Source organism: Gemmatimonadota bacterium, from assembly GCA_016712265.1.
GTDB lineage: Bacteria > Gemmatimonadota > Gemmatimonadetes > Gemmatimonadales > Gemmatimonadaceae > RBC101.
Map to the genome: position 1 here is coordinate 1 of JADJRJ010000013.1, position 45,064 is coordinate 45,064.

A 45,064-nucleotide genomic window follows, 5' to 3' on the forward strand; every position below is an offset into this window, starting at 1 on the left:
CGAGCGGGTAACGCGCTCCGGAAACCGACCGACCGCCGACGACCGGCGCGCTGAGCGGAGGGCGCGCCGGGCCGAGCGGGAGATTGGCAACCTCGGCAAGAAGGCAAAGACCGCAGCCGAGACCGCAGCCGACCTCCGCAACCAGGCCGCGGCCACAACTGACCGCGGGGCGAAGCGTCGGCTGGACGCCGCGGCGAAGCGCGCCGAGCGGGACGTCAAGAGGTACACAGGCAAGGTTGAGGACATCCAGGAAGACCTGGCAGAATCCTGGAAGCGCCGGTAACTGCGAGCCCGGGAAGGGGGCAGAGCAATGTGCATTACATGTCGTGACCGTTCTGCCCCCAACTCGAAGTTGTGCGGCAAGGCGCGGGTGGCGCGCGACGAGCAGGCGCTGCGGATTGTGAAGTACGTCGGCGAGGGCAAGCAGTACCGCTGGATTGCGGAGACGGAGAGCATCGCGCTCGCCACCGTGACTAAGCTGTACCGCGAGGGCCGAAAGCTTATGGCCCCGCCGAGCGCCAAGCTGCAGCTGTCCATTCTCATGCTTCAGCTGGAGCAGAATTACTCCGACATCCGGGACGCGCTGGAGACGACGACCGACCCGGGCGAGAAGGCCAAGCTGTTCACGGCCGCCAACGATAACATCGCCCGGCGCCAGTCGCTGCTCGGCGCGGACACCGTCAACATCCGCTCCAAGTCCAAGATCAAGGCGGACATGAAGGACCTGGTCATTAAGTTCGACGAGGACCAGGGCGTGCGTGACTCCGCGCGGGCTCGCGCTCGGAAGACGGGCCAGATATGAGCACCGTGGTGTACAACGGGCTGGGTGAGCCCTTGCTCCATGTACCGGACTACTTCAAGGGCCGGGCCACCCAGCTCCTGCAATACGTGAATGCTGCCACAACTACGGACCAGGCGACCAGGATTAGGATCTGCCGCCGGGAGCCGATGATCTTTGCGATGGTGTACCTCCGGCACCACATGTCGTCCGAGGAGACCGGCAACCGGCGCTCGATTAACCCGCTCCACATCTACCTCGCCGAGCACGCCGCGACCTATTGGCCCTTCCCGCTCAAGCCGAAGGAATGCCGGGTCTGCGTTGTCGCGCCGCGCGACTCTGGCAAGACCACCTGGAACTACCTCATCCTGCCGCTCTGGGGCGGGGCGTACCGCTGGCGCGTGTTCCAGTTGTTCCTGTCGTCCTCGGGCGATACCGCCGAGGAGCACCTAGCCGCGCTCAAGGACGAGCTACGCAACAACGCGCGCCTCCGCGCGGACTTCCCAGAGCTGTGCGAGCCGGAGCGGCACAAGGGCCGGCCAACCGGCGACACCAAGGAGGTGTTCCGCTCCGCGAGCGGCGTCACCTTCATGGCCAAGGGCATCGACGCCAAGAACCTCGGGCGCAAGGAGAAGCGCGTCCGGCCGGACCTCGTGGTAATCGACGACATCGAGCCGATTGGCAAGTACTCGAATGAGGCGCGCACCGAGCGGCTGAACCTGATCTGCCGGGCCATCTTGCCCATGAACCTGAACGCCGCGGTCTACATTGTCGGCACGGTCGTGCGGTACGGCTCGATTATGCACGATGTGGTGAAGGCGGCGACCGGCGGCGGCATAGCCGACTGGATCCGCGACGAGAACTTCCAGTACAAGTACTGGCCGGTCTATGGCATCAATTCGCAGACCCGGACCGAGGAGTCATTCTGGCCGGAGCGGTACACGCTGTCCTGGATCAAGTCGCAGCTCCATATCGACTCGTTCCAGCTGTCTCACATGAACCAACCCGTAACCGGTGGTGACGGGCTGTTCTCCAAGAGCGACCTGCACTACGGCGCGCCATTCATGATCCAGTCCCACATTATGGCGATTGACCCGGCTGTTTCGGTTGGGGAGAAGTCCGACTTCACCGGCATCGCCATTGTCGGATTCGATGGCGCGGACATGAACGCATTCATCGAGTACGCCAAGGGCGTCAAGCTCGGGCCGGAGAAGCTCCGCGAGTTGGTGCGGCTATTGCTGGAGCACTACCCGAAGATCACCACCGTGCTTATCGAGACGATTAACGGCGGGCTGTATGTGGTTGACGCGATCAAGCCGGTCATCCCCAGCCACGTAAGCCTGATCGTGCGGAATGAGTACGCGCCGAAGGCATCCCGCATACGGCAGCTGCACGACTACTGCCAGCGCAAGTGGGTGTTCTGGAATACCGGCCTGAACGAGGCAGTCGACCAGGCGCTGTCGTACCCGGTTGTAGAACACGATGACGTTATTGACGCAATTGCCAAGGCAGCCCATTACAAGTTGGAGAAGAGGCCGGTAGCGCGCGCCGGGTAGAATCGAGGGAGCCTAATGCATCAGGAGGAGCCGTGGGATGGAACCCAGCGGACCACCCCCGCTACCCCAACGGGAAGTTCCGACCCAAGTTCAGCCAGTCCGTCCGACTGTCTCCCATCAGCGTCTCGTACAACGCCGGGGTGCGAGTTCCCATTGTGCCTGGACGCGCGAATCTGTACCTTGGCGCACTTGCTCGGGTAGAGCGCTCGGGGCGGAGCGGCGGATTCTTCCAGCAGCACATCGACCGGGCGGTGCACGCGGTCTCGGGCAAGCTCGGCGACCCGCATGGCCGGAGCAACATCGCCCAGCTGCTCAAGGGCCACGAGATCAACACCAAGGGCGGCCTGCGGGTGACCGGGCCGACCAAGCTCGTCAACGCGCCAACCTTCCGCGTCTCGTCCACGCCGGCCAGCCGTGAGAAGGGCTTCGAGCTGCAGAAGGCTGGCGAGCCGCGCTCCGCCCGACGTCGGCCCCGTTCGCGCTCGGCGGCCGTGCCCTCGACCATCTCGCAGGGCGTCCGCACCCAGAAGCCAAAGGCCATCACCAAGGGCCCGAAGCGCGTGCGGAAGTCGAGCACGCGCGGCCGTAAGGTGAGGCGTTGATTGAGCTACGCAAGCGCTGGCGACGTCGTCGCAACCTCAAGCGGCTGCTCCAAGGGTGGCTCGCGGAAGTCGACGAGCAGCCGCTGCCGACCATGGATCACGTCTACCTCCGATACATCGCTGGGAGGTGTGAGAATGGCGCGTGGAAAGGCGAAGGGCGGACCGGGCAAGAAGGACCGCCGTAAGAAGAAGAACCGCTGACAGCTACCATCGTGGTATGACGTTCGAGTGCATGCCCGATGAAATGGCCCGCACTCTTATCCGTGAAGCGCAAGGCGCCGCTCCGGATGAGATGTGCGGGTTCATTGTTGAAGGGTGGAGTTACGTACCCGTTCCGAACTGCCACCCAGAGCCGCAGCGGCACTTCTCCATGGCGGAGGATCGCATCCTGGAGATGCTGACGCACAACTCGCACAAAGTGCTTGGGATCTACCACTCGCACCCGCGCGGGTCTCGGGAGCCGAGCGAGAACGATGTGGCCATGATGCAGAACTACACGCCGCATGGGTTCCGGTTCTGGATCGTGACCTTAAACAACGTGTTCGAGTGGAGGATCCATCGTGACAAGCCCTGCCCGGTCCGGCGCGACGGGACAACCCCGGGACCCGATGGATTGGCTTACGCGATACTTACGCCTACAGCGCCGGTATGACGCGCAGGTTAACGCGCGCCTGCGGGAGGCGATGGCTGACGCCGAGCGGGACATCGCGCGCCTCGGCGAGGGCACTGGGGCGTTGGTCCGGTCGGTCCAGCTCATGCAGGCTATGACCTCGATATCCGGCACGCTGGCTGGGTTCTGGAATGCGATGGGCGACATCATCGCGGCCGGCCAACAGGACGCGGCGACCGAAGCGCTCCGCATGTCGTTCGACTGGGACGCGGTGCTGCTGAAGATCGGGCTGACCGCGGCGCAGCGCGGGGCGATGAAGCGCTCGCTGACGGAGGCCGGGCGGTTCAACGTGGAGGCGATGCTAGCGCGGATCTACAAGACCCGCCTGCCGCTCTCCCAGCAGGTCTACAAGACTGGAGCTCTGGCCCAGGGGTGGGTCGAGTCCCGGCTGGATCGAGGCATCGCGCGGGGCCTGACTGTGGCGGAGCTGGCCAAGGAGGTCCGGGACTTCATCAACCCCCGGACGCCGGGCGGGGCGACCTACGCGGCACGCAGGCTGGCCAGGACCGAGATCAACGCGGCCTACCACGCCGTCACGATCGTGCACGCCGAGGACAAGCCCTGGGTTACCGGTATGCAGTGGCGCTTGAGCGGGAGCCACCCTACCCGGGACATCTGCGACGTCTACGCCAACAACGACCACTCCGACCTGGGTAAAGGGGTGTTCCCGCAGGATGAGGTGCCGCCCAAGCCGCACCCGCAGTGCCTTTGTACCGTATTCCCCACGCTACTGCCGGTTGAGGTCTTCCTGGCTCAGCTGAAGAGTGGCGTGTACGATGATTACATGTCGGCTACCTACGGCCTGTAGCCCCAGATCCGGTATCATAAGTGGGGTAAAGCCGGGGCGACATAGCCCCCCAATCTGGAGGACCACTTAATGAGCATGAGGCTCGCCAAGTCGCGGATGAACCGCGTCCTTGGTATCGCGTCCACCGGCTTCCCGATCTACGCCATCTCGGGGTCCGAGGGCGACAACGACGGGAGCACCGGCGACAACAAAGAGGGCGACAAGGAGGGAACCGGCGACGGCACTGGGGGATCCAGTGGCGACGGCGGGCAGACCACCGAGCAGCCCAAGGTCGTCACGCTGGAGGAGTACGAGACGATCAAGCGCAGGATGGAGGCCGCCGACTCCGAGAAGGGGAAGCTGGCCAAGCAGCTGCGCGACATCGAGGACAAGGACAAGTCCGAGGTCGACAAGCTCAAGCGGGACTTCGAGGAAGCACAGGCGGAGCTGAGGAAGGCGCGCGAGGAGGCCCTCGCAGCCAAGCTCTCGTCCGAGATCCTGAAGTTCCCGGGGTTCGTCTGGCACGACCCGGAAGCGGTACTGCGACTGGTGGACATGGAGATGATCTCCGTGGACGAGTCCGGCGCCGTGAAGGGCGTGAAGGACGCGCTCAACAAGCTCGCCAAGGACAAGCCGTATCTCCTCAAGGGCAAGCAGGACAAGGACGGCAAGGGGTCGAGTGGGGCGGGCACGAATGGTGCCAGCGGCCACAACCCAGCGGGCGGTGGTGACACCACGGACAAGAACAAGCGCCGTGACGAACTCCGCTCCAAGTACAAGGTCAGGTAACAAGCCAACGAGATAGAGAGGCAGGGAACCGCTCGTGGCGGCTTACGACAAGTTCGACTCGAAGCTCAGCGGTCCGCGTGCATTCCTCGCGGCCGACTGGTCGTCCAGCGACCTGAACAAGGTCGTGGGGGTTGGGCTGAACGCATCGGGCCAGCTCGTGAAGGGTGGCGGCAACACCGGCATCCTGGGCGTGCTCGTCCTGTCGCGCGTCATCAAGGCGGGCCGCGAGCCGGTCGACCCGATGAAGCGCGGCGAGATCACCGCGTTCGACAAGGTGGGCAAGCCCTCCACCACGCTGGCCATCGCGGCCCCCGGGACGCGGTACGCGGTCGACAACACCACCGGTGCCGTCGAGGCGCTGGCCGGCTCGACCGCGCCCGCGGCGGGCAAGACCTACATCGGACACACGGTCGAGGCCGGGCGCCTCATCGTCAACGTGGCGGAGAAGTGAGCATGAGCAACAAGACGCTCTCCCGCGACTACGCCAAGTGGTCGCTGGACCAGAACCAGGAGGCGGTCTCCAAGCTGACCGTCTTCCAGGGTCCGACCGCGGGCACCGCGGCGTCCGCCAAGCTGCTCCGGACGCTGGGCTTCCTGCCCGGCATCTCGGGCTCCGAGGTCGGCGGCTACCAGACCCAGGGCGACATCGTCCAGGCGACCGCCGACGGCATCGACCTCAACGCGCTGTGGAGCGAGTTCCAGCAGGTCCTCGACATCTACAACGAGAAGCGCGCGGCGCTCGTGGCGCTGATGACCTTCCCGGTCAACCAGCTGATCGAGACGGTGCCGCAGGGCGGCGAGGCCAGCTTCGAGATGGCGTCCGAGTTCGGTGAGCCCAAGGCTCTCCGCGCGGACATCAACTACTTCCAGCTGGCGTACGACTTCCACGACTACGACCTGGCGACTCGCTACACCTGGAAGTACCTTCGGGACGCGGACGCCCGGCAGGTCGAGGCGCTGCACCAGCAGGCGCTCGGCGCCGACAACCGCCTGATCTTCAAGAAGGTCATGGAGGCGCTGTTCGTCGACGACAACCGCGACGCCGACATCAACACCCAGAACTACACCGTCTTCAGCCTCTACAACGGCAAGGACGGCGCCGTTCCGCCGAAGTACAAGGACATCACGTTCGACAACACCCACAGCCACTACATGACGAGTGGCAACGTGGTCGTCGACTCGGATGACCTGGAGGACCTGTACGAGAACGTGGCCCACCACGGCTACGGCATCGAGCAGGGCACCACCTTCATCCTCCTGTGCAACCGGGACGAGATCAAGGAGATCCGCAAGTGGCGTGCGGGTCAAGAGAACGGCAATGACGGGTCGAACAACCCTACTGCCACTGCAACGTTCGACTTCATCCCGGCCGAGGGCCAGCCGGCCACCATCGTGCCGAACGAGCAGGGTCTGCTCGGCTCGCGTCCGGGGTCGTCCTGGAACGGGCTCCCGGTCATCGGCTCGTACGCGGGCATCCTCATCGTCGAGGAGGCGTACATCCCGAGTGGCTACATGGTTCTGCTCGGCTCGGGCGGCGAGGGCGACCTGCAGAACCCGGTCGGACTCCGCGAGCACGCCAACCCCGCCTACCGCGGCCTGCGCCTGCTGCCGGGCAACCAGCAGCGGTACCCGCTGATCGACTCGTACTACGCGCGCGCCTTCGGCACGGGCATCCGCCAGCGTGGCGGTGCGGCGATCATGATGATCGGCGGCAACGGCACCTCGTCCACCTACGACCCGCCGACGCAGTACGCCAACAACGGGGTGCTGGTGGCATGACCTTCACCTTGACCGGAACGGTTCAGCGCGCCCAGAGGATCTCCAAGCTGGAGAGCGGCAACTCGCAGAGTGACCTGCGAGAGGTCCTGGTAGCCGGAACCATCGACGACAAGCAGTTCGAGGTGGTGCTGCGCGTCTCCCGTGATGCCAGCCCAACCCTGTTCGACCCTCTGGGCAACATCGCTCTCGCCCAGAGCGTCACGGTGGAGGTGACCGTCTGATGGCGCGACAGATCGACACGAACAAGCCGCTGAGCGACGAGGATCGGGCATACCTCCTCGCGCGCGGGCGGCGGCACCTGGTGCTGCAGAATGACCGGCGGTTCGCCAATCAGGATGCTTCGAGCCCCGCTCCCCAGGGCTCGAAGACGTCCGAGCAGGCAGAGTGGGAGGAGCAGGTGAACGAGCTCACCGTCGCAGAGCTGCGCGATGAACTCGCCAACCGCAACCTCGACACCACGGGCAAGCAGGACGCGCTGCGCAAGCGGCTCATCGAGGCTGGTCCCGAGTCCTGATCGGGCGGAGAGGAACGGGGGCTGGCCGGCGCAGGCTGGCCCCCGTTCCCATGTAGACTGGAGTAGGAATGGCACCGGTACTCGCGGGACAGTACGGGCCCGAGGGCCTGGAGTTCCCGGACGGCCGTCCCGCCCGGAACACGCCCGTTCTGGTCCAGCGGCTCGACGGCGTGCCCGCTGCGCTCTACGCCGACAAGGAGCGCACAACTACTGCCGCCAACCCGGTAACGACCGACAGCTATGGCAACGTCTCCTTCCTGGCAGCGCCTGGCGAATACCGCTTGGTTGTGAACGGCGCCATCCTGCCAATCCTCGTCCCCGTGCACCCGCTCGACCCCGGCTTTGGCGTCGGCGGAGAGGGCGAGGGCGGGTATATTCACACCCAGGCCATACCGGCCAGCCTTGTTCAGATTATCCACAACCTGCCGTGGCACCCGGGCGGCATTCAGATCATCGAGAACAGCGGCGACATTGTGGAGCCCGACTCCATCAACTACCCATCCCCAGGGGTAATCGAGATCGGGTTCCAGATCCAGTTCGCCGGTAAGGTCTACCTCTCCTGAAAGGCTCCCCGCCATGGCTCGCAAGGTTGGAACTGATCTCTCGCTCATGGGCTTTGCTCTCATGCTGGCGAAGATGGACCCTGTCTCGTCCGACCCGACCGGGCTCGGCGCGGGCGATGAGGGCCGGTTCTGGTGGAACATGACCACCGACCGGCCGAAGGTCTGGAACGGTACGACGGCGATCGACCTCCTGGACATCGCCAACCAGGTCGGAAACCTGACGGCGTCCCGGATCTCGGACTTCGACACGCAGGTGCGGACGTCGCGCCTGGACCAGATGGCCACTCCCACCGCTGACGTCGCGCTCGGCGGGCGGAAGATCACCGGGCTCGCAGACGGCGTCGCGGGCTCGGACGCCGCGAGCCTCGGCCAGCTGCTCGCCATCGCCAACAACCAGTCCTTCAAGGCGTCGGTCCGCGCGGCCACGACGGCGAACATTGCCAACATGGCGACCGCTGCGCCGAACACGCTGGACGGCGTGACGCTGGCGAACGGCGACCGGATTCTGGTCAAGGACCAGACGACCGGTTCCGCCAACGGCATCTACACCGTCACCACAGTCGGCACCGGCGCCAACGGCGTCTGGGCTCGGGCTACCGACTTCGACTCGTCGGCCGAAGCCGTGCCCGGCACGATCGTCATGGTGAACCAGGGCACCGCCAACGGCGACAAGATGTTCATGCTGGCTACCAACGGGCCGATTACGCTCGGCACGACGGCGCTCGTGTGGTCCGCCTACGGCACGAGCACCGGCGAGATCGGGGTGGCCGGCGCGGGCCTCACCAAGACCGGCACGACGTACGACGTCGTCTCGGGTTCGACCGGCACAATCACCGTCGCCGCGGACGCGGTCGACGTCACGACCACGCGCGTCCCGATCAAGCGCTCCGGCACGGTCCCGACCGCGACCGGCACCGTAGATGGCATCACGGTCACCGTCTCGGGCTCGCAGGTCACATTCACGCACGGGCAGAACAACCCGGCGCCGCTCGTGGTGATCCGCGCGGGCTCCTCGCCGGTCGCGGGCTACACCGCGGGCGAGATCGTGGAGCACACCGACGCCACGACCGACAGCAACAACGTGAAGATCACGCTGCCCGCCGCGCCGTCCGCCAACAACTGGGTCTTCATGGTGGTGGCGTAGCATGTCCCGGAAGTCTTCAACTGCACTGATCCTCGTCCCGCAGACGGCAGCACCGAGCGCTGGCGCAATCAGCATCGACGCCGACCTGGCCTCGGGCGGCGCGGACTCGACCCTGACGGGTGACGCAACCCTGAATGTGCCGACCAACGGCTCCAACGGGCAGATCATCCAGGGCGCAGTTCTGGCTTCCGGGGCACAGCGCATTTTGACGTTCCATGCGAGCTACGGGCGGTTGACCGGAATCGCCAGCACCCTGACGATTCCGTCCGGGAAGGTCGGGCGGTATGCGATCCGCCGCACCGACATAACGGGCTCGGCTAAGTGGCTCGTGGAGTCGGTTGGTGTTGAGCAGTAATGGCATTCGCAAACGTTGCCGCGCGGCAGACCGGATCGACAACCACCAACGCTGGAACGACAACCATCTCGCTCCCTTCCGGTATTTTGGCGGGCGAAGGCTTGTTGGTGTTCGTGTCGGTAGACGGCATACCAAACCTGGATGATTCCGGTGACCGCTGGGTCAAGCTCTACGGGCAGGGCCGGAACGGTACTGCTGCCAATGGCGTAACGGGTGCCGTGTTTGCGAAGATTGCTGAAGGCGGCGACACCCTAACCATCAGGCACAGGATCAACGATGCTGCGAATAGCCAGATGGCATCCTGGGTCTCGATTCGGATCCAGAATCACGGCGGTATCCCGGTTGCTGTGCATGCGAATGGTTCTAGCACAAATAGCAACCCGCCCGCTTGCACCCCGCCTTGGGGTTCGCAGGACTACCTGATGATTACGGCTCGCATGGGCGACGCAAATGTGTCTGCTTCTGCGGCGCCATCGGGGTACTCAAACCTGCAGACGGTAACGCACGCCGATGCTACAAACGGCGCGAGCATAAACACTGCCGAGCGGTCCGCAACGGTCTCCTCGGAGGACCCGGGCACCTTCACCTCTGCAACTGAGCAATGGGTCGCCTTCACAGTGATGGTTCCTCCTGCAACAATTACCACTCCGCAGCTAGTCGCGGTCTATGAGGCTGAGTCTCTAACTCTGGCCACTAGTTCCATCACCTCGCCCACCTTCACCCCGGACGATGGCGAGGTCATTGTTGTAAAGACGCTGACGGCCGACTCAACCTGTGTTCCGGCAACGCCCACCGCGAGCGGAGTTACTTTCGACCCCCAGGCGCAGGCCGGTACGTCTGGCAGCTTCGGCTGGTCCATGACATCGACCGTGAAGGTTGGCACATCACCTGGGGCAATTGCTGTCACCCAGGCTTTTAGTGGATCGGGATTTGTGCGAAGCTGTGTGATTGAGCGCTGGAAGAATGCGAAGCTGGATGCCACCCCTGCGGTTGCGCAGGCTACCGGATCGGGTGGGCCATCAACCACTATTACCACAGAGGCCAACGACTCGGTCGTCTCCTGGCTGAACACGGACTGGCAGGCCGTTACTCCCGCGGCGTACCTGTACCGCGACGCTGACACGGTTGAGACCAACATCTTCGATATCTCAACCTCTGACATCGTTGGGTACTACGGCTATCAGTATGCGCCAACAGCCGGGTCACAGACGCTCGGATTGTCGGCTCCGGTTGGTCAGGCTTGGTCGCTGTCTGGAGTGGAGATCCAGTATGAGGCGCCATCCGGCGTACAAGACCTAACCAAGTTCTTCCTTTCAGCAGCGTAGGAGGCATCATGGCAGACGCAGCAGACATCCAGAGGGTGCTGGATGCAATCGAGGATGACTACGCTGAGCATGGCTGGACTGAGACGATGATCAGCGACCGGCTGGACGCGGGCGCGATCCCGGAGCGGGTCATCGCGGTCTACTGGGGCAAGCGCGCCAACAAGGCGCTCCTGCTCGTCAACACGAGCGAGTCCGGTAGCTCGCGCGGCAATGACTCCATCTATCCGCGCCTCAAGAAGCTGGCCGACGAGTGGGAGGCACGCGCGGTCACCGCCGAGGCGCCTGTGGTCCCGGTCGAGACCCGCGGCCGACTCAGCAGCTTCCCGATCCGGAGGGTGTAATGGTCTACGTTCCGACGACTCCGGCCGAGGCGCCAACGATCCCGGTCTGGACGCTGACGGAGGAGCTACGGGTCAACCGGCTGAACACCTCTGCATTCATAGCTGCAGACCCCCTCAGCTTGACGCTGCAGGTCCGGGGGTCCTCCCGCACCCCCTCGGGGGCCTACTCGCGCGAGCGGCAGTCTGAGAGGCCGCCGCAGACCTTCAAGCTCATCATGCAGAGCCCTGCCGGGGGGTCGATCGAGCAGCGCACCGAGGACGGCACTGAACGGCAGGTTGACTACATCCTGCTTGGCGAGTGGGATGCCGAGATCGAGGTGAGCGACTACTGGGACGATGAGGCCGGCCAACGCTGGGAGGTCGTGGCGTTGGTGCCGCGCAACGGCTATGAGACCCGGGCGGTAGTCGAGGCGCACGGGAAGGATCTGACCGGTGGTTAGGTTCCGCATCGAGTGGGATGACGGGCGCATCCGCAAGAACATTGTGGAGCTCGACGCCAAGACCAAGAAGGCCATCGAGATCGCATTTGCGTTCCAGGCTGCCCGCTCGACCGGCTACATGAAGACCAATGCGCCCTGGACCGACCGCACGACGGCCGCTCGGGCGGGCCTGCACGCCGTGTCCAGCCACTCGGGCTCGCGGTTCGAGTTGCTGCTAGCGCACGCGGTCTCCTATGGCATCTGGCTGGAGGTCTGTAACTCCGGCCGGTACCAGATCATCCTTCCGAGCCTCCGCGCCGCATCGCGCGAGCTACAAGGGCTCCTCGACCAGTTGTGGAGCAAGATGTGAGCGCGCGAGCGGCTGTGTACTCATTGCTAGCAGCAGACGGCCAGTTGCAGGCCCTGGGCCTTCCGTACGGGAACATCTGGCCGGCCCAGGCGCTCGATACCGCGCCGCGCAATGGTCGGTTCCTCATTCTGCGTTGGGAGGAGACGACCGTGGCACGAGGGCGGGCTAGCCAGTCCGAGGTCCTGACAATTTGGGCCCATTGTCCGCGCGAGATGTCCACGGACTTCGCCCCGCTCGACGCGATTCTGAACAGGGTGACGGAGATCCTGACTTCAGCGACGCACGTAACCGGGGCGGATGGCGTGCTTACATGTGTCGACTACAACGGCAAGAGCCCTGATCTGAATGATGAGGGTTACAAGACCATAACCAAGAATGCGGCTTACACCGTGGTCTCCCGGTAGAATCTAAGGCAAGGAGAGGAGGGTCATGGCACACGGAGTGAAGGCTGTCAAGTACATCGGTATCGCAGATATCCGGCGCATCACCGATGATGACTGGGACAAGATCAAGGTTCGGCTACAAGGGACCGTCCAGTGGGACAAGTCCAATGGCTTCACCGTACTCGGGGAGCGACTACGGGATGGAGCGATTGCGTACTTGCGATCGGACCCGGACTTTGTGGTCGTGAACGAGGACGAGTGACGGAACTGCGCTGCGACAACTCCATATTGTTCGGCGTCGTGGCACATGACCAGCTTGGCATGTACCTGGAAGTCAAGTGCAGGTCGAGTCGTTGCGGCGCGAGAGGTGGTGTCGTTGTACTACATCGGTTCAGGCTCCCCAGTTGTGAACTGATCGGCACCAAGCACTACAAGAGTCCCCCGAACCGAAAGGCTCCCCAGCATGAGTACTCCCCTGGCCACGGCTCTGCCGTATGGCCTGCGTGACCTGAAGCTCACGCCCTACTCGGACGCTTCCGGCTCCACCCTCGGCACGGTCGTGGTCGACCTGCCGAACGCCCGCACCCTGTCCTTCTCCGAGACGGAGGAGTTCGAGGAGCTGCGTGGCGACGACCGGGTGGTGACCACCCGCGGCAAGGGCGCCGTGGTGGAGTGGGAGCTGGAGGCGGGCGGCCTGAACCTGGACGCCTGGAAGGCGATGTCGGGCGGCACGATCATCGACTCGGGCACGACCCCCAACAAGAAGCGCGTGTACCGCAAGGCCGGTCGGCAGAACCGCCCGTGGTTCCTCATCGAGGGCCAGGTCATCTCCGACTCGGGCGGCGACGTCCACGCGATCCTCTACCGGTGCCGTGCGACGGACTCGCTGGAAGGCGAGTTCAATGATGGCGAGTTCTTCCTGACCTCGGGCTCGGGTCAGGCGCTGCCGCTCCTGGAGGACGGCGTGGACGACGACATCCTGTACGACATCATCCAGAACGAGACCGCGGTGCCCATGACCACCACGGCCCTCACGCTTCCCGACCCGGAAGCGAACGACACCCCGTAACAACCCGTCAACGAGCGAAGGACAAAGGCATTGGGAGCGCATCGGACGCCATATGCCCCCTTCAGGGAGACCTGGAGGAGGTGGGACTGCGATCTTGCCCCTGGCGCACCGGACAAGGACGGATACGGCCGAGTTCGGGAATCTGGGAAGCAGGTTCGGGCCCACAGGAAGGCGTGGAAGGACGCAAACGGCGACTTGCCGTCCAGCGTCCTTGTCCTCCACCATTGCGATGTTCGAAAGTGCCGCCGCCTCCAGCATCTATGGATTGGCGACGACGCCGACAACATGCGTGATCGGGACGAGAAGGGCCGAGGCGCAACCCCTCCGCAGGGCCTGCGCGAGACCGCATCTCGTACCAAGCTCGACACGCAAGCTCGACTGGTGATCATCGAAGCAATCGAGAACGGCGCCAAGAAGGAATTGCTGGCCGTTCGGTTCGGCGTTCACCCGAAGACAATCGCAAGCATTTGGCGTTACCGCGCCAATGATGGATGGAGGAAGTAATGCCAGCTCAGACAGAGTACAGCGCCCCGGCCTGGGGCAAGTCGCCATTCTTCGACCTGGAACTGCCGTCGGGCGGCGTGGTCCAGTGCAAGCTCATCGATTTGCAGGTCATCGTCGCGGCCGACATGATCGACGAGTTCGACAAGCTGGCTCCGACCGCCGACGAGAAGGTGGTCAAGCCGGCCAGCGGCAAGCGCCCGGCCGACCGGAAGGCCAAAGAGCCGACCAAGAAGGAACGGGCTAAGGAAGAAGCCAAGGCGCTCCGCGAGTTCTTCGCCAAGGACAACATCGACGCCCTCACCACGATGATGAGCCGGGTGCTCCCGCTCGTTATCGTGCAGCCCGCCGTAGAGACTTCGGTTTACAAGACGGACAGCGGCACATGGGAAACCATTCCCCCGCAGGACCGCAAGGACGGCGTCATCTACGTCGACACCGTGCCGCTCGCGGACCAGATGACCATCCTCCAGGCCACGATGGAAGGGATGGATATGGACGGCCTCCAGCAGTTTCGTGAGCAGCCCCAGCCGTCTGTGGCAGACGTGGAGGTTGTCCCAGTCCGTACGGACCCGCCCATCTGACCTTATGGGCATCCGACATGACGCGGTGGCGTTCTACCTTGACCGGGTAGTTGCCAATATCGGAACCATGATCGAGTCGGAAATTGAAGAGGCGCAAGCCAAAAGCAAGAACAGCAAGGGTGCAGCGGTCAAGGCCCAGCTGGTACTGAATAGGTGGCTACGCGCGGAGGGCGGAGCTAGGTATAGAGACCCAATGGCGCGATAGGAGCCCCCAGTGGCAGACTACGACCTCGGCACCGCCCACGGGCGAATCGTCGTCGACTACCATGACAAGGGCACTGGTCAAGCCGGCAAGGATCTCGACGGGCTGAAGGCTCGGGCCGCAGCACTCCTGAAGCAGTTCCAGGAGACCAGCTCCAAGTACGTCAAGAGCGCGCAGAACATGGCGTCCCAGGGGACATCGCTCCTGGGACGCCTCGGCGCAGCGCACCGCAACCTCGGCCAGAACGCCAGCCAGCTGACCGACGACATCACGCGCCTCTCGCGGACCATCGGAATCTTTGCGGGCGGGTTGGCGGTAGTCGCGCCCCTCCTGACGCGGACCGCGAGCGGCGCAGCCACCCTCAAGGGCGGCATGCACATCGTCAGCTCGTTCGGGCTCGCGCTCGGGGCGGTGCCGAAGGGCGCCGAGGGCTTCCCCAACGTCATCAAGAAGATCATCCAGCTCTCAGCGGCCGTCTCCCTGTTCGCGGGGAGCACATCGCTCATCGCGACCGCCACAAAGCGGTTCGGCGCTCTCGGAGCAGTAGGCGGCCTGATAGGCAAGTTCGGCGGGGCGGTCAACTCCGCGGCCGGTCCGTTGCACGCCGTGGCCGGCATTGCCGGTAAGGCCGCATTCGCCATCCTACAGTTCCGGTTTGTCAAGTCGATCATCAAGCCCGTCCTCATGTTCAATGGGGCCCTGGGCGGGCTCGGGATCGCGCTGCACGTTGTGGCCGGCCTGGTAACCTCGGTCAAGGATCTGTCCGGGGCCGTCGGCTTGCTCCCGGCTGTACTTGGCGCAGCGGTGTTTGGCATTGCGGCCTTGAAGATCGCCACGATGGGTCTGAAGGACGCATTCAAGGCGTGGGATGACCCAGCCAAGTTCGCCGAGGCGCTGAAGAAGCTGCACCCCGAGGCAGCCAAGACCGTACTGGCGATCAAGAGCCTTGAGGGCGCGTTCAAGGATGCGCAGAAGCGGCTCCAAGGACGCCTGTTCACCGGGCTTGCCCAGGAGGTGCAGGCGCTCGGAAAGACTTACATGCCAATCCTGGAGTCGGCATTTGGCCGCGTCCTGGACTCGGTCAACCTGGCTGGCAAGCAGGTCATCACATTCCTGCGATCCACAGAAGGCATTCGGCAGTCCAAGTCCATCGTCGGCGACTTCGCCGGGGTCTGGGGCAATGTCCTCAGCGCGGTCGAGCCGCTCGTTGAGGTGCTGCTCGACGTCGTTGAGGTTGGCGCCAAGGTCCTGAACGACCTGACGCGCGGCGCGGGCAGAGCGGCCCGAAGCTTCGCCAACTTCGTGGATGAGGCTCGCAAGAGCGGCAAGCTTGAGCAGTGGATCCGCAAGGGCGTCGATGCGGTCAAGGATCTCTGGGCCATAGTTGTAAATGTCGGCAGGGCGCTGCGCGGTATCTGGCGCGGACTGAATGGCGGAGAGGCTAAGAGCTTCCTGGCCACGCTGCGCGACATGACCGCGCGGTTCAACGAGTTCATCCAGTCCGCCGAGGGGCAGCGCATCCTCGGTTTGCTCGGGGGCCAGCTCGACAAGCTCGCCGCCAATGCCCAGAAGCTCGGCGACGCCTTTGTCAAGTATGTGCTGCCGGTCCTGGAGAAGTTCCTGCCGATCATGACGGCGCTCTCGGGCGGCGTTATCGACGGCATCATCACCGGCATGAAGATCCTGTCGCCAATCTTTCTGGCGCTTGCGGCCGCCCTGACGCCAATTGCCCCGCTGCTCGGCTACATCCTGTCTGGGATGGTGGCGTTTGCGGTCGTTGTCGGCGGTCTCGCGGTCGCAGCCAAGATTGCCGGCGGAGCGATCCTGATCCTCAAGTCGGGCCTGGACACCGTCAAGGGCGCTATGTCGGTGGCCGGCTTCGCCACGCGGCTCCTGACTGGCAACCTGAAGGCCGCCGAGCTCCAGGCGCTGCGGTTCGCCGGTGCCATCGGCAAGAACGCGGTCAAGGGCATCTACACATTTGTGCGGAGTTCCGCACTCATCAAGGGTCTCGGCATCGTCGCCGCGCTCGCAGCCATCACCGTTGCAGCTGACAACCTGCTGCCCGAGGCGGACCAGTCCAAGCTCGACCGCTCGGCGCTCGGCTCGCTGCCGGACTACCTGAACCAGTCGCGGCAGGACCTGTCGGATTACGCCGACTTCGTGCGCGGCATCCTCACCGACCCGTCGGCCGAACTCGGCAAGCAGCAGGCCGACATCCGGAGCGAGGTCGACCAGACCGGCGCGACCTGGCGCGCGGGTAAGGCGCCGATCCAGGAATGGTTCCGCACCGTCAAGGAGTCGTTCCAGACCGACTTCTTGGATGTGATGACCGGCCTGCCCGGGAAGATTGGCGGCTGGCTCTCTGGAGTGGGCGAGTCCTTCAACACCTCTTTGGTGGTGCCTATCAAGGCTGCCGCCGCGCGGGTGAAGGAATCGTTCATGACGGACTTCGTTGGGTTCTTCACCACAACCCTTCCGCAGTCGATTACTGGTGGTCTAACCACACTTCGCACTACAATTCAGACTAAGTGGAATGAACTAGCCGGTGATGCGCAAGGCGTGCCGGAACGGATCATGCACGCGCTTGGTTCTTTGACAGGCATTTTCTTGACCTGGGTCACCACCAACTGGGGGATTCTCAAGACCAATATCCAAACCAAGTGGAACGAGATTGTTGAGGAGACCAAGACCCTCCCCGGGCGGATCGGCGCCGCGCTGACCACGCTCGGCGAGACCTTGTGGCAGAAGGCGGTCGAGGCCTGGCAGCGCTTCAAGGATGGCGCGAACCAGAAGGTCGGCGAGGCCGAGGGTGAGGCCCGCGCGGTACCCGGCAGGGTTGGCTCTGCGATCTCCGGCCTGGCGCAGGAGCTGTGGAACAAGGCAGTCGAGGCCTGGAACCGATTCAAGGCCGCCGCACAGCAGAAGATCAACGAGGCACTCGCTGACATCCGGGCGTTCCCGGGCAAGGCTGCGGCCGCGATTTCCGCGCTGGCTCAGCAGCTCTGGCAAAAAGCGCAGGAGGCTTGGCAGCGGTTTAAGGCCGCTGCGGCAGGCAAGATGAACGAGGCCATTGCGGACGTCCGAGCGCTCCCTGGACGGCTCGTCGCGGCGCTCGGCAACGTTGGCAGCGCACTGTACCAATCCGGCGTCAACTTCATCGATGGGTTCAAGCGTGGCATCGACGCGGCCAAGGCTCGGGTGCTCGCTTCGGTCCAGGCGTTCATGGCAGGCCTCCGAGCGTACTTCCCCTTCAGCCCTGCTAAGAAAGGGCCATTCAGCGGGCGCGGGTACACAAGCTACTCCGGAAAGGCGCTCGTGGAAGACTTCGCCAACGGCATGCTCAGCAACAAGAACATGATCCAGAGCGCCGCGAGCGCTGCAATGCGGGCTGCAAACCTGTCGGGCTCGTTCAACCTCTCCGGAACGGCAGCGGTCGCAAGGTCCGCAACAGCAGGCCTGGCAGCTGCACCGCCCGCCTTGGCAGGGCCGCTACCGGGCGGCTCGGATGGATCGAGCGCGCCGGTGACTAACAACTACAACGTAACCGTTCCTGCAAGGGACATTGCGGAGATGAAGAACGTGGCCGACTTCTTCGGCAAGGTGCAGCAGAAGGCTCGCGCCGGAAGGGCAGCCTGAGACTGGCGAGGTGCTTAATCGACGCGGTGCGCGGACCCAAATGATGGGTCCTTGGAGTCGTCGACCTGGAAGCACCAGGGCGGATTGGACGCCAACCCCGACTTCGAGAGTGATGCCCGGCGCGGAGAGGGCGCTACCTACTCGGCCGGGCAAGACCCCGACACCGGTGCGCGGCTCGTCAATGGCGGCCAGAAGTGGAACAACGGCGACCAGACCTTGCGGTACGAGACGTTCGTCATGTTCCGGCCGAGCGCCGGGTTTGCGGTACCGCCTGGGATCGGGCAGATCGAGGTCGTCACCTCCTCGCTGCGAGTCTCGCGCGGCAAGTTTGTGTATGACAACCCGAATGACTCCAACTTTGGCGCCAAGGACTCGCGGCATTCCGGAACAACGACTGGAATGCGCCGCTGAGCGCTTCTGCTTGGTTCGACCTTATGGCCGTCTCTGGCAGCGGTGTTGGAACTAACTACCAGCCCGAAGCCGAGTTGGCTGGGTGGGTGCAGGACCGTACCGCGTCAGGCATCTTGTATGAGGGCGGCGGGGAGGTGATGCTGACTAAGGTCCGGGACCACCTCGCTGCGGGTACCGACATTGGCTATGTCATGTTTACCTGGACTGCGACCCAGGTCTACCCAGCCAACCAGATCTGGCTCGTCAGTCTGATCTCCTCGACGGACGTCCTATTCGCTCCCAAGTACCACCCGACGCTGCAGGTCCGGGCGCAGCGCAAGCACGCCCTGAACTATGTTGGCGGCGCCTCGATCCAGATGACGGATGGCACTGCGGTGTTCCTCCGCTATGATGACGCTACGAAGAAGTACAACCTGTACTACCAGAAGGTCAACCAGACCACCCCTACCCTTATCGATTTCCTCAAGGGCAAGGTGGGTGCGACTGACAACTCCGGCGGAGCGGCCCAGTACTTCGGCCACGAGCCCGCATTCCAGGCGTATGGCCTGACCCGCGATGACCAGAACAACATCTATGTAATGGGCCCGCGCGGCAACCCGCAGACCGGCACATACGGCCAAAAGGTTGCGAACGTCTGTGCATACAAGTACACGGGCAACTACACTTGGAGCCGGTTCACGCAGACCACGACCTGCGAGAACACGCTGAGTGACACCGACACGCACCGGGGGTTCATCAACAACCTCGTGCCGGTCTGGCTCCCGGGCGGACCGTTCCCCTCGGGGCGGCTCGCGGCTGTGCACTCGCGCCGGGATGGGCAGTGGGGCCGGTACCAGATGGGCGTGCACTCGATGGTGGCCGGCTGGGCAACCGGCGAGGCAGGCGCGGCCCGGACGCCGTCCCGGGCCTACGCGGGCGACGATGCTGCGGTGACGGGCTGGTGGAGGTCGTACAACCCCTCAGGGTCCAATCTCGACGCATTCCGCGACGGCGACAACGTGCGGATTGCCTCTGCGGTGTCTGCGCTCGGTCCGGATGAGACGGAGCGCTCCGGCGGCCTGACGTGCGCGATCTCCAGCGCCAACGTCGTCGGCAAGCCGACCCTGATCTCAAGCTCGCTAGCCACGAACTCGCCGCACGACCCGGATGCGAAGATGCGGGCGGTCTGGCTGGGCGAGGGCTCGCCGTACTGGGCTGTGGCCCGCTACGGTCACATTCAGATCCTCCGCAAGTCGGATGGTGCGATCGTCCGGCAGATTGACCTGCCATCTAACGGCGTCTCTGGCTTCCCGGCCCGGTCAGTCCTGCAGAAGTCGCAGGCCTGGGATGTGATCTGGGACTCGAACGACAAGGATTGGATCTGGACCTACTACCGAGACGCGGCCAACCCCCGTGTTATCAACAAGGTCCGCTACAACTTCATGACTGGAGCTCTGGACACGGCATTCCAGTTCACAGCCGCCCCGCTCGGCGCCTCAGGCTCGGAGATCGTGGCAATCCGCGTGCCGCGGCAACAGGTCGACGCGCGCTGCGTTCTGGTCGACGTCGCGATGCAGGACGGGGCGGGTACGCCGACCGCGCTCCTGACGCTGCGCGACACCACGATGAACAAGCCGCCCAGCAAGCCGGTGCTGGACGCGGTCAACTCGTTCAACGCGACTTCCACCAAGCAGATTGACTGGACGTTCCAGGACAACAACCCGTCCGACTTCCCCACGTTCCAGAGCATCGAGATCCGGAACATCGCAACCGGGGCGACGTCGCTCAGCGTGACGCATACGGCGCTCACGGTCGTCAACTCGACGCTCCGCAAGTACCGCTACACGATCGCCGCAAACGCGCTGACGAATGACGCGACGTACCAGGTTCGGGTGCTCGCGTTCGACTCGGTGGATGCGCCGTCGGAATGGTCAGACTGGGTCCAGTTCTCGACGACCTCCACGGGCGGATCGGTCGTCATCACCGAGCCGGCCACTGACAACGAGCCCTTGAACAAGGCGTCATTCGATGTCAAGTGGACCTACTCGAACACCAACCCGGCCATTGTGCAGACTGGCTACCGGGTTCGGGTCTACAACAATGAGACGGGCGTCTCCGTCAGCGACTCGACCCTGGTGACGAGTACCGCGACGACATACGCCATCTCTGGCCTGACGTCGGATATCGAGTACCGCGTTGAAGTCACCATCAAGGACTCCAACAACCAGACTTCTGGCGCGGGCATCCGACTTGTCACGCCGGACTTCAACAACCCGTCCTTGCCAGAGATCCGCGTATTTAGCGGGCCTGGCTACATCGAGATCCGGGTGACCAACCCTCCGCCGGACGGCGACAACCCGGTCACCATCAAGAACCAGATTGCCCGCAAGGAATTGGATCAGCCTGATGATGAGTCTTACGTGGTGATTGGTGAATGCCCGCCGAATGGCGTGTACCGGGACTGGACTGTCGCATCGGGTGTCGAGTACACCTACAAGGCTAGGGGGTCGAGCGAATAATGGCATATGGGCCATGGGGCAATGAAGAGTCTGCCTCCTCACGTTTCAGCGGGACCTGGATAACTGACCCGACCAGCCCAGAGGAAACCGTCATCCGGCTCCGCTATGGCGGCCTCGGGCGGCAGAACTCACGCGACCGTGCCAAGACTGCCCTGCAGTTCGTCGGTCGGTCGTACCCAGTCTATGACGTCGGCAATGCCCGCGCGGAGTCCGTCAACGTCGACACGACGCTGTCCGCCGAGGACGGCGACGTCACGGAGATGTTGGATCTCCTGGAATCTCTGATCGGCGATGGACAGATTGTCCTGTACCGGGATGGCCGCGGGCGGAAGATCTACGCGGTGGGTTCTGACTTCCAGGTGGAGGACCTGGAGCAGGGCAGCTACCGGGTGACCTTCCTGCTGAACCGGGTCGACTTCGATGAGGCGCTTCCCGACCCAGAGACCACCCCGCCGGTCATCGTCAACACGCAGCCGCAGAACCTCGCGGTAACCGTCGACAACTACAGCGGTATGGCCCTGGTCAACTGGGACGCTGTCGACAACACGCAGATCTACCACCTGTACCTGGGCGGTATCGAGGTCGGCTCTACTTCCGAGAACGCCACTACATATGGCCCGCTCGACTCGGGCGAGTACACGATGACGGTGTCGGCCGTTGTCGGCGGAGTCGAGTCGCAGCAGTCCGCGCCATTCGTCTTCAACGTGGACCGGCCGACGACCGACCCCGGCGGCGGGACCGGAACCCCTCCCACCACTGTCCCGCAGAACTTCCGGGCCTTCCCGCAAGCTGACAATCGAGTTCCGCTGCAATGGGACCCTGTGGCTGGAGCCACGCAGTACCGGGTCGAGGAGATCCGCTCGCCGAATGGCGTATCGAACGGCATCACCACATCGACCTCCATGACGCGTGGTCCGCTGCCGGATGGCCCATTCGACTACTGGGTCCGGGGCCTGGTGAATGGTGTCTGGTCGGAGCCATCCAACCACCAGCAGTTCACGCTGCCTTACGACGGCGGCCCAATCTCCGGGGGCGGCTCGGGCGGAACCCGGGGCGGCACGCCTACCCCGGGCGCGCGCCATCCCCACTACGGTGCTCGGTATCAGAATGGGTGACGCCGGTTACGCGCACTATGGCGGGCGCGGCTTTACCGACTCCAGGGCCACAAGGACTACGACCCGCAGACCGCGGAGGACTGGTCCAGCACAACCGCCACCGAGCTCAAGGACAACTACTGGACCGTGATTGACGCGGCGGGTAAGTATGCCGTCGCAATGACGGTCGAGCCCGGCGCGGCCAAGACCTCCCCCAACACGAGCTACCCGCGGTGTGAGCACCGCGAGATGCAGCAGACGTCCAGCGGCAACAACGATAAAGCCAACTGGACAATCGACTCCAACGATCACGACTTCTCCGGCTTCTCCCGGATCATGACGCTGCCGCCGGCCAAGCCCGGCGTGTGCATTAACCAGCTCCATGACCAGGACGACGACACGGTCATGATAAAGAGCATGGCTCTGTCGGGCAAGATTGCAATCGTGCTCGATGTGTATGGCACGCGAGTGGCTGTGCTCCAGGCTGACTTCACGCTCGGGCGGGAGATCTACTCCCGCATCCGCATCAACAACGCCGCGCTGTCGGTCTACTACTCGCAGTCGTCCTCCGGCACGACTTCGGCGACCGTCACCACCAGCACGGCGTACACCGGCACCGTCACCAACACCAATCCGCCCTGGTACCACAAGTTTGGCTGCTACGCGCAGTCGAACGACTCGACCGATACGACCGGCACCAAGTGCCTCGTGTACGTCCGGGACTGGAAGCAGTGGCACACTGGTTGGCCGACCCCGGTCACCGGCAACTACGCGGGTCCCGGCGGCTCGGGCGGGACCGGCGCGCCGATCGTCTCCGCCGGGGCCGATGCAACGGTCGCTCCTGGGGCTACGTTCTCCCGTACGGGGCAGGTCGTCGGCTCCGGCATCACGGCCCAGGGCTGGCGAGTTGTGGGCACAGGGGCCAGCACAACCGATCAGAGCACGGCCGCAGGCAAGCTCGGCTGGGGCGTGCCGAGCGCGGAGAGCGACGAGTTCAACTACACAGGCGCGCCGGACCCAAGCAAGTGGTCCGTGTACAACGGGGCCGGGCACGGCGGCAACGGCGTCCGCTCGCCGCAGCGCGTGACGGTGGCCAACGGCGTCATGACGCTGACCGGGCTCGCGGGCTCGGCGAACACGGCCGGTCTGGAGCACAAGCTGGACCGGCAGTACGGCAAATGGGAGTTCCGCGCCAAGAGCTACTACACGTCAGACCCAGCCGCGCCGGGCGACAAGGACGGCGGTTACCACCCGGTCGGCATTCTCTGGTCGGACCACGCAAGCTGGCCCCTGGACGGTGAGTACGACTTCCTGGAGAATGGGGAGCCGGGACAGCAGGCGGCCGGTGCGTTCCTGCACTACCCGTCGCTGGACGGCTCCGATCACCAAATCGACGTGCCGGATTACCCGGTAGACCTCCGGCAGTGGCACAACTTCGCCATTGAGTGGACCTCCACATTCATCAAGCTCTATGTGGATGGAATCCTCTGGTACACGGCCTCGGGCGGAGCGGCTTCCGACCGGAAGAACATCCAGGCGATGTCAGCCGGCCACCTTACGCTCCAGCTCGATGCGTTCCAGGCAACCGGCCTGATCGGCTCGGCCATGGACATCGAGTGGGTGCGGACCTACCCGCTCACGCCGGTGACGACCAACCCGCAGATCTCCTCGACGTCTCAGGTGAACTACATTGTGCCGACGACGCCCGGAAATTACACGCTGGAGTTCTTCGCAACCAACGCGAGCGGAACTTCAACGGACCAGGTTGTGGTTACTTCTGGTACGCCGACTGAGGGCGGGGAGACCGGCGGCACAGTGCCAGTCGGCTCGACAACCACATTCACCGAGGACTTCGAGCTGGGGAACTTCTCCCGCTGGACATCCGTGCAGAACAAGTCCTATGAGGGCAGCGCCGCCAGCTACAACCTAGGCACCACATACTCGCAGAAGATTGTCAACCAGTCCACAGACCACCCGCACGCGCTGCGCACCGAGGTCCGGGACGGGGACACCGCGGTCGGCTCGCACGAGCGCGCGGAGCTGTCCAGCTTCGGGAAGTCCTGGAATGACCAGAAGGACCAAGAGCGCTGGTACGAGTTCGACATCCGGTTCGGCGACCCGACATGGGCGCCTGGGATGGCGAGCGAGAATGACTGGTTTATCTTCTACCAGTGGCACCAGCCGGTCGACGACGGTTCACCGGCCCTGGCCATGTCCGTTCACAATGATGGCAAGGTGTACATCGAGCGTGAGCCTGACAGCGACTTCGAGTTCATCGGACCGCTCTGGACCGTCCGCCCCGGGGTCTGGGAGAAGGTGGTCGTCCACATCAAGTGGTCCCCCAACTCCTCAGTCGGTTTCGTACACGTCTACCTGAACGGTACGGAGATCCTGCCCAAGAAGATGTGTAAGACGCAGTACTCCGCAGACTTCAACGACTACTATGTAAAGATTGGAACCTACCGACGGAGTAGCATTAGCGGGACCACAGTCGTCATGCACGACAAGCTGCGAATTTCGGGGCCGTGAGATGCAATCTCTGAGCCGGTTCACTGAGTACGCGCCAAGCGTCGTGCTGCGGGCGCTGCGCGGGTCCAAGTCTCTGCGTGAGTGGCGGTTTCGCTATGAGCTACTCACCCGTGACAACATCCGCATCCGAGACCTCGACAACGTAGTCGGGGGCTCGGTCGCCCACGAGTTCCTCGCCGAGACCAAGCGCACAGCCAAGTTTGTCATTCAGGATGACGGCACTATCAACTTCCTGAACCAGCGCGTCCGCCCCTGGGCGGGCGTCAAGATGCCGGACGGCGGTTACATGGAGTGGCCGCTTTGGCGTGTTCGCGCGCGACGACGCCTACCCGCCAGGTAGACATCTCGGGCGTTGTTACACGCGATGTCGAGGCGTACGACCAGACGATTGTTCTACAGGACGACACCCTGGCGGACAGATACTTTGTCAACAACAACTACCCGTACACGGACGCCATCAACGAGATCCTGGCCGAGACGCCGGGCATCCCACAGAGCTCCATATCCCCATCAACGGCGACAACGCCCGCCGCTTTGGAGTGGGAGCCGGGCACTTCCAAGTATCAGGTCATCTCAGACATGCTGTCGGCGATTAACTACGGATCGCTTTGGTTCGACGGGGAGGGCGTGGCTCGCGCCACGCCCTACGTCTCGCCCCGACTCCGCGCGGCTGAGTTCGAGTACCGCACCGACGACGTCAGCGTGATCCTGCCTGACGCTGCGCAGTCGCTCGACCTGTACTCGCTACCCAACCGCTGGGTGCTGATCGTCTCGAACTCGGACCAGCCAGCGCTCCGGGCGGAGATCCGCAACACCGACCCGGCATCCCCGACGTCGATCCCGAACCGCGGGCGGATCATCACCAGGGTCATCACCGACTCAAACGCGCCGAGTCAGGCCATGCTGAATGCGATCGCCGAGCGGTACCGCGATGAGAGCGGGCAGGTGTACGAGACCATCGACTTCAAGACCGGCCTTATGCCGTTCCATGAGAATGGCGACATGTATGACTTCGAGTATGCCGGGTTTGTCGGCTTTGGTAGGTTCATGGAAACCAAGTGGAGTTTCGATCTGCAGCAGGGCGCAGAGATGAGTCACGAGGCACGTCGGGCCATCTCCATCCTTGGCGGCTTCGGCACCGGTCCCTTCGGAACCATGCCATTCGGAGGTTGACGTGACATTCGATCCGGCCAAGTTTTTTGAGGCCGTACGCGAGTATGGCAGAAGCGCCGACAACGTAGAGTCCAAGGGCTTCGCACGGTGCGCAACTGTGGACCCCAACTACACCGGCCTTGGGCCGGCACGGGTCACGTTCGATGGCGAGACTGCCCTGTCACAGAAGTCATACCAGTTCCTGGACAACCCGCCCCGTGCCAACACTCGTGTTGCCATGTTTCCCATCGGCAACACCTACCTGATAATGGGGATGATCAACGGTGGGGTCTGACTTATGGGTGCGAGACCCGATGGGCGGACGTTGAACGTGTCAGGCGTCCTGTTCGCTCTCCTGGCGGGGCCGTGCATCGCCTGGGCGCGCTCCTTGAGCCAGAAGCTCCGGTTTTCCGCGCTGATGGGGTATCAAGTGCTCACCGTTCAGCTCATGTTCCGCGGCTTAGGCGCTCCCATCACCGCAGTACCGGCTGGAGCTATTCGCCGCCATAGGACTAGTCGCGTTCTTGCGGGATGGTTGCTTGTTCGTGGTCGAGGTGAGACGCGGACGGCATGAGCGCGGGGATTAGCGCCATATTCACCGGTGCGGCCGCGATCCTTACGGCGATGTCCAGCGCTCGCGCGCGGCAGCGCCAGGGCGTCTCGGCGAGATATCCGAGAGGCGAGAGATTACATAAAAGCGGCGGATCGCTGGATCTATATCGCGGGCGCGGCTATTCCAGACGAGGGTTGGATCTTCCTGATGGTAAGCCAAAAGAGCTGACAGAAGATGACGACGATGACACATTCAAAAGAGCCCCGCAAACACCGTAAGGAGATACGACTTCCGGATGGACTCCGGCTGGGGTAGCGGTAGTTGGGTTGGCCACCCTCGCCATGGGGCTGTTTCTGGGGCAGCGAGCAAGCTCTGCAGAGAAGGCGCAAACCGTCGCGACTCAGCAAACTTCCGCCACGGCCAACCAGGCGCTCGACCTCGCATCCGCCATCCGCGCCGGGTGCGATGACGGATCGATTCCTCTCAAGTACCAGGACGCATGCGCCAAGGCAATATCTGTTCAGGCCAAGCCGGTTCCATCGATCCGGGGCGCTCCGGGCGTGGCCGGTTCTCCTGGCCCTCCTGGCAAGCCCGGACTGCAAGGCGCCGACGGGCCGCCGGGGCCGCCGGGAGTGGCCGGGGCCCCCGGGGCAGCCGGCGTCCCCGGCCCGGTTGGCGCCGACGGTGCACCGGGTCCGGCCGGGCCGCAGGGGACTCCGGGGGGCACCGGCCCCCAAGGGCCCAAGGGTGACAATGGCCCCGCTTGCCCCGAGGGCACCAGCCCAGAGAACATTACGGTGCTAACTCCGGACGGCACTGATAGCATCGTGGCGTGTTCTTAACCGGTATAATGAAGAGGGCGTTAGCCCCAGAAACACCAGGAGGAAATGTGACCGAGCCCACCCAGTCCGACGCCCAGGCGCAGCCGAAGACCGATGAGGCGCTGGACGCCCTGGACCAGGCCATCGAGAAGGTCGTGGCGTTCCAGGAGGACAACGACGAGAACGACGCCGCCGCCATCTGGGACCGGGTGCACGAGCTGGAGCGGCGTCTCCAGGGTGCCCCGAGCCACGCGCCGAAGGACGCCCTGACCGGCGCTCCGATCAACCCCGACGGCGGGGCGAACCTCGGACCGGCCGACCCGCTCGCGGGACGCGCGGCCGACCCTGTGGTCACCCCGGAGGAGTCCGGCCAGGCCCCGTCGCAGCCCGAGGGCTCGTCGAACCTGTCGGACGAGACCCGCTGATCACCCGCTGAGAGGAGGGTCGCGCGTAAGGCGGCCCCCTTCTCCCGCGTAAGGGATGAAATGGCGATCCTAGAGCAGATCCCGCGCCCTCGATCGGGCAGCCGGGCGGCAGCGCGCATTCCTCAGCATGCTGGCGCGGGCGAACACCATTCCCGAGATTGCTCTGGACGCCCTGGCGCAGAAGCTGATCGCTGGAACCGGCATCACGGTCAACTACAACAGCGCCGCAAAGGCCCTCACCCTCACGGCGACCGGCGCGACCGGGAGTTGATGAGGCTGCGGATGGACCACATAGCGGCGCACCTCATAATCGACTCGGGCGGCACGCTGACCTATGACGACCCGGCTGGTGATATCCACATCGCCGTCACGGGCGGAGGAGGCGGCGGCACGTCTGGCCCGCCCAGGGTCGTCGCGCTTACCGATGGCGCCACAATCACGCCGAATGCCGACACGACCGATATCGCAACGGTCACCCTCGGCGGCAACCGGACAATGGCCAACCCGACTGGCACTCTCGTGGCCGGCCAGAAGCTGATTTACCGCCTCAAGCAAGACGCCACGGGCTCGCGCCTCATCAGTACCTGGGGCAGCATATATCGGTTCTCGGGCGGGACGGCGCCGACCCTGACGACGACCGCCAACAAGACAGACTACTTGGGGTTTGTGTACAACGCGGTTGACTCCAAGCTCGACTGCATCGCCGTGAGCAAGAACTTCTGATGGCCACCTTCGGCAAGACCGATGCGGGCATTTCGTCCTCGACGTCATCGGCGAACAAGACGATGGTGTCCCCGGCGACGCCAGCCAGCAGCGGCACAATCACCGGCGCTACGGCGCGCATGTCGATTGACTCGGGCTCGGCCACGGTCAAGTTCTGCATCTATGCGGACAGCGCTGGGGACCCCGGGGCGAAGCTCGCGGAGTCCGACCCGCTCGTCATCAGCAACACAACCGAGCAGGCGCTGAACTTCACATTCTCCGGCGCCAACCTTATCAACGTCGTCTCCGGTACTCCGTACCACATCGGCCCGTCCTGGGCGGACCCCGGCACGCCTATCATCACCGTGTACCGCGACTCTACCGCGGGGCAGCGCAAGGAGAACAGCTCTTACGCGGCCGATCCATTCGGGACGCCGACCGCGCTGGCCGGGCCGATCGCGGCGTACGTGACCTACTCGGTGCCGGTTACCGCCGAGGCGGACCCCATGTTCTTCGACTTCTTCACCGGCTTCGAGCCGATTGTGGAGGAGGGTCCCGCGCCGGCCACTATGGTGGACGCCACCAACCAGAGCTTCACCGACTCGCGCGGACTGGCCGGCCAGTACCATGTCTGGGGCGCTGGACTCCCAGGCAACAATGCAGGTCTCGTGGTGCACTTCCATGGGGATGGCGCCTATGAACACCTCAACCCGACCGACAACTACTGCTTCGCTGGCAACCGCGGCATCCGCGCGGTCGCCAAGGCAAAGGGCTACGTTGTGGTATCGGCCAAGGCGCCTGACACAACGGGCACAGTGACCTGGTGGGAGGGCGGCGTCAACAACGCCGACTACTTCGCCGGGACGGCGACCTACGCGTGCAACAGTACAACGGCGACTTTAGCAAGATGCGGACGTCCCAGGCTACTCGGGTGGGGCGCAGTTCATTACGCAGCATTTGCGCCCAAGTACTCGTCTCGATTCAGCGGCGGCAGGGGCGCGATCCTCGGCAACAGCAGGACGCCAAGGGTGACGGAACGCGCCCGAGCGCGCCATTCAAGGCCGCATTCCCAATGCACTGGGTGACCGGCGGCCAGGATGACGGCACCTACGCCGATGATGGCTTCAACGCGTTAGCGGATGCCAACGCGGGCAAGGCGTACTATGCCGGCCAAGGCTTCACCACGACCCAGAAGACCCCACCCAGCGGCGGTCACGGGCGACGGCGCGTTCGGGCCGATGCTCGATGACGTGTTGCCGGCCCTGTCTGGCTACACGCCGCCCTCGCGTACGCCCGGCACGGTCCGGCCGACCCTGGTCACCTCGTACAAGGTAACTGGCACAGGCACCGGGACGACGACCACGCCAAGCTTCACGCCGTCGCCGGGCGAGGTCATCGTGGTTAAGGCGTGGAACTCCGACCTGGATTCGCCCAACATCGGCGGCGTGACAGGCGGGGGCCTGACCTTCGCCACCAAGACCCACATCCAGGCAACTGGGAAGGCCGAGTGCTGGCAGTTCGTCGGCGAGGTCGGGCCAGTCAGCCCCGGCTCGATGAACGTGTCTGTGTCGTGGTTTGGGACGACCGGGCAGCACGGCATCATCGTGGAGCGCTGGTCGTCCGGCCTGGTCAAGGGCGTTCCGGCGCAGTCCTCGCCGGTCATGGGCAGCGGAGCGCCGAGCGGATCGATCACCCCAGAGAACGCCAACAGCGTTATTACTTGGCTCGACACAGACTGGGACGTCGTCACCGGCACCGCGGCCTACCGCTCCAGCGCAGTGGAGACGCAGCAGAGCTCCACATCCAACATGCGCGCCTACGCGGCGTACCAGAACTCAACCGGAACCGGCGCACAGACAGTCGGCCTAACGGCACCCACTGGACAAGAGTGGGCCATGGGCGCGATCGAGCTGCTCCCCGCGCCATAAGGAGGAATTGTGGACAGGTCTTACAATGGCTGGACCGCCAGCCGCAACCCGGCCGACTTCGGCGGCCTGACAAAGCTCGTCGTGGCCGGCGAGGAGTTCGCTCCTGGCGTCCGCTCGGGCGACGTAGCTACGGTGTTCCAGTACTTCTGGACCCAGTTCAACAAGCGGGTCGAGCCGCTCGTCAAGGAGGACTGGCACCAGGCGGATGACTGGGGCTTCAACTACCGGCCGAACGTCAACAACCCGACGCAGCTCTCCTGTCACGCGAGCGCGACCGCGACTGATGGGAATGCCACGCGCCATCCCAACGGGAAGCGCGGTACATTCACCGCGCCGCAGGTCCGGGAAATCCGGCAAATCTGCGCTGAGCTGAAGAATGTGGTTCGCTGGGGCGGTGACTTCCCAACCGCCGACGAGATGCACGTGGAGATCTGCGACAATGAGGCCGCGGTCCGCGCGGCTGCCAACTGGGTCCGGGGTGTCGCTTCAAAGGGCGCACCGGCCCTCACGTCCTCGCCGTTCCCGGGTACGGGATTAGGGCAGGAGAAGCGTCAAAGGCGCAGCGGGTCCTCAGCGGCAGTACCCAAGCGCGACGCCGCTTGGTGGAAGACAGCGACGCGGCGCCGCCACCAAAACGCGCGTCGAATACTTCCAGAAGGCCGCCGGGCTGACGGTCGATGGAATCGTTGGACCCGCTACCAGAAAGGGACTCGGACTGTGACTGTCATCAACCCCGAACCGGCCAACACCCGGAAGATCGAGCCGAAGGTCACCGCAGCTACTGTCGGTAGCTATGTGGCCGGCTTCCTCGCGCTACTCATCACGAACCTCGCGACCGGCTCCGACAACGAGCTGATCAGCGCGACCATTCCCGACTGGTTGGAGGCGATTCTCTACCCGCTCATCCCGGCCGTAATCGGTTTCCTCACGTCCTACAACGCCAAGCACCAATGGCGCGTCCGCCCGAATGTGCGGGGCGGAGCTACGGGCTCGACGGAACAGGCTAAGCCGGTACGCTTAGTTATCAGGAGGTCGACGCGACGACTCTGCGTAACGGGATTCCGGCCCTGACCGCATGAGGTCGACCACCAACCGAACGGCCCCGCCAGTGTGTGCTCGCCACACCAAGGTCCCACCTCCGAGGACGGGCGGGGCCGTTCCATTCGCATGGAACGGCGTGCGCGCGTATAGGATGGCGCGCGCCGGGTGACTAATCTTCCCTCCGCGATACGCTATAGTAGGCGCTATGAGCTTTCGAGACTACGACCCGTAGCAACACTCCATGCGGGGTGTTCGCGATGGGAAAAAGACTAACGTCGATAGTGGTTTTGACTTTCTTGTTTGAGCGCTACACGTTTCGCGTTGAGAAGAACAGGCGGCAACACATGGCGTGTGTTCGGCCCGCGCGGGCAGTCGCTCCATCGGATGGTGTATGGCGCCCGCCGCGGAGTTCTTCTCGACCACATAAACCACGACGGCCTTGATAACCGACGAGTCAACCTTCGGCCGGCCACAAGCTCCCAGAACCAGGGAAACTCCAGGATCAACAAGAGCGGCCGGACGTCGCGGTATCGAGGTGTCTCATTCCACAAGGCCAGCAAGAAGTGGCGAGTTCGCATAGGCAGCGGCAGACAGGGAACCCAAGCCATCATCGGATACTACGCGGACGAGGCCGAGGCCGCACGAGCGTACGATGCGGCCGCTATCGAACACTGGGGCGAGTTCGCCGCGCGAACTTCCGCGAGGGGGCGACGCGCGCGCCGGCCTCCGCGCCCGCCTACGATTGCGCGCGTGTTCGCGCTCGCGCGCGTCGCGTCTACCCCTCCCCCTCCCCTAAAGCCCCCTCCCCCTCCCCGTCTCTACGCGGGCGCGCGGTTCCTCTTCCGCGCGTAGGCGCGCCGCGTCTCGGGCGGCGAGATCCGGAGAGGTACCGCGCGCGTACGCGCGTCTTCCTCTATCTCGCGAAACGGCGCGACGCGCCCGACCGCGGGGTACGCCACTCAACCAATCTACCAGGCGACTCGCCGATCCGGTGTAACTCGGGCTAGACGCGGATGGCGTCTACGGTCTAGACTGTGTCTTGTTCGGCTCGACGGGCCGGACGGAGGGCCGGAGGGCCGAGAGGGAAAGGCGAGGCCGGGGCTAGACGCCCGGCGCGTCTTACGGTAAGGTTCGGACCGAGGTTAAGGGAACGGCCCCGCGAAAACCGGCCCGATCCCCGGACGTACGGGAAGGCGTAAGGCGCGCCCGGCGCTCGGAGGAACCGAAAAGGTTCGGACTAGACGCCGAAAGCGTCTTCCGCTAAACTAGGCCCGGTAAGGAACGGAACGGCCCCGGGACGGGAGCGGACGAGAGGAGGCGAGAGGCGCAGGAGGACCCGCGAAGCTAGGCGAACGGAGGACGGAGCGCGCGGCGCCTAGCCGAAGGCTCCGGACCGGCAGTACGAAAACTCAAAAGTCGATCCCCGCGAAGATAGGGGACGGGTTAGCGTCTCGAAGCCGAGACCCGTCCGACCTACCGGAACCGAGCGAGGCGCGTAAACAGAGCGCGCCCGGCTCGAATACGAGAACAGTAGAGGAACGGAACGGGGAGGAGTCTCGACTGACGACGGGTGATAACCGTCGGACGCTCGACCTAGCCGGTAGGCCGGTCCCTCGGGACCGGGACGGGTTCGACTCCCGCGAGAGCGCTAGACGCCTAGAGCGTCTTACGCTAGACTAAGCCTACCGCCGAGACGGCGGCGACGATCGGAGGACGAGATGAACACGGTAGTCTCGAACAACCAGCGGAAGTACCGGGCCTCACGGCCGGACGGGATCTCCATGCCCTCCAAGGGCAACCGGAACTCGATGGCGACCGCTCCCGGCGCTCCGCGCGACACCAAGCCTTCTTTCCCGCAGCTCCACCCGCAGACGGGGGACATCCTTCCCTACAAGGTCGCCCCGTTCGAGGATGTGAACGGGGTGTGGTTCGACGTCCCGGCGCGCCGTACCGGCATCGTCCCAGGCGCGCAGAAGGCGACCCGTACGGCCGCCCCGAAGACGGGCGCGCGTAAGGCGCGTACTCGGCGCCAGGACCCCGGCGCGGGCACCCGCCCGTCGCTCTCGACGATGCGCCGGAAGGGCAAGGACGTCAGTACTCGGGACGTGCCTCCTGGCGGGAGGAGATCCGCGAGGGCAGCCGCACAAAGGTGACCAACTACGACAGGATGCGTCCCGGACGGCGCGAGAAGGACGATAAGCTAGACTGGCGAGAAGTGCGACGGCGTGGTGAGCGACTACCCAGACGACCAGGTGGTGGCCTACAGCGACGACGAGCAGAAGCGCACATCAGGTGCGCCAGGCCGAGGAACGGAGGACGAGTGAAGACCTACCAGGGCGAAGTGGTGGACAGGTGTCTCGCGGACCACCAGTACGTTCAAACCGGCACACTCCATCGCCGAGGTGGAGCAGGCTATCTTCCAGAGCGGCGGGGAGCTTCCGCAGGTGTGGGAGGACTGATGCCGAAGTGCCAGGTCTGCCTGGAGGGCGACGACGCCCGGAAGGGCGGTGTGAACCAGTACCAGGCGCCCGAGGACCGACCGGCAGCGGCAGGTGGTTCCATGGCGTGTGCGTTCAAGGTCGGCTACAACGAGTGGGATGAGGACGAGTGATGAAGTGCTGGTGCGGTAGCAAGGCGACTCACTACGTGTCGATCATCATCGGGCGAAAGGGGCAGGACACGGACCACATCGACAACTACCTCTGCGACGACCACACAGAGCGCGTAGAAGCGGCCGCGGATCGAGACAAGGACGTCATGGAGTTCGAGGCAAAGGAGCTGTGATGCCCAGATTCGCAGCAAGGCCGGTCGGGACGTTCGGCGGAGATGGCCGGACCGACCCGGACCGGGTGGGCAACGTCGTCAGCATCCAGGGCAAGGACTGGGTGGTGGCGCAGGTACTCACGGAGAGCTACCTGCTGCAGGCCCAGACGGAGCGGGGGCGGAGTACGCTCCTGGTCACTCCGAAGGAGATGGAGGAGCACGCCAGGTAGACGCCGGGTGGCGCCGTAGAAATGGCGACGACACGCCAACCAGGAGGGCAGAGATGATGAGTGCAGCAGCGCGGGATGACCACCCGACCGCAGCCATGGTCATGATGTGCTACAAGCACGCGGGCAAGATCCGGTCTGACGCGCCGGTCGAGCAGACACCCGTGCCGAGTGACCCGGAGTTCCAGAACAGCCGGGGCCGTCGCGAGGGTGACCGGCGCGAACTCTTCCGCCAGGTCAAGGCGCTCGGCGACAAGGTCGATGAGGGACCCTACGCCATCCGGAACGGCCCCAAGGCCGCCAATGACATCAGTTTCTACCAGGTGGACAAGCCCACCACGGGTAAGTGGGCCGGGCGGACGTTCGTCAGCCGTCGGCTGTCGGACAACGAGCAGCGGCTGACGCTGGAGGAGCAGGTGCGGGTCCTCGCAGCCATCGCTGCCGACCCGCAAGGCGCCTCGCTGCTCTACGGCCAGACCATCGGCGAGTTAGCGGAGTTGGCAGGCCGCGACCAACGAGGTCAGCCGCCAGCGCGGCATCGGCCCGGTCTGCGCCCGCAAGCGCGGCTACATGGACGTGGCGTAAGGACTAGACGCCGATGGCGTCGTAAGCTAGACTGAGCGTTGTAAACAGCCCGCCCGGAACGGGCGCGAGACTCGGAGGCCCCAGATGAGCGACAAGATCCTCGACCGTATCCAGAAGATCCTCGACCGCGCCAACCACCCCGGCACGCCGCAAGGCGAGCGGGACTCGGCGCTGGCCATGGCCGACAACCTCATGAAGGTGCACCAGATCGAAGAGGCCGCGCTGCGGGCTCGGAACGTCGCCCGGGGGATCGGCGAGGCGAAGCGCCACGAGGTCACCGATGAGGAGATCGAGTGGGTGGACTCGTTCGACGAGTTCCTGCCGACCCACCGCAACGTCGCCGCGCTGCTGGCCAACCTGGCCGGCGTGGAGATCGTCTTCAAGTCCAGCTACTTCAAGAGCACCATCCACGTCGTCGGGTACCCGGACGCCATCGGCTACTTCAAGATGCTGTGGACCGGGACCTACCTCGTGTTCAGCGCACAGCTGTTCCCCAAGTGGAACCGGAACGCATCGGCGGGCGAGAACATCCGGGCGTTCGTGGAGGCCGGTTACAAGTGGGACTACGTGTGGCACCAGGCCCGCAAGGAGAACCAGCCGTTCACCCGTACCTCCAAGGGCGAGACGGTCGAGGTGGCCTGCCCGCCCGCGGACAACGGCTGGATGAAGCGCCAGCTTGCCAAGGCGTACGCCGCCACCGGCGAGGAGAAGCCCAAGCTGACGCACGGGGTGAAGAACTACCGGAACAGCTACGCCGAGGGGTTCTACACCTCCCTGCGGGACCGGGTCATGGAGATGATGGTCCAGCGCCGTCGCCTGGAGGCGCAGGCCGAGGGTGGCGCCCAGATGGTCCTGGCTCGGGACGTGGACGCAGTGCAGAAGCGCTTCAATGAGCTGTTCCCGCCGAGCACCCTCAGCTACGGCAAGGCGGAGCGGCAGGGCGGGAACCACGCGGGCGCTGCGGCTCGCGGCCGGACCGCTGCGGCGACGGCCGACCTGACCGGGGGCCGGGGTGGCGTGACAGGTGGAGCTCGGCGGTCCATCGGATGAGCAAGATCCAACTCCCCGTCCCGCCCGGCATTCTCGTGTCGGGTGGGGCGGCGCAACCAGTCTTTTTCGCCGGTGGCGGCATTCGCGATCGCATCCCTACTCAACATGATACCCTGGTAGATGCGGGGTAGACGCGGACAGCGTCGACCGCTAGACTCATCCCGTAAGCTCACCGCTCGGAAGGAGCGCGACATGTTCGAGATCGGCGACAAAGTACAGGTTGAAGCCCCTGGTTGGCAGGGGTACACCGGAGAGGTGATCGGCGAGGAGATCAACGGGGACGTCCAGGTTCGGCTCGATCACTCGGGTGGCTACAAGGAGTTCAGCGCGGCCGACCTGAAGAAGGCCTGAGACCAGCCGCTGACCGCTGGGGAGCTGGTTGGCGGCAATTAGGAGGGGCGGGCGCGACGTTGGGGAGCCGACCGCCCGCCCTTCCGCAACCGGAGAGGAACCGTGGCAAAGAACAGCGGCAGCATCATCGTTCGGCAGGTGCTCGTGAAGGATGGCAAGACGCGGCGCAGCGGACCGTCAACATGAGCAGCTTCGCCGGGTGACACCGCTGCCGCGGTCGATCTGATGACCAAGAGCCTGAACCACCAGTACGGCGAGCGCGGCTGGAAGTGGAACAAGACAACCATCTAGCTAGACCTGGGGCGGGCCGCGTGCCCGTGGCGTCAGGAAGGCTCTCATCCCCTCCGAGAGACCGAGCAGGTTCGAGTCCTGCCCGCCCCACTCAACCAGCGACAACCACACCTACGCCCAAGGAGGGCCCAGTCATGACCACACCCAAGCGCGGCGTCAAGGTCGTCATCCTCACCGAGACCGTGGACGAGGATGGCCGGCCAAGCAAGGCGCCCACCCGCGTCATCCGGAAGCACCGCCCGCGGAACAGCGGGGCGCGACGCTCAGGGAGTTCTCGAACGCGGACGGGCGGGGCGTAGAGCGCGCCAACGCCTACGTCGAGGAGAAGGGACACAGCTTGGTATGAACTTCGGAGGATGCACCACATGCGGCGACGCCAAGGGCGGCGCCCAGACGCGACAGGATGGGAGACGGCCGCAAACCAGGGGTGGAGGTGCCAGGACTTGCATGGGTGTCCGTGCAAGGCGACGGTGATGCGACAGTTCGTGCCACGCAGACGCGTAAGGAAGGATGAGCAGCATAAGGGTGTGCCCGCGAGTGCCGGGAGGACGCGGTGGCTCTGCCGCCGACGAACGGCACGACCCCGCAGCAGAAGGGCGACCGGTACAGCCACGCCAAGGACCGGACGCCGCTGTGCCCGGTCATGGGAAGGGGAGGGTACGAATCGGCGCGCGGACACAAGCGCCGCTGAAGTCGGAGACGCCCCGGGGTAGACGCCCGGGGCGTCGTCCGCAAACTGGCGTGTAACAAGGCGCCAGGAGGGCAGGATGCAGAAAGCGGACGGTAATCAAGCGGGTCGTGGACGCGGACACAGCGACCAAGGTCGATGGGCGCGGTGCGTGCCCGGACGGCCCGACGTACCAGATCCAGCGCGGGAAGCTGGATGGCGAGGTGTCGATGCTCTTCAGCAGGCGGACCTACGCCTACCTGGAGACGCGGCTCCGTGAACTCAAGAGGCAGGAAACAGATGCGTGGCGCAGGGCGTGAGGGCGAAGCCTCGTCGAGATGCTGTGGGAACAGCTGGACGCGCAGTACAACCGGCTGAAGGAGCTGCACGAGGATGGCGGCGTGACCGCCAAGAACGTCGGGACGGTGAGCGCCGAGCACGCCATTGCGTACCTCCAGCAGCAGGGCAAAGTCCAGGGCCTGTGCTTCGCAGTCGGCACGATCATGTACCCGTACGACGCGCCCAAGGACCGGATCGAAAGGTTGCAGGCGGGCGCCGCAGCGCAGGAGAGACGCCTACAGCGAGGACGAGAGGACGACGACGATGGTGACGATGAACTCCGCGCAGCACTAGCAGCAGAAGATGCGGGCGATGAAGGCGCGGGCCAGCACATCCGATGCCAAAGGTCTCGCGCGGCAGCAAGCCTTCAAGCGGTCCGTCACGATCAAGTGAGTGGCGAGATCGACCCAGACGCGCCGGTGGTGGAAGGCGAAGCTCAATGAAGTACCTCGCAGTGTGCCCGTGACAGACGGGCTTGGAGATCCACAGCCCGTCCTGTCGGAGGCAGGCGAGGCGAGATCATCAGCGCGCCCAACCCGTTCAGCGCAGGCGTGGAGTAACGGCGTCGACAAAGCCGCCGAGCAACGCGCGAGCACATGGCGGCGGTCCGGACCTACGCTTGTTCCCCTGCGCGGCGCAGAGGCAGAGCACGCCGGTGCCAGACCTCCCAGCGCAGCAAGCTCCCATTCGAGCGCGAGGCCGGTGACGGCGAGATCCTGACCGCCCTGATGGGCAAGCGGATCAAGTGGGTCAGCACGACCTCGGGCCGCGAGGAGGAGGCGCGGCTGTACCCGGATGGCCCGCACGAGAAGGTGATCCAGGGGCGAACCATCACCAGCTTCCCGCACAACCACACCAAGATCAAGGTCACATCAGCCGGCCACCGGGTCCTGGAGTTCCTGGACATGGCGGGAACCGGCTTCCGCGCGGCGCGGATCGAACAGACGCAGGCGTTGCGCTGGACGCCACGAGCGTCTTACGCTAAACTACGACTACACCAGAAGGGGTGAGCGCGGTGGACGCGGACGCGACCAACGGACAGTACGCCGCGCGGAGCGAGATCTTCAACTGGTACCGCGAGGGCGGGGATGACCCATTCTTCCTGGGCGGGTACGCAGGTTCCGGCAAGACCACTCTCATCAAGCACCTGATCGGCGAGGCCAGGGGCCACATCGCCGTCCTCGCGCCGACCAACAAGGCCGCCAAGGTCCTGCGGGGCAAGGGTGTGCCGCAGGCGCAGACCATCCACAGCTTCCTGTACGGCCAGCCGGTGTTCGGCGAGTGCGAGTGCGGGTCGGACAACAAGAACCACGATGCGAGGTGCCCGGCGCGAGATGTCTTTCCTCCAGCGCAGCGCTTGTTCAACGCCGCAGAGAGATCGTGGAAGAGGTTCCGCCGGTCCTGATCATCGTCGATGAGGCGTCGATGGTGAATGAGAAGATGGCCAAGGACCTGATCGCCAAGGGCGTGCCGATCCTCGCCGTGGGCGACCCGGGCCAGCTGCCGCCGGTCGAGGGCAAGCCCGGTTTCGGCGAGCCGACCTACGTCCTCACCGAGATCATGCGGCAGGCCGCGGAGAACCCCATCATCCAGCTGGCGCACGCGGTTCGGAATGGCGAGAGCCTCCGCCCGGGCAAGTACGGTCGGAACGAAGAGGCCATCATCACCAAGATGTCGCCGAACCGGGCGGACTGGGACACAGACAGGGTGGACCAGATCGCGACCGGAAGCACACCACCCGCACCATGTACAACCGGAACTACCGCGCGCTGACCGGGCGGCAGGGTCTCGTTGAGCCGGGCGAGGATGTGCTGTTCAAGTCCAGCCACAAGGAGCAGGGCATCGCCAACGGCGACGTGTTCACCGTCTGCGAGGTCATCGAGCGAGACCACCTCCCAACACAGTAGGGGGGGCGAGGGCGGCGAGGGCCGCGACCGTTTCTTCGCCATGTCGGCCTGGAAGCAGGGCTTCGGCGGGGCGCAGGAGTGGAAAGACCTCTCCACCATGGACTTCCGGTACCGCGTCCGGCACGCGCAGGTGTGGCACTCGTACGCCATCACCGTGCACTCGGCGCAGGGCTCGGAATGGGACCACGTCCTGATCGCTCAGGACGGGAACCGCGACCGTAAGTGGCTCTACACCGCTATCACTCGCGCAAAGGCGCATGATCTTGGCGGGGACGGACGATGGACGAAGTGGCCAGTGCGCCAGGTTTTTGACAAGCTATACCAGGTGGTTTTGGAACATAGAGGGTGCGAGGAGCCGGAAATTGGACGGCATGCAGTCTCATCGGGCGGCCCAGGAGGACGCAGACCGCGCGAATAGGAAAGACAGATGAAACTACACGCGGACCGAGTCAGCAACCGGATGCAGGTCGGGTGTCGCTGGCGCAAGGGACATCCCGCGCCAGGCAGCCAGATTCAGGCTACAACTTCATGGACAGCCCCAAGGCCGTCAAATTGAGCAACCGAGGTCGAGCCTATGCACCAGCCAAGGGCGCGGAGCTTCCAGCGAACTACCGGACGTGCGCGGACCTCCGCGCAGGTTCAGCGACGCAAGCTAGGACATCATGGATGGTTGGCGTGGGGTGAGCCGCCGAGAAGCAGACCAGCGCCAGGACGCGATGCGAATCCGCGCAGTCGATGACTTCCCGACGCCGATCGCAGACGGAGTCTACCCGCGGCGAGCGAAGGCAGTCCACCACCGTGCGTTCAGGCGGTCAGCATCAGCTTCGCCGTGCGGGCAGGCGTGTCGGTGAACAGGGACCACCCAGGCTCGGCAAGACGCTCAGGCAATCAGCGCAATCGTCGAGTCCCAATGCGGCCAGCCCGATCGCGTGGTAGCGCCGAAGCGTGGCCGCCACGGTGACGCTGGCCGGACAGGATCGGGACTTGGGCGCCCGGTGAGCAGTTCGTCGTCGCCGAGGGCTCACGAGAGCAGCGAGAGGCAACCATCGCCCGGTTCCGCTCCTGGGCGGCACACCGCATCGAGCAGCGCTCCTGGCTCTTCATCAACATGGAGATGCTGCAGGTGGAGCGTCCGCCGGTCCGCAAGAAAGAAGGGCAAGGCCGCCAGTTCGGGAGGACTGGCTAGGCGTCTGCGAGCGACGAGGAGACGGCGACCGAAACTCGACCTCAGGACGCTCGCGGTTGAGCCCGCGGAGGCTCTCCGGCAGCGAAAGCAGCCGGGGAAGTACAAGCGTTAACCGGGCTCTACGACCCGACCGCGCGGCGGCACCCGGGCCTGTTCGAGCAGACCTGGTCAGCGATCATTATCGACGAGTCGCACAAGATCCTCCCGGCCAAATCGAGCGAGCACCGCAAGATGTCGCAGATCCGCTCGGGCGCGCAGAGGCTCAGCGTCCGCCCGCGGGCGCACGACCTCGCGGTGGAGAAGATGGCCCTGAGCGGGACGCCCTGGCGCGGTAACCCGCTGAACCAATGGGGCACGCTCCACTGGCTCGACCCGCAGCAGCATTCGAGCTTCAGCAGCTATGCTGAGCGCTGGTTCCAGATCGAAGAGAACGACGATTACCGCGTCATTGAATCCGTCCGGCCGGACGTCGAACACAGTTCAGTGGCGAGACAGACGTGACCATGATGCGTCGGACAAAGGCGAGTCGCACCGCGGCGCCGAGCAAGGTGTACGCCAGAACGCGGCGGACCCGAAAGAACGACGAAGCCCTAACGGCGTGCGGCTCGGTATGGGCGTCAAGCAGGCAAAACGCATGAGGACATGACGCGAGATGCGGTAGCGCGCGGAAGTCAGGCAGGCATCGGCTATCAGCGTCGCGGCGGAGATGACGCGACAGAAGCAGTTCGCGCTTGTTCCTATGGCGTTGTGACGCGCGTCCTCCGCGCGATACCGGACTCATCGCGAAGGGTGGGCCGACACATTTCGCGCCCGGCCTCCCATCGAACAAGTGGGGTTGGTTGTCGAGTTCCTCGACGAACGCAGCATCAACAAAGGCCGTGGGGCGACGGAGAAGGACGTGTTCAGGTCGCGGCAGACCGGGCTGCTTAACATATTCAAGGCGCAGCTGGACCGGCTGCGGATTCCGAGCCTCATCATCACCGGCCAGACGAAGAATGCCGACCGCGCGGTGGCCAAGGCTAAGTTCCAGAAGCCGGGCGGTCCGCGCGTATTCCTGTTGAATACATATGCGGGCGGCGTATCCCTGACGCTCGACCGCGCAGACGATATGGTCGTGATCGGCAAGACGCGGGTGCCGGACGACCAGGAGCGGTTGGAGAGACCAGATTCACCGGATCTCGCAGGGCGAGAACAGGGACCCGCAACGTGCGGTACGCGCGCTCGCGCGGTACGATTTGCGACAAGCACATCGCAGAACGACCGATTCAAAGATCGCATCAGAAGAAGCGATGGATGGCCGGCGGGGCGTCGACTACGCAAAGCGGCGACCGGAGGCAGTGATGGACCAGTTCATCTAGGCTCAACATACAGGTTGCTTGGGCAGTGGACGCGGTGGCGTGACAGGTGTTCCATGCGTCCTCGCGGGCTACCTCATCGGTCATCAGCAGAAGCGGGGCGAGGTCAAGGAGGCTGTAGATGCGGAGTTCGTGAAGCGTCGTAACGACCTGTTCGACCGGGGCCGGACGACGGACCGGCGCCCGGAGCACGACGGGATGCAGCCCGCGGTGAACCGGCGGATCAAGGTGGTCGGCACGCGGCCCACGCCGCCCGACCGGCCCCGTAACCAGCTGTAACAGAAAGTTGCAAGAAAGTTCGGAGAAACTCTAGACTTCCCGGACTGACCCGCGTAGCGTTCTTGCTACCGGGGAGCGATACCAAACCCCAAGAGACGGACCCCCAGGAGGGCAGCGAGATGGCACGCGAGCGTAAGTACGAGGTCCCCGAGGCCGACGAGCGCGACTACCCGGCGGACTTCGCCGAGGTCAAGGCGGGTGGCGGCACCCGATCTTTGCACTTCGGCGAGTGGACCGCGGAGAAGACCGGCGCGAGCTTCAGCACGGCGAAGGAGCTGGCAGCGTTCAAGCTGGGTGCGCAGTTCGGCATCCGGTACCGGATGAACTACCAGCGCGCGGCGGACGGGGCGCACGCCTTCCACGCCGAGCAGCAGGAGGCCCGCGAGGCAGCGGCCGGTGAGAAGGCGCAGCGCGCCACGGCTCGCAAGACCAAGGCGGAGCCGGTCGAGGAGGCCCCGGCCCCCAAGCGGCGCGGTCGCCCGGCCAAGGTCGTGGAGCCGGTGGCGGAGGCGCCCGCTCCCAAGCGGCGCGGTCGGCCCGCTCGGGCTGCTGCGGCCGAGGCCCCGGCCACGGGTCGCCCGGCGCGTCGTCCGGCGGCTGCGGGCAAGCCGGGTCGTCCGGCTCCTAGGGCGCAGGCAGCACCGAGCCCACGTTGCGAGGTTGTGACCCAGGGTGGTCAGTACACCCCAGTCCCCACACCCCCCTCGCGGGAATGGCGTGCAGCAGCCTAGAGGACCTTGCGCGGGGCGTACGAGTCTAACCAGGGAGGGGCGGCGCCGGTGAGGAGCAGGAATAACGTAGGGCAAGCAGCCAGTCAGGGTCCGTCTCAGATGCGGAACCAAGCGCCCACTAGCGCGCGCCCCTCCGGATGTAGCAGGCCGGAATCCCGCCGATCGGAGGAAGAACATGGACGACCTCACACGTGAGGCAATCGAGGACCTGCGGCGCCGAGTGGATGCCCTGGAGCAGGTACCGCCCAACCCGTTCGCGGCACTCCGCGACACCATCGCCGGATGCGGCCATCGCGGCCCGCAGGCAGGAGAACATCACAGCGACCGTCACCGAGTCAGAAAGATCGCGTCGGATGCGTTCGACGAGATCGCGGGCGAGAACCTCGCCGTCGCGGCCGACCATCAGGCGCGCAGATCCTCGTGGAGTACGCCCGGATGTGGAAGCCGGCAGATGCGCCAGCCGAGAAGCCAACGGCGGGCCCGGACCAGGGAGGCCGAGACTTCCCCCGCCCCGGCGGCGGCAGGGTGACCCGAGGAGGGGTCATGGCAGACAAGATCCCGACGCTACGGACGTCCGAGCGGACCGCGTGGCGCAAGTGCCATGCCTAGTAAGCCTTGCCCATCCGGATGCGGCTGTGGAAAACACAAGTTCGGGAAGTCGCACCAGAACTACAAAGGCGACGATGCCGGCCGATCGAACAAGCACGCGCGCATTCGGTCGCAACGAGGCAAGGCAAGCGAGTACGACTGCGTGGATTGCGGGGATCAGGCTCTGGATTGGTCCCGAAGGAAGGATGGGGACTGCAACAACTTGTTGCAGGATCGACCCGCGTTGCCGCCGCTGCCATATGGAGTATGACGAAGACGAACGTTGGGGCAAGCCGGGCTACCGCGAGAACCAGATCCAGAAACAATCCGCCAAGGCCAAAAGGCAATGGGCTGAACACAAGGATGCCGGACTGATCGGCAACCTACGACCGAAGGGCAGGTGATCTAAAATGAGCAGGACTCCCGTACTCCGCACATCCGAGCGGACAGCGTGGCGGTCTTGCCCGTTAGGGGCACCGCAAAAATGGTGGTGGGGCTACCGGGAGGCGCGGTCCCCAAGGCGCGCCCGCGCTCCGCGTGGTTCAGCACCGGCGGCACGCTGGCGGCGACGTACTACGGGAAGGGCAAGCGTCGGTACCCGAAGAAGGCCCGACAGGTCCTGACCGACTACTTCGACAGCGAGCTGGAGCAGATCAAGACCATTGATGGCGAGGGCGCCATCAAGTACGTCGAGGCAAAGACGCTTGCGCTGAACATGTGGGACAACTACATCGCCACCTACGGCGCCGACGACCACATGTACATCATCGCGGTCGAGCGCTCAGGCAGGTCGAGGTATTCGACGCCGCAGGCAACGCAGGAACGATCTGTGCGTTCGATGGATGGCGTGTACCGTGACGAACGGGACCACAACAAGATCAAGCTGCTGGAGCACAAGACCGCCACCATCATCCAGCTTGCCTGGCTCGCGCTCGATGACCAGGCCGGGTCGTACCTGGCCTTCATGACCGAGGTCCTGCGGTTTGAGGGCACCCTCGGGCCGGACGAGTCGATTCAGGATGTCACCTACAACATCGCCCGCAAGGAGGTCGTCAAGAAGGACGACCGGCCGCGCAACGCAGACGGGCTCGCCCTCAACAAGGACGGCTCCATCAGCAAGAACCAGAATGTGCAGGCGCCGCTGCTCGTCCGGCAGGACATCCCGCGCTCGGCGGAGTCGCGCAACCGGCTCATCGAGCGGGTGGCTATCGAGTCGAGCGG

General features: G+C 64.7%; 58 protein-coding genes, 1 tRNA gene and 2 pseudogenes. 60 read left to right on the forward strand and 1 reads right to left on the reverse strand.

Translation table 11 applies throughout. The features are described from left to right. The 59 genes and pseudogenes from IPK85_02555 to IPK85_02845 all read left to right on the forward strand — a co-directional run. A partial coding sequence (locus tag IPK85_02555) for a hypothetical protein (GenBank protein ID MBK8246280.1) occupies positions 1 to 283 on the forward strand: 283 nt, incomplete at its 5' end. A gap of 27 nt (positions 284 to 310) precedes the next feature. Next, positions 311 to 802, forward strand: coding sequence for a hypothetical protein (locus IPK85_02560; GenBank protein MBK8246281.1), 492 nt, complete (start codon positions 311 to 313; stop codon positions 800 to 802). Then, a complete protein-coding gene (locus tag IPK85_02565; protein MBK8246282.1) occupies positions 799 to 2,334 on the forward strand; it encodes a hypothetical protein in 1,536 nt (511 codons plus the stop codon). The genes IPK85_02560 and IPK85_02565 overlap by 4 nt, the downstream gene beginning before the upstream one ends. A 32-nt stretch (positions 2,335 to 2,366) precedes the next feature. Continuing rightward, a complete protein-coding gene (locus IPK85_02570) occupies positions 2,367 to 2,936 on the forward strand; it encodes a hypothetical protein (protein ID MBK8246283.1) in 570 nt (189 codons plus the stop codon). 244 nt (positions 2,937 to 3,180) lie between these two features. Beyond that, positions 3,181 to 3,588 (forward strand): Mov34/MPN/PAD-1 family protein, encoded by a 408-nt coding sequence (locus tag IPK85_02575; protein ID MBK8246284.1) that lies wholly within the window; start codon positions 3,181 to 3,183, stop codon positions 3,586 to 3,588. Between the two features lie 31 nt (positions 3,589 to 3,619). Next, on the forward strand, positions 3,620 to 4,414 hold the full coding sequence (locus tag IPK85_02580) for a hypothetical protein (GenBank protein MBK8246285.1): 795 nt from the start codon (positions 3,620 to 3,622) through the stop codon (positions 4,412 to 4,414). 75 nt (positions 4,415 to 4,489) lie between these two features. Further along, complete coding sequence (locus IPK85_02585; protein ID MBK8246286.1) at positions 4,490 to 5,182, forward strand: hypothetical protein; 693 nt, start codon at positions 4,490 to 4,492, stop codon at positions 5,180 to 5,182. Between the two features lie 34 nt (positions 5,183 to 5,216). After that, on the forward strand, positions 5,217 to 5,633 hold the full coding sequence (locus tag IPK85_02590; GenBank protein ID MBK8246287.1) for a hypothetical protein: 417 nt from the start codon (positions 5,217 to 5,219) through the stop codon (positions 5,631 to 5,633). Between the two features lie 122 nt (positions 5,634 to 5,755). Continuing rightward, a complete protein-coding gene (locus IPK85_02595) occupies positions 5,756 to 6,961 on the forward strand; it encodes a hypothetical protein (GenBank protein MBK8246288.1) in 1,206 nt (401 codons plus the stop codon). Beyond that, on the forward strand, positions 6,958 to 7,182 hold the full coding sequence (locus IPK85_02600) for a hypothetical protein (protein ID MBK8246289.1): 225 nt from the start codon (positions 6,958 to 6,960) through the stop codon (positions 7,180 to 7,182). The genes IPK85_02595 and IPK85_02600 overlap by 4 nt, the downstream gene beginning before the upstream one ends. Then, positions 7,182 to 7,475, forward strand: a complete 294-nt coding sequence (locus IPK85_02605; GenBank protein ID MBK8246290.1) for a hypothetical protein — start codon at positions 7,182 to 7,184, stop codon at positions 7,473 to 7,475. Before IPK85_02600 ends, IPK85_02605 begins: the two co-directional genes overlap by 1 nt. Before the next feature lie 68 nt (positions 7,476 to 7,543). Then, complete coding sequence (locus tag IPK85_02610) at positions 7,544 to 8,038, forward strand: hypothetical protein (protein MBK8246291.1); 495 nt, start codon at positions 7,544 to 7,546, stop codon at positions 8,036 to 8,038. Between the two features lie 13 nt (positions 8,039 to 8,051). After that, positions 8,052 to 9,182: a hypothetical protein gene (locus tag IPK85_02615; protein MBK8246292.1), complete on the forward strand. Its 1,131-nt coding sequence runs from the start codon at positions 8,052 to 8,054 to the stop codon at positions 9,180 to 9,182. Position 9,183: 1 nt separating this feature from the next. Next, positions 9,184 to 9,537: a hypothetical protein gene (locus IPK85_02620; GenBank protein MBK8246293.1), complete on the forward strand. Its 354-nt coding sequence runs from the start codon at positions 9,184 to 9,186 to the stop codon at positions 9,535 to 9,537. Further along, positions 9,537 to 10,862: a hypothetical protein gene (locus tag IPK85_02625; protein MBK8246294.1), complete on the forward strand. Its 1,326-nt coding sequence runs from the start codon at positions 9,537 to 9,539 to the stop codon at positions 10,860 to 10,862. Before IPK85_02620 ends, IPK85_02625 begins: the two co-directional genes overlap by 1 nt. An 8-nt stretch (positions 10,863 to 10,870) precedes the next feature. After that, the gene (locus IPK85_02630; GenBank protein MBK8246295.1) at positions 10,871 to 11,203 is read left to right on the forward strand and encodes a hypothetical protein; all 333 of its coding nucleotides are present in this window, start codon (positions 10,871 to 10,873) and stop codon (positions 11,201 to 11,203) included. Continuing rightward, entirely contained in the window at positions 11,203 to 11,643 is a 441-nt protein-coding gene (locus IPK85_02635) for a hypothetical protein (protein MBK8246296.1), read from the forward strand. Before IPK85_02630 ends, IPK85_02635 begins: the two co-directional genes overlap by 1 nt. Continuing rightward, the gene (locus IPK85_02640; GenBank protein MBK8246297.1) at positions 11,636 to 11,992 is read left to right on the forward strand and encodes a hypothetical protein; all 357 of its coding nucleotides are present in this window, start codon (positions 11,636 to 11,638) and stop codon (positions 11,990 to 11,992) included. The genes IPK85_02635 and IPK85_02640 overlap by 8 nt, the downstream gene beginning before the upstream one ends. A gap of 14 nt (positions 11,993 to 12,006) precedes the next feature. After that, entirely contained in the window at positions 12,007 to 12,396 is a 390-nt protein-coding gene (locus IPK85_02645) for a hypothetical protein (protein MBK8246298.1), read from the forward strand. A 25-nt stretch (positions 12,397 to 12,421) separates the two neighbouring features. Beyond that, on the forward strand, positions 12,422 to 12,637 hold the full coding sequence (locus IPK85_02650; protein ID MBK8246299.1) for a hypothetical protein: 216 nt from the start codon (positions 12,422 to 12,424) through the stop codon (positions 12,635 to 12,637). 201 nt (positions 12,638 to 12,838) lie between these two features. Then, positions 12,839 to 13,444, forward strand: a complete 606-nt coding sequence (locus IPK85_02655) for a hypothetical protein (protein MBK8246300.1) — start codon at positions 12,839 to 12,841, stop codon at positions 13,442 to 13,444. Positions 13,445 to 13,639: 195 nt separating this feature from the next. After that, positions 13,640 to 13,948 (forward strand): hypothetical protein, encoded by a 309-nt coding sequence (locus IPK85_02660; GenBank protein ID MBK8246301.1) that lies wholly within the window; start codon positions 13,640 to 13,642, stop codon positions 13,946 to 13,948. Further along, positions 13,948 to 14,529, forward strand: a complete 582-nt coding sequence (locus IPK85_02665; protein ID MBK8246302.1) for a hypothetical protein — start codon at positions 13,948 to 13,950, stop codon at positions 14,527 to 14,529. The genes IPK85_02660 and IPK85_02665 overlap by 1 nt, the downstream gene beginning before the upstream one ends. Before the next feature lie 214 nt (positions 14,530 to 14,743). After that, complete coding sequence (locus IPK85_02670; GenBank protein MBK8246303.1) at positions 14,744 to 18,370, forward strand: hypothetical protein; 3,627 nt, start codon at positions 14,744 to 14,746, stop codon at positions 18,368 to 18,370. 51 nt (positions 18,371 to 18,421) lie between these two features. Beyond that, positions 18,422 to 18,781, forward strand: a complete 360-nt coding sequence (locus IPK85_02675) for a hypothetical protein (protein MBK8246304.1) — start codon at positions 18,422 to 18,424, stop codon at positions 18,779 to 18,781. 23 nt (positions 18,782 to 18,804) lie between these two features. Beyond that, positions 18,805 to 21,279 carry a hypothetical protein gene (locus IPK85_02680; protein MBK8246305.1) on the forward strand — a complete coding sequence of 825 codons (2,475 nt, stop codon included), beginning with the start codon at positions 18,805 to 18,807 and terminating at the stop codon, positions 21,277 to 21,279. Continuing rightward, complete coding sequence (locus IPK85_02685) at positions 21,279 to 22,394, forward strand: hypothetical protein (GenBank protein ID MBK8246306.1); 1,116 nt, start codon at positions 21,279 to 21,281, stop codon at positions 22,392 to 22,394. Before IPK85_02680 ends, IPK85_02685 begins: the two co-directional genes overlap by 1 nt. A 126-nt stretch (positions 22,395 to 22,520) precedes the next feature. After that, positions 22,521 to 24,902, forward strand: coding sequence for a heparin lyase I family protein (locus IPK85_02690; GenBank protein ID MBK8246307.1), 2,382 nt, complete (start codon positions 22,521 to 22,523; stop codon positions 24,900 to 24,902). 1 nt (position 24,903) lies between these two features. Continuing rightward, positions 24,904 to 25,242 carry a hypothetical protein gene (locus IPK85_02695; GenBank protein MBK8246308.1) on the forward strand — a complete coding sequence of 113 codons (339 nt, stop codon included), beginning with the start codon at positions 24,904 to 24,906 and terminating at the stop codon, positions 25,240 to 25,242. Continuing rightward, the gene (locus IPK85_02700) at positions 25,203 to 26,075 is read left to right on the forward strand and encodes a hypothetical protein (protein MBK8246309.1); all 873 of its coding nucleotides are present in this window, start codon (positions 25,203 to 25,205) and stop codon (positions 26,073 to 26,075) included. Before IPK85_02695 ends, IPK85_02700 begins: the two co-directional genes overlap by 40 nt. Before the next feature lies 1 nt (position 26,076). Further along, the gene (locus IPK85_02705) at positions 26,077 to 26,349 is read left to right on the forward strand and encodes a hypothetical protein (protein ID MBK8246310.1); all 273 of its coding nucleotides are present in this window, start codon (positions 26,077 to 26,079) and stop codon (positions 26,347 to 26,349) included. 599 nt (positions 26,350 to 26,948) lie between these two features. Next, positions 26,949 to 27,449, forward strand: coding sequence for a hypothetical protein (locus IPK85_02710; protein MBK8246311.1), 501 nt, complete (start codon positions 26,949 to 26,951; stop codon positions 27,447 to 27,449). A 47-nt stretch (positions 27,450 to 27,496) separates the two neighbouring features. Then, positions 27,497 to 27,853 carry a hypothetical protein gene (locus tag IPK85_02715; protein MBK8246312.1) on the forward strand — a complete coding sequence of 119 codons (357 nt, stop codon included), beginning with the start codon at positions 27,497 to 27,499 and terminating at the stop codon, positions 27,851 to 27,853. Positions 27,854 to 27,980: 127 nt separating this feature from the next. Then, entirely contained in the window at positions 27,981 to 28,124 is a 144-nt protein-coding gene (locus IPK85_02720; GenBank protein MBK8246313.1) for a hypothetical protein, read from the forward strand. Next, a complete protein-coding gene (locus tag IPK85_02725; protein ID MBK8246314.1) occupies positions 28,124 to 28,576 on the forward strand; it encodes a hypothetical protein in 453 nt (150 codons plus the stop codon). The genes IPK85_02720 and IPK85_02725 overlap by 1 nt, the downstream gene beginning before the upstream one ends. Further along, positions 28,576 to 29,640, forward strand: a complete 1,065-nt coding sequence (locus IPK85_02730) for a hypothetical protein (GenBank protein ID MBK8246315.1) — start codon at positions 28,576 to 28,578, stop codon at positions 29,638 to 29,640. Before IPK85_02725 ends, IPK85_02730 begins: the two co-directional genes overlap by 1 nt. After that, the gene (locus IPK85_02735; protein MBK8246316.1) at positions 29,628 to 29,804 is read left to right on the forward strand and encodes a hypothetical protein; all 177 of its coding nucleotides are present in this window, start codon (positions 29,628 to 29,630) and stop codon (positions 29,802 to 29,804) included. The genes IPK85_02730 and IPK85_02735 overlap by 13 nt, the downstream gene beginning before the upstream one ends. Next, on the forward strand, positions 29,794 to 30,483 hold the full coding sequence (locus tag IPK85_02740) for a hypothetical protein (protein ID MBK8246317.1): 690 nt from the start codon (positions 29,794 to 29,796) through the stop codon (positions 30,481 to 30,483). Before IPK85_02735 ends, IPK85_02740 begins: the two co-directional genes overlap by 11 nt. A 6-nt stretch (positions 30,484 to 30,489) precedes the next feature. Continuing rightward, positions 30,490 to 30,882 (forward strand): annotated as a pseudogene (locus IPK85_02745) (hypothetical protein). 220 nt (positions 30,883 to 31,102) lie between these two features. Continuing rightward, positions 31,103 to 31,204, forward strand: a pseudogene (locus IPK85_02750) (peptidoglycan-binding protein). Positions 31,205 to 31,908: 704 nt separating this feature from the next. Continuing rightward, positions 31,909 to 32,376, forward strand: a complete 468-nt coding sequence (locus tag IPK85_02755) for a hypothetical protein (protein MBK8246318.1) — start codon at positions 31,909 to 31,911, stop codon at positions 32,374 to 32,376. 866 nt (positions 32,377 to 33,242) lie between these two features. Then, positions 33,243 to 33,677, forward strand: a complete 435-nt coding sequence (locus IPK85_02760; protein MBK8246319.1) for a hypothetical protein — start codon at positions 33,243 to 33,245, stop codon at positions 33,675 to 33,677. Between the two features lie 305 nt (positions 33,678 to 33,982). Further along, a complete protein-coding gene (locus tag IPK85_02765) occupies positions 33,983 to 34,135 on the forward strand; it encodes a hypothetical protein (GenBank protein MBK8246320.1) in 153 nt (50 codons plus the stop codon). Beyond that, complete coding sequence (locus IPK85_02770; protein MBK8246321.1) at positions 34,135 to 34,308, forward strand: hypothetical protein; 174 nt, start codon at positions 34,135 to 34,137, stop codon at positions 34,306 to 34,308. The genes IPK85_02765 and IPK85_02770 overlap by 1 nt, the downstream gene beginning before the upstream one ends. Next, entirely contained in the window at positions 34,308 to 34,517 is a 210-nt protein-coding gene (locus tag IPK85_02775; protein ID MBK8246322.1) for a hypothetical protein, read from the forward strand. The genes IPK85_02770 and IPK85_02775 overlap by 1 nt, the downstream gene beginning before the upstream one ends. A gap of 53 nt (positions 34,518 to 34,570) precedes the next feature. Further along, complete coding sequence (locus tag IPK85_02780; protein MBK8246323.1) at positions 34,571 to 35,134, forward strand: hypothetical protein; 564 nt, start codon at positions 34,571 to 34,573, stop codon at positions 35,132 to 35,134. Between the two features lie 49 nt (positions 35,135 to 35,183). Further along, positions 35,184 to 36,149, forward strand: a complete 966-nt coding sequence (locus IPK85_02785; protein ID MBK8246324.1) for a DUF2786 domain-containing protein — start codon at positions 35,184 to 35,186, stop codon at positions 36,147 to 36,149. A 192-nt stretch (positions 36,150 to 36,341) separates the two neighbouring features. Beyond that, the gene (locus IPK85_02790; protein MBK8246325.1) at positions 36,342 to 36,500 is read left to right on the forward strand and encodes a hypothetical protein; all 159 of its coding nucleotides are present in this window, start codon (positions 36,342 to 36,344) and stop codon (positions 36,498 to 36,500) included. A gap of 299 nt (positions 36,501 to 36,799) precedes the next feature. Further along, positions 36,800 to 36,881, forward strand: a tRNA-Glu gene (locus tag IPK85_02795). 44 nt (positions 36,882 to 36,925) lie between these two features. Further along, positions 36,926 to 37,090, forward strand: a complete 165-nt coding sequence (locus IPK85_02800) for a hypothetical protein (protein ID MBK8246326.1) — start codon at positions 36,926 to 36,928, stop codon at positions 37,088 to 37,090. Positions 37,091 to 37,589: 499 nt separating this feature from the next. Then, positions 37,590 to 37,778 carry a hypothetical protein gene (locus IPK85_02805; GenBank protein MBK8246327.1) on the forward strand — a complete coding sequence of 63 codons (189 nt, stop codon included), beginning with the start codon at positions 37,590 to 37,592 and terminating at the stop codon, positions 37,776 to 37,778. 18 nt (positions 37,779 to 37,796) lie between these two features. Next, entirely contained in the window at positions 37,797 to 38,240 is a 444-nt protein-coding gene (locus tag IPK85_02810; protein ID MBK8246328.1) for a hypothetical protein, read from the forward strand. Positions 38,241 to 38,525: 285 nt separating this feature from the next. Beyond that, positions 38,526 to 38,807 (forward strand): hypothetical protein, encoded by a 282-nt coding sequence (locus IPK85_02815; GenBank protein MBK8246329.1) that lies wholly within the window; start codon positions 38,526 to 38,528, stop codon positions 38,805 to 38,807. After that, a complete protein-coding gene (locus tag IPK85_02820; GenBank protein MBK8246330.1) occupies positions 38,804 to 39,202 on the forward strand; it encodes an AAA family ATPase in 399 nt (132 codons plus the stop codon). Before IPK85_02815 ends, IPK85_02820 begins: the two co-directional genes overlap by 4 nt. Before the next feature lie 20 nt (positions 39,203 to 39,222). Then, positions 39,223 to 39,570, forward strand: coding sequence for a hypothetical protein (locus IPK85_02825; protein ID MBK8246331.1), 348 nt, complete (start codon positions 39,223 to 39,225; stop codon positions 39,568 to 39,570). Between the two features lie 33 nt (positions 39,571 to 39,603). Next, complete coding sequence (locus IPK85_02830) at positions 39,604 to 40,122, forward strand: ATP-binding domain-containing protein (protein MBK8246332.1); 519 nt, start codon at positions 39,604 to 39,606, stop codon at positions 40,120 to 40,122. A 999-nt stretch (positions 40,123 to 41,121) separates the two neighbouring features. Next, on the forward strand, positions 41,122 to 41,391 hold the full coding sequence (locus tag IPK85_02835) for a hypothetical protein (protein ID MBK8246333.1): 270 nt from the start codon (positions 41,122 to 41,124) through the stop codon (positions 41,389 to 41,391). A gap of 896 nt (positions 41,392 to 42,287) precedes the next feature. Further along, a complete protein-coding gene (locus IPK85_02840; GenBank protein MBK8246334.1) occupies positions 42,288 to 42,524 on the forward strand; it encodes a hypothetical protein in 237 nt (78 codons plus the stop codon). 119 nt (positions 42,525 to 42,643) lie between these two features. Further along, positions 42,644 to 43,255 carry a hypothetical protein gene (locus IPK85_02845; GenBank protein MBK8246335.1) on the forward strand — a complete coding sequence of 204 codons (612 nt, stop codon included), beginning with the start codon at positions 42,644 to 42,646 and terminating at the stop codon, positions 43,253 to 43,255. 118 nt (positions 43,256 to 43,373) lie between these two features. Here IPK85_02845 and IPK85_02850 read toward each other — a convergent pair whose 3' ends face one another. After that, a complete protein-coding gene (locus tag IPK85_02850; protein ID MBK8246336.1) occupies positions 43,374 to 43,658 on the reverse strand; it encodes a hypothetical protein in 285 nt (94 codons plus the stop codon). 636 nt (positions 43,659 to 44,294) lie between these two features. Between IPK85_02850 and IPK85_02855 the strand changes: the two genes are divergently transcribed. Further along, on the forward strand, positions 44,295 to 45,064 hold a 770-nt coding region (locus tag IPK85_02855), incomplete at its 3' end, for a hypothetical protein (protein MBK8246337.1).

Bases quoted from the DNA above. Each gene is read 5' to 3' on its own strand.
- IPK85_02560 (MBK8246281.1), top strand. From the start codon at position 311: ATGTGCATTACATGTCGTGACCGTTCTGCCCCCAACTCGAAGTTGTGC.
- IPK85_02565 (MBK8246282.1), top strand. From the start codon at position 799: ATGAGCACCGTGGTGTACAACGGGCTGGGTGAGCCCTTGCTCCATGTA.
- IPK85_02575 (MBK8246284.1), top strand. From the start codon at position 3,181: ATGGCCCGCACTCTTATCCGTGAAGCGCAAGGCGCCGCTCCGGATGAG.
- IPK85_02580 (MBK8246285.1), top strand. From the start codon at position 3,620: ATGGCTGACGCCGAGCGGGACATCGCGCGCCTCGGCGAGGGCACTGGG.
- IPK85_02585 (MBK8246286.1), top strand. From the start codon at position 4,490: ATGAGGCTCGCCAAGTCGCGGATGAACCGCGTCCTTGGTATCGCGTCC.
- IPK85_02600 (MBK8246289.1), top strand. From the start codon at position 6,958: ATGACCTTCACCTTGACCGGAACGGTTCAGCGCGCCCAGAGGATCTCC.
- IPK85_02605 (MBK8246290.1), top strand. From the start codon at position 7,182: ATGGCGCGACAGATCGACACGAACAAGCCGCTGAGCGACGAGGATCGG.
- IPK85_02610 (MBK8246291.1), top strand. From the start codon at position 7,544: ATGGCACCGGTACTCGCGGGACAGTACGGGCCCGAGGGCCTGGAGTTC.
- IPK85_02615 (MBK8246292.1), top strand. From the start codon at position 8,052: ATGGCTCGCAAGGTTGGAACTGATCTCTCGCTCATGGGCTTTGCTCTC.
- IPK85_02620 (MBK8246293.1), top strand. From the start codon at position 9,184: ATGTCCCGGAAGTCTTCAACTGCACTGATCCTCGTCCCGCAGACGGCA.
- IPK85_02625 (MBK8246294.1), top strand. From the start codon at position 9,537: ATGGCATTCGCAAACGTTGCCGCGCGGCAGACCGGATCGACAACCACC.
- IPK85_02630 (MBK8246295.1), top strand. From the start codon at position 10,871: ATGGCAGACGCAGCAGACATCCAGAGGGTGCTGGATGCAATCGAGGAT.
- IPK85_02635 (MBK8246296.1), top strand. From the start codon at position 11,203: ATGGTCTACGTTCCGACGACTCCGGCCGAGGCGCCAACGATCCCGGTC.
- IPK85_02650 (MBK8246299.1), top strand. From the start codon at position 12,422: ATGGCACACGGAGTGAAGGCTGTCAAGTACATCGGTATCGCAGATATC.
- IPK85_02655 (MBK8246300.1), top strand. From the start codon at position 12,839: ATGAGTACTCCCCTGGCCACGGCTCTGCCGTATGGCCTGCGTGACCTG.
- IPK85_02665 (MBK8246302.1), top strand. From the start codon at position 13,948: ATGCCAGCTCAGACAGAGTACAGCGCCCCGGCCTGGGGCAAGTCGCCA.
- IPK85_02680 (MBK8246305.1), top strand. From the start codon at position 18,805: ATGGCCGTCTCTGGCAGCGGTGTTGGAACTAACTACCAGCCCGAAGCC.
- IPK85_02685 (MBK8246306.1), top strand. From the start codon at position 21,279: ATGGCATATGGGCCATGGGGCAATGAAGAGTCTGCCTCCTCACGTTTC.
- IPK85_02695 (MBK8246308.1), top strand. From the start codon at position 24,904: ATGCAATCTCTGAGCCGGTTCACTGAGTACGCGCCAAGCGTCGTGCTG.
- IPK85_02710 (MBK8246311.1), top strand. From the start codon at position 26,949: ATGGGGCTGTTTCTGGGGCAGCGAGCAAGCTCTGCAGAGAAGGCGCAA.
- IPK85_02720 (MBK8246313.1), top strand. From the start codon at position 27,981: ATGCTGGCGCGGGCGAACACCATTCCCGAGATTGCTCTGGACGCCCTG.
- IPK85_02725 (MBK8246314.1), top strand. From the start codon at position 28,124: ATGAGGCTGCGGATGGACCACATAGCGGCGCACCTCATAATCGACTCG.
- IPK85_02730 (MBK8246315.1), top strand. From the start codon at position 28,576: ATGGCCACCTTCGGCAAGACCGATGCGGGCATTTCGTCCTCGACGTCA.
- IPK85_02735 (MBK8246316.1), top strand. From the start codon at position 29,628: ATGCACTGGGTGACCGGCGGCCAGGATGACGGCACCTACGCCGATGAT.
- IPK85_02740 (MBK8246317.1), top strand. From the start codon at position 29,794: ATGCTCGATGACGTGTTGCCGGCCCTGTCTGGCTACACGCCGCCCTCG.
- IPK85_02755 (MBK8246318.1), top strand. From the start codon at position 31,909: ATGGTGTATGGCGCCCGCCGCGGAGTTCTTCTCGACCACATAAACCAC.
- IPK85_02760 (MBK8246319.1), top strand. From the start codon at position 33,243: ATGAACACGGTAGTCTCGAACAACCAGCGGAAGTACCGGGCCTCACGG.
- IPK85_02765 (MBK8246320.1), top strand. From the start codon at position 33,983: ATGCCGAAGTGCCAGGTCTGCCTGGAGGGCGACGACGCCCGGAAGGGC.
- IPK85_02770 (MBK8246321.1), top strand. From the start codon at position 34,135: ATGAAGTGCTGGTGCGGTAGCAAGGCGACTCACTACGTGTCGATCATC.
- IPK85_02775 (MBK8246322.1), top strand. From the start codon at position 34,308: ATGCCCAGATTCGCAGCAAGGCCGGTCGGGACGTTCGGCGGAGATGGC.
- IPK85_02780 (MBK8246323.1), top strand. From the start codon at position 34,571: ATGATGAGTGCAGCAGCGCGGGATGACCACCCGACCGCAGCCATGGTC.
- IPK85_02785 (MBK8246324.1), top strand. From the start codon at position 35,184: ATGAGCGACAAGATCCTCGACCGTATCCAGAAGATCCTCGACCGCGCC.
- IPK85_02790 (MBK8246325.1), top strand. From the start codon at position 36,342: ATGTTCGAGATCGGCGACAAAGTACAGGTTGAAGCCCCTGGTTGGCAG.
- IPK85_02800 (MBK8246326.1), top strand. From the start codon at position 36,926: ATGACCACACCCAAGCGCGGCGTCAAGGTCGTCATCCTCACCGAGACC.
- IPK85_02810 (MBK8246328.1), top strand. From the start codon at position 37,797: ATGCTGTGGGAACAGCTGGACGCGCAGTACAACCGGCTGAAGGAGCTG.
- IPK85_02815 (MBK8246329.1), top strand. From the start codon at position 38,526: ATGGGCAAGCGGATCAAGTGGGTCAGCACGACCTCGGGCCGCGAGGAG.
- IPK85_02825 (MBK8246331.1), top strand. From the start codon at position 39,223: ATGGTGAATGAGAAGATGGCCAAGGACCTGATCGCCAAGGGCGTGCCG.
- IPK85_02830 (MBK8246332.1), top strand. From the start codon at position 39,604: ATGTGCTGTTCAAGTCCAGCCACAAGGAGCAGGGCATCGCCAACGGCG.
- IPK85_02835 (MBK8246333.1), top strand. From the start codon at position 41,122: ATGTCGCAGATCCGCTCGGGCGCGCAGAGGCTCAGCGTCCGCCCGCGG.
- IPK85_02845 (MBK8246335.1), top strand. From the start codon at position 42,644: ATGGCACGCGAGCGTAAGTACGAGGTCCCCGAGGCCGACGAGCGCGAC.
- IPK85_02850 (MBK8246336.1), bottom strand. From the start codon at position 43,658: ATGGTCGGCCGCGACGGCGAGGTTCTCGCCCGCGATCTCGTCGAACGC.